This window comes from Streptomyces griseicoloratus, from assembly GCF_014534645.1.
Lineage (GTDB): Bacteria > Actinomycetota > Actinomycetes > Streptomycetales > Streptomycetaceae > Streptomyces > Streptomyces griseicoloratus.
Window position 1 is genome coordinate 1 of the sequence record NZ_JACVQF010000030.1, and the last position, 40,941, is coordinate 40,941.

Here is a 40,941-nt window from a genome sequence, read left to right on the forward strand (position 1 = left end):
GGGCCGCGCGTCGGGCAGCCGGGGTCCTGGCGAGAGGGCCGGGCGATCGGACATCCCCCGCCCGGACGAACGCTCCTTGCCGCGGCCCCGCCTCGCGCGGCCGGGCCGCGGCGCGGCACGAGACCGGCACGAGACCGTTCGGCGGCGCGGTGGTCGAGGGTGGTCGCCGGGGCCGGGGAGACGGCGAGCACGGTGGTGTGCGAAGCGACGGCGTCGGTGCCGGTGTCCCGCACGTGCGAGGACGCCTCCGGCCCCGCCTCGTGCGGCCGGCGCTGCTACGACTCGGCGAGCGCCGGCCGGGGTTCGCGCCCGCCGGGATGCCGGTGCCGCCAGGTCCAGAAGACCGCGCAGGACAGCAGGGCCCACCCGCCCAGCACCAGGAACGGGAACGCGTGCTGGTGCCCCTGGAAGTACACCGCCGTGTGCTGCGCGTTGACCGAGCCCCCGGGCGGCAGCCACTTGCCGATCTCGCCCAGCGGGGACGGCAGCAGCGGCCAGGACACCGCGCCACCGGAGGAGGGATTGCCCAGGAGGACCATCAGACCCCAGGTCGGCAGCATCGCCCAGCGGCCGAACAGGGTGTTGAACATCGTGAAGACCATGCCGCTGGTGAACAGGGTGAGCGTCAGGATGAACCACGACTCCACGAACGGCAGGTTCAGCGCGCCGAGCAGCCAGTCCACCGTCGCCGCGATGGCGAACCCGCCGAGCAGCGCGTAGGCCAGGGTGAAGAGGATGCGTTCGACCGGCGTCAGGGCGCGGGCGTGCACGCTCAGCTGGATCGCCCCGACGAAGCCGATGATGACGGCGGCCAGCGAGATGTAGAAGATCGCCAGTCCGCGCGGGTCGCCCTCCTGCAGCGGATTGATGTCCCGGACGGTGACCTCGACGCCGGTCTGCTTCCCCACGGCCGGCGCCGCCTCGGCCAGCACCTCCGCGACCGAGGCCCCGGACGCACCGGACACGTCGAGGATCGCGGTGCGCCCGTTGTCGCGGATCTCGAAGATCGCGAAGACCTCCTGGTCCTCCACCGCCTCCCGGGCCTCGGCCGTACTGCCGTAGGGGTGCACCCTCACGGACGCGTTCAGGGCCTTCTCCAGACCATCCAGGAAGGCACGGCCGCGGTCCTGTTCGTAGGAGCCGACCACGGCCGTGGGGATCGAGTGCGGTGTCGGGTTGGCCATGGAGTAGGTGTACGAACCGGCGAAGAGGCCGGCCGCGGCCGCCAGGATGAACACCAGCACGACCGCCGGCAGGAACGGTGACTGGCGGAACTCGGACCACCACTGTGCGCGCGTCGGCGGCTGGGCGTGGGCGCCATGGGGCGTGTCGGGCATCGTCAGGACACTCCCGCGAACCGGGTGGAAGGGCGTCAAGGGGCACGGAAGGCGCGTGAGGTCGCCGGCGGTGAGCCGGGCCGGTGTCCGTCACGGCGTGAGCCCCGGACCCGGCGCCCGCCGCGGGCGTGATCCGGCCCGCGCGACCCGGTCCCGGACGGACCCGATGCCCGACCGGGACCGGGGCGTCACCGCCGGCGGGCGTGCCGGGGCGCGTTCAGACGCGCACCAGCGGCGTGTCGACGAGGTGTTCGGCCAGGAACCAGGCCTGCAGCTCGTTGGTGCGGACGACGTCGGAGACCAGCAGGTCGTTGGTCCCGTCGTCCCCCATCTCCTGGGTGCGGGCCGCGGCGTCGTGACAGTCGGTCAGGATCAGCTCGTGCGCCTCCAGCAGGCGCGAGAGCATCGCCGGCACCTCCTCCACGCCGTCCGGCGGGCGCCCCACGGTGGTGATCTCCGCGACGTGCCGGGGATCGCCGACCGCCACGCCGCCGAGCGTCTGCACGCGCTCGGCGAGGGAGTCGATGAGTTTCAGCTGCTCTCCCGCGTGCTTGTCCAGCAGCAGGTGCAGTTGGAAGAACGTCGCCCCGCGCATGAGCCAGTGGTACTTCTTGTACAGGTCGTGCAGGATGCGGCTGTCCGCCAGGACCTTGTTCAGCCGCTGGCAGGAGTAGAGGCGGGTCTCCATGGTCAGGGCCACGGGGAACTGCTTGACGGTGCCGAACTCCTGGATGATCCGGCCTCTCTGATGCAGCCAGGGCTGGCTGCCGTCACTGCCGTGTTCCGCCGGCGGCTTCGGGGTGTTCACGCCTGAACTCCTTCCGGAGGGAGCTGAAGGGTGTGCGCCGGTGCGGTGCGACCGGCTCCGGCCCCCCTGCGACAGTCGACCAGCAGCGCGCCCGCCCCGCAAACGCTGGACCCCTGGCCGGCTCACCGCCCCGGCCCGTGCGAGGGGTTGTCCGAGAATCGCTCCCCGCCTAGGGTCTCCCGGAGTGCAAGCGCTTTCTACGCCCGTGTCCGAGGAGGACCGCATGTCCCCACGCCCCGCCCGCCGCCGCGTCGCCGTGGTCGGCACCGGTGCCATCGTCACCGGCGGCCATCTGCCCGCCCTCGGCGCCCACGCCGACCGGGTCGAGCTGGTCGCCGCCGTGGACGTGGACCGCGCCCGGCTCGACGCCTTCCGGGAGAGCGCGGGCGGCGGCGTCCCCGGGTACACGTCGATGGGCGCGATGCTGGACGCCGTACGCCCCGACCTGGTGCTCATCGGCACACCGCCGTCCCTGCACCGGGAGCAGACGGTCGCCGCGCTCAAGGCGGGCGCCTGGGTGCTGTGCGAGAAGCCGCTGTGCCTCTCGCTCGCCGAGTACGACGACATCGCGGCGGCCGAGGAGGCATCGGGGGCGTACGCCTCGGTGGTCTTCCAGCACCGGTACGGCTCCGGGGCCACGCACGCCCGCGAGCTGATCGCGAACGGCGAGCTGGGCACCCCGCTGGTCGCCCACTGCCAGACCACCTGGCACCGGGACGCCGCCTACTACGCCGCGCCGTGGCGCGGACGGTGGGCCACCGAGGGCGGCGGTCCGACCATGGGCCACGGCATTCACCAGTACGACCTGCTGCTGCACCTGCTCGGCCCCTGGGCGGAGATCCGTGCCATGGCCTCCCGCCTGGTCCACGACACCGAGAGCGAGGACGTCTCCACGGCCCTGGTGCGGTTCGCGAACGGAGCCCTCGCCACGGTCGTCAACAGCGTGCTGTCCCCGGACGAGACGAGCCGCGTCCGCGTCGACTGCGCCGACGCCACGGTCGAACTCACCCACCTCTACGGACACCGCAACGACGACTGGACCTACACCCCCGCCCCGCACGTCGCCCCCGAGCGCGCCGCCGCCTGGCGCACCCCGGCGGCGGACGTGCCCAGCTCCCACGAGGCGCAGCTCGGCGCGTTCCTCGACGCCTGGGACGCCGGCGTGCGGCCACCCGGCAGCGGCCCGGAGGCCCGCGCCACCCTGGAGTTCGCCGCCGCCCTGTACAAGGCGGCGTTCACCGGACGGCCGGTGCCGGCAGGCGAGATCGGTCCCGGCGACCCCTTCTACGCGGCCATGCACGGCGACCACCCCGACTGGGCCCCCGGGGAGCGCGCATGAGCACCCTCCGCGTCGGCCACGCCCACGGCGACCACGTCACCGTCACCGCCGCGAACGGCACCGAGATCCTGCGCTACGTCTACCGCCCCGACCCCGAGCCCTTCGAGTCCCGCAAGCCGTACGCCCATCCGGTGCGCACGCTCGCGGGACGCACGGTGACCGGCTACCGACCGAACGACCACCGCTGGCACAAGGGCCTGCAGATGACGGCCAGTCACCTGTCCGGCCAGAACTTCTGGGGCGGCAACTGCTACGTCCACGGCCGGGGTTACCTCCCCCTGCCCGACCGCATCGGCTCCATGCGGCACGACGGCTTCCCCGAGTTCACCGTCGAGGACGACCGGTTCGCCGTCACCGAGCACCTCACCTGGATCGAGAACGGCGGCGCCGAGTGGGCCCGCGAGGAGCGCGGGCTGATCGTCCACTCGGTCGACGAGCAGGCCGGCGCCTGGGCCCTGGACTGGTCGATCCGCCTCACCAACACCCGGTCGGCGGCACTGGCGTTCGGCTCCCCGACCACCGCCGGCCGCGAGATGGCCGGCTACACCGGCCTGCAGTGGCGCGGCCCGCGCGACTTCACCGGCGGCACCGTCCTCGCCCCGGGCACCGACGCCCCGGCCGCCGAGCTGATGGGCACGCAGAGCCCGTGGCTGGCCTTCACCGCCGAGCACGACGAGACCGACGGCCACTCCACGCTCGTCTTCGCGCACGCCCCCGAGAACCTCGACGACAGCGCGATCCACCCCTCGCACTGGTTCGTGCGCGCCGAGCCGATCCCGACGGTGGCCTTCTCCTGGGCGTTCTTCGAGGAGTTCGAGCTGCCGCCGGGGGAGTCCTTCGCCTACCGCTACCGCGTGCTGATCGCCGACGGCGCCTGGGACCGCGCCCGGATCGGCGCCCACCTGGAGGGGCTGCCGTGGTGACCGACCCCCTGCCCGGCGCCGTCGGGCTGTCCCACCTCAGCCCCTACGACTGGGAGGCCGCCGACGGCGTGTGCGGCGGCAGCCCGCACCTGCACCTGGTGTGCACGGAGGCGTACGTCGTCACCGGTGGGCGCGGCGCGGTGCAGACGCTGAGCCCCGACGGCCACCGGGACATCCCCCTGGAGCCGGGCTCCGTCGCCTGGTTCACCCCGGGCACCGTGCACCGCATGGTGCAGGGCGGCGACCTGCGCGTCACGGTGCTGATGCAGAACGGCGGACTGCCCGAGGCCGGCGACGCCGTCCTCACGTTTCCGCCGGAGGTGCTCGCCGACCCCGAGGAGTACGCCGCTGCGGCCGCGCTGCCGCCCGGCACGGGGCCGGAGGTCCGGGCGGCGGCCCGGCGCCGCAGGGACCTCGCCGTCGAGGGCTACCTCGCCCTGCGCGAGGCACTGCTCGCCGGCGACAGCGGCCCGTACCGGGAGTTCCAGCGGGCCGCCGCCCGCCTGGTGCGCGACCGGGTGCCGGCCTGGCGCGCGCTGTGGCGGGCGGGTGCTGCGGCCGCCGCGGAGCGCACCGGGGCCCAGCTCGACGCGCTGGCGGACGGCGAGCCGGCGTACCTCGACGAGGCGACCGCGCACCGGGCCGCGCCCGTCCGGCGCGGCGGCTACGGCATGTGCGGGTTCCGCGACGAGTACGCGTGGCCGGGAGGCGCGTCGCCGGGAAACGCGTCGCCGTACGACGGGGATTGACGTCCGTTCACGTTCTGGATCTCTCCAACATCGGAGATTTCACGGGTCGTTGGCGTGACGGAGGTGTGAAGACCCTGTCCGGATGCGCATCCTTTTGACATGAACCTGCGGCCCGAGGGGCGGGCCGCAGCCTCATGGAGGTGTGGGATGCACCGAAGACTCGCCACCGGACTCGCCGCCTCGGCGCTCGCCGTGACCACCGTCGTCGCCACCGCGGCGACCGCCGACGCCGCTCCCGCCGACAAGCCGCAGGTGCTCGCGAGCTGGACCCAGACCAGCGTGTCGAGCTACAACGCCTGGACCGCGGCGCGGGCGAACCAGGCCGCCTGGTCGGCCTACGGGTTCGACTGGTCCACCGACTACTGCTCCTCCTCGCCGGACAACCCCTTCGGCTTCCCCTTCAGCACCTCCTGTGCGCGGCACGACTTCGGCTACCGCAACTACAAGGCCATGGGCACCTTCAGCGCCAACAAGTCCCGCCTCGACAGCGCCTTCTACGAGGACCTCAAGCGCGTCTGCGCCGGCTACGGCGGCGCCACGAAGACCGCCTGCAACAGCACGGCGTGGACGTACTACCAGGCCGTACGAGCCTTCGGCTGACGGCCGGTCCGGGCAAGGGCCCCGCCGCGACCCGCCACAGGTCCGCGCCTCCTACACGGGCGAGGGCGGGGCCGGGCAGGCCGCCGGGGTCCTCGGCGACGAGGCGGTCGCGGCGGCCAGCGCCGCGGCCGCGCCCGCCACGCCGACGACGGCGCCCGCCGCCACGTCGCCGGGGTAGTGCACGCCGGTGTGGACGCGGGAGTAGCCGACGGCGCTCGCCAGCGCACCGAGCGGTACGGCCGCGGCGGGGAGGACGACACCGACGGCGGTGGCGAACGCGACCGCCGAGGCCGTGTGGCCCGACGGGAACGACGCCGAGGTGGGCATCGGCACATGCCGGTCCACGGTCACGCGGGCCGCCTCCCGGTCGGGCCGGGGCCTGCGCACCAGGCGCTTGCCGAGCAGGTTGGCGCAGGCCGAGGCCACGGCGACGGCCCCGACGCCGACGGCCGCGGCCCGGCGCGGCCGCGCCCCGCCCAGGGCGAGCGCGGCGGCGATCCCGAGCCAGAGTTTCGAGTGGTCGGCGGCGTGCGACAGCCTGCGCAGGGCCCGGTCGAGCATGGGCGTGGGCGTCGCGGCCACCGCCGCGTACAGGGCGCCGTCCACGGCACGGAGATCACCGAGTACGGCGGCGAGGGCCCGCCGGCGGGAGCGTACGGGCCGGGCGGCCGGGGCGAGCGGGCCGGCGGTGTTCCCGTCGGCGTCGGTCGGTTCGGTCATGGGCTCCCTCTCCGCGGGCGGTGCGGGCCGTGACGGGGCCGGCGTCGCGGGCACCGCCTCCGTGAGCGTGCCGCTCCATTCCGCCGGGCCGCCCGCGTCCGTGCGCGCCCCGCCGCCGAACCAGCGTCGTCCGTGCGCGGCTGTTCGGCGCTCTGGCGGGGCCCGTTCGGGGGAGGGCGTGTGATCGCGGGGCCGGCTGTGTGGCGTGCGGAGGCGCGTGGGCGTGCGGGGCTGGCCGATGCGCGTTGGGGGCCGGTCGGATCGGGCCCGTGGGGTCGCTCGCGTCCGTGTGTGCCCCGTCGCCCGGACCAGGTCGTCCGTGCGCGGCTGTTCGGCGCTTTGGCGGGGCCCGTTCGGGCGAGGGTGTGGGCCCGGGGTGTCGGCTGTGTGGCGTGTGGAGTCGCGTGGGAGGGGCCGACGACGCTCGTGGGGGCCGGTCCGGCGGCTCGTCAGATTCGGCACGCTCTGCGTTACCGACGCAGCAGCAGGCCCAGGTACACCCCGCCGACCACCGCCGTGACCACGCCGACGGGCAGTTGGGTCGTCTCGTGCAGGCGCTGGGAGGCGAAGTCGGCGGTGACTCCAGGAGGGCGCCGGTGCAGGCCGCCCCGAGCAGGTGGCGACCGCGGCGGCCGGCCCGGGCCAGTTGCGGGGCGATGAGCGCCACGAACGGGACCGGGCCGGCCGCCGCGGTCGCCACCGCGCAGGCCGCCGTCGCCAGAAGCGGCACCGCCGTCCGGGTGCGCTGCACTTCGGGGCGCCCTGCGAGGTGAAGCGGTCCCTGTTCGACCACCACCGTTCCACCAACTACTCCGTCGTCGACACCTCAACGTCTCCCCGCATCCGCGACGTCCGCTCCCGCCCCGACGGCACGCTCGACGTGGCGGTGGAGTTCCCCCCGACCGGCGAGCAGCAGGTGCTCCGGGCCGACCTGCTCGTGCACGCCACCGGATACCGGCCCAGGGACCTCACGGCCGTGCTCGGCGAGGCGGCCAAGGTCTGCCTGCGCGACGACGAGGACGCGCCCCGGGTGACCCGTGGCCGGCGGGATCCACCGCTCCATGCCCGCGCGCCGCACGGCGCCCGTGTGAGACGGGGTGCCGTACGGCGGTGACGGGCTCGGGCGCGGTGCACCCGGTCGCCTCACCGTGCGATCGGCTCCGGCGCAGCCGGGATGCGGGCTCCCGCGACTTGACTCGGTACCCCCGGGGGGTATGCTGGGTGCAGAAGGCCCGGGCCTGAGCCACCGCTTGAGCCGGAGGCCCCGTGACGCGCAGAACCGAGGAGACGACCGCCATGAACACCGGACTGAGGATCACCGCGTTCGCCGCCGCGCTGGCCGCGACCTTCGGCACGGCCTACGGCGTGGGCAGGGGGGTCGACCCGGTCGTCGCGGACAGCGCTCCCGCGCCCCACGACGAGCACGGCGCCGGATCCCCCTCGGCGCCCGAGGGGGAAGGCGGCCGCACAGGGCACGAGAGCACCCCGGCGGGCGGCCTGCAGATCTCCGAGAACGGCTACACGCTCGACCTCGCCACCCCGAACGTCATCGCCGGAGAGCGCACCCGGCTGCGCTTCACCGTCCGCGACGCCGAGGGCAAGGCCGTCACCGCCTATCAGCGCGAGCACGACAAGGAACTGCACCTCATCGTGGCCTCCCGCGACCTGGTCACCTACCGCCACCTGCACCCCACCCGCGCCGCCGACGGCACCTGGAGCACCCCCGTCGACCTGCCCCGCGCGGGCGGCTACCGCGTCTTCGCCGACTTCACCCCGGCGCAGCGGGGTGCCCAGAACCTCACCCTCGGCGCGGACCTCGCGGCCTCCGGCCCCTACGCCCCCGCGAACCTGCCGGCGCCGGACGGCACCGCCCGGACCGACGGCTACCAGGTCGAACTCGCCGGCTCCCTGCGCCCCGGCAGGGCGAGCGAGCTCAAGCTGAAGGTCAGCCGCGACGGCCGCCCGGTCACCGACCTGGAGCCCTACCTGGGCGCCTACGGCCACCTGGTCGCCCTGCGCTCCGGCGACCTCGCCTACCTCCACGTCCACCCGAACGGCGAACCCGGCGACGGCACGACGAAGCCCGGCCCGGAGATCTCCTTCACCGCCACCGCGCCCAGCGCCGGCGCCTACCGCCTGTTCCTGGACTTCCAGCACCGGGGCGAGGTGCACACCGCGGCCTTCACCGTCCGCGCGGGAGCCGCGCCCACCGCACCGGAGCCCGCCCCGGCCGGCCCCCAGGAGCACGCCGACGGCCACACGCACTGACCGGCCGGAGCACTACACCCTGACGACCCGGATCCCCGCGTCCTCGAACCGGCGCACGGTCTCCGGGTCGGCGGCCTCGTCCGTCACCAGTGTGTCCACCGCCTCGGCCGCGCAGATCCGGGCGAACGCCCGCCGGCCCAGCTTGCTGGAGTCCGCCGCCACGACCACCCGGCCGGCGCGCTCGCACAGCAGCCGGTTGATCGCGGCCTCCGCCTCGTCATGGGCCGCGGCACCGTGCACCACGTCGAAGGCGACGACGCCCAGCACCGCCATGTCCACGGTGATCTGACCCAGTACCCCGTCCGCGAGCGGACCGATCAGCTCGTAGGACTGCGCCCGCGCCACCCCGCCGGTCACCACGATCTTGAACTGCGGCCGTACGGCGAGTTCGTTCGCGATGTTCAGGGCATTGGTCACCACGGTCAGCGCCGGCGTGCCGGAGGCCAGGTCGGCGCGCACGGCCAGGGCGCGCGCCACCTCGGTGGTCGTCGTGCCGCCGGTCAGGCCCACCGCCTCGCCGGGCGCCACGAGAGAGGCGACCGCCGCGCCGATGCGCTGCTTCTCCGAGGCGCGCCGGGCCGTCTTGTAGCGCAGCGGCAGCTCGTAGGAGACCCCGTGCACGACCGCGCCGCCGCGCGTGCGCACCAGCATCTGCTGCTCGGCGAGCCGGTCGAAGTCGCGGCGGATCGTCGCGGCCGACACCTCCAGCTCGGCCGCGGCCTCCTCGACATCCAGCCGGCCACGCTCGACGAGCAGCTCCAGCAGCGCCTTCCAGCGGGCGTCGCGCGACATCCGCACCTCCGTTCCTCTGTCCCCCGGCGACCCTAGCGCACGCCCACCTTCCGCGAATTGCTTGATTGTGCTCGAAAGTTCGCTATACCTTGCAGGAACAATCACGCCAGGGAGGGTGCGGCATGACGCATGTCGAGGACGAACTCACCAGCCAGCCCGAGTGCTGGACGCGCGCCGCGACGGAGGCGGCCCGGCACGGCGGGGTGCTGCCGGCCACGGGGGAGCGGGTGGCGATCGTCGGCTGCGGCACCTCGTACTTCATGGCCCAGTCGGCGGCCGCCCTGCGCGAGGACGCCGGCCGGGGCGAGACGGATGCCTTCACCGCCTCCGAGTTCCCGTACGGCCGCACCTACGACCGCGTCGTCGCGCTCACCCGCTCCGGCACCACCACCGAAGTACTCGACCTGCTCGGCCGGCTGAAGGGCCGGGCGCGCACCGTCGCGATCACCGCCGACCCGGACACGCCCGTCATGACCGCCGCCGACGACACGGTCGTGCTCGACTTCGCCGACGAGCGGTCCGTCGTACAGACCCGGTTCGCGACCACCGCGCTGACCCTGCTGCGCGCCCACCTCGGCCTGCACACCGACGCGGTCGTCGCCGACGCCCGCACCGCGCTCGCGGCCGACCTGCCCGAAGGGCTCGTCGAGTGCACCCAGTTCACCTTCCTCGGCCGCGGATGGACCGTGGGGCTGGCCAACGAGGCCGGGCTGAAAATGCGCGAGGCCTCCCTGTCCTGGACCGAGGCGTACCCGGCCATGGAGTACCGGCACGGCCCCATCAGCATCACCACCGCAGGCCGGGCGGCCTGGATGTTCGGCGAGGCACCCGAGGGCCTGGCCGAACAGGTCCGGGAGACCGGCGGACTGTGGGTGCCCGGGACGCTCGACCCGCTCGCCGAACTGGTCCGCGCCCAGCGGCTCGCCGTCGCCGTCGCCGCCGCCCGCGGCCTCGACGCGGACCGGCCCCGCCACCTCACCCGCTCGGTGATCCTCGCGCCCTGACACCCGGGAAGGGAAGACCGTGCCCCTCGTCACCACCGGCGAGCTGACCGCCCGCGCCGCAGCCGCGCGCTCCGCCGTCGCCGCCTTCAACGTCATCACGCTGGAACACATCGAGGCCGTCGTCGCGGGCGCCGAGTCGGTGCACGCGCCCGTCGTCCTCCAGGTCAGCGAGAACGCGGTCAGGTTCCGCTACGGCCGGCTGCTGCCGCTGGCCCGCGCCGCCGTCGCCGCCGCCGAACGCGCCGCCGTGCCCGTCGCCCTGCACCTCGACCACGTCCGGAGCGACAGCCTGCTCCGCCAGGCCCCGGACGCCGGGTTCAGCTCGGTGATGTACGACGCGTCCCGGCTGCCGTACGCCGACAACCTCGCCGCGACCCGGGCCGCCGCCGACTGGGCGCACGCCCAAGGGCTGTGGATCGAGGCCGAGTTGGGAGAGGTGGGCGGTAAGAACGGCGAGCCGCCGCTCGACGCCCACGCGCCCGGCGCCCGCACCGACCCCGCCGAGGCCCGCGCCTTCGTCGCCGACTCGGCAGTGGACGCCCTGGCCGTCGCCGTCGGCAGCAGCCACGCCATGACCACCCGCACCGCCGCCCTCGACCACGAACTCCTCAAGGAGCTGTCGGGCACGCTGGACGTACCGCTCGTCCTGCACGGCTCCTCCGGAGTGCCGGACGACGAACTCGCCGCGGCGGTCGCGGGCGGCATCGCCAAGGTCAACGTCGGCACCGCGCTCAACATCGCCATGACCGGAGCGATCAGGGAGTACCTGGCCGCCCACCCCGAGGCGGTCGACTCGCGCAGCTACCTCACCGTGGGCCGGGAGGCCATGGCACGGACGGTGGCGGGGATCCTCGGGGTGGTGGACCGCACTACTTCCTGACGGCCCTGAGCACCACGAACTTCCGGTCACCGGCGACCAGATGACTGTTGCCGAACAGCCGCCGCAGCTTGACGTGGTAGCCGAGGTGCCGGTTGCCGACCACCCACAGCTCGCCGCCCGGCCGCAGCACCCGCCGGGCCCCGGTGAACATCCGCCACGCCGTGGCGTCGGTCGTCGCCTGGTGGGAGTGGAACGGCGGGTTGTTCAGCACCAGGTCGACACTGCCGTCCGGCACCCCGGCCAGCCCGTCGCCGACCCGGAACTCCGCGTGCCCCGGCACCCCGTTCGCCCGGTACGTCGCCTCCGCCGAGGCCACGGCCTGGAAGGACTCGTCGGTGAACAGCACCTCGGCCCGCGGGTCGGCCAGCGCCACCGCCGTACCCACGATGCCGTTGCCGCAGCCCAGGTCCACCACCCGCCGGGCGCCCGGCTGCGGCAGATGCCCGAGGAAGAACCGGGTGCCGATGTCGAGCCGGTCGGCGCAGAAGACGCCGGCGTGGTTGACGACGGTACGGCCAGAGACGGGGCCGATGCCGTCGGGCAGCCGGTAGCTGAGCGGCCAGGGGTTGGCCGGCCGCTCCAGCGCCGGGTCGGGCGTGCAGAAGATGAGCCGCGCCTTCTTCTCGGCGAGCGAGGTGCGCGTCGGCCCGAGGATCCGCTCGAACAGGGCCAGCGTCGAGGTGTGGATCTCCTTCACCATGCCGGTGCCGACCACGACCGTGCCCTCGTGCACCGACGGCGCCAGCCGCAGCAGCTGGTCCTCCAGCAGCGCGAGGCTCTTCGGCACCCGCACCAGCAGGACGTCGATCCGGCCCGGCGGCGGGTCCTGCGTGGTGAGCAGCCGCACCGAGCCCGGCTCGACGCCGTGGCGCTCCAGGTTGACGCGCGTCGCCTGCTGGGCGAGGTGGGAGTCGGTGATCTGCACCGGCCGGTGCGCCGCCAGCGCCGTCACCAGCGCCCCCCAGCGGTCGCCGACGACGACCACCGTGCCGGACAGGGACACGTCCCCATCCGCGAGGTGCCGCAGCAGGTATTCGTCGGAGGCGTCCCAGGCACGCAGCCGCTCGCGCGGGTCCTCGGGGAAGCGGGTCGGCGCCAGCTCGCCCCACGGAGTCGTCATACGGTCGTTCATCGTGCGTCCAGGCTAGCCGAGCCGCAGCTCAGGCCACCCCGGGCCGGCTTTCCGGCACGATGGAGGACATGGACGCCGAGCTGTTCCCCAGGGCCCGCGCCGAGATCGCGCCCGGCGCGGTCCACGTACCGGACTGGCTGGACCCGGTACGGCAGCGCGAGCTGCTGCGCGCCTGCCGGGAGTGGGCGCGCCCGCCGGCCGGACTGCGCACGGTCCGCACCCCCGGCGGCGGCACGATGACCGCCCGCCAGGTCTGCCTCGGCCTGCACTGGTACCCGTACGCCTACGCCCGCACGGTCGTCGACGGCGACGGCAGCCCGGTGAAACCCTTCCCGGACTGGCTCGGGGAGCTGGGCCGCCGCGCGGTGACCGACGCACTCGGCGCCGGGGCGGCGACGGAGGCGGCGTACGACGTCGCGCTGATCAACTACTACGACTCCGACGCCCGCATGGGCATGCACCGCGACGCCGACGAGAAGGCGGACGCACCGGTGGTGTCCCTGAGCCTCGGCGACACCTGCGTCTTCCGCTTCGGCAACACCGAGACCCGCGCCCGCCCCTACACCGACGTCGAGCTGCGCAGCGGCGACCTGTTCGTCTTCGGCGGACCCTCCCGGCTCGCCCACCACGGCGTGCCCCGGGTGCACGCGGGCACGGCGCCGCCCGAGTTGGGGCTGACCGGCAGGCTGAACATCACGCTCCGGGTCAGCGGCCTCTAGATCGGCGCGGTGGCGGATCATGGGAGACTCCCCCTCATGAGCGGCAAGGCGGAACCCCGGGCGGCGGGGGATGGGACCACCTCGAGGACGCGGCTGGACCGGGGGCGCGGCGCGCTCGGGCCCGCGTTGGAGCTCGTGCACACCGGACGCGCGCCCACCCGGGCCGTCCTGACCGCCGAGCTGGGCGTGACCCGGGCCACGGCGGGCGCGGTCGCCGCCGAACTGGAGGCGCTCGGCCTGATCAGGGTGGACGCCCGGCCCGGCGCGGCCGCCGGCTCCCAGGGCCGGCCCTCGCACCGGCTGGCGGTCGCCGAGGACGGGCCGGTCGCCCTCGCCGCCCAGGTCCACGCCGACGGGTTCCGGGCGGCGCTGGTCGGACTCGGCGGCCGGATCGTCGCCACCGCACCCGGCTGCGAGGTCGTCGACGCCGACCCGGCGAAGGTGCTCGGATCCGTCGTCGAGGCCGGCGCCGAACTGCTCCGGCAGACCGGGCGGCGCTGCGTCGGCGCCGGACTCGCCGTGCCCTCCGCCGTCGCCGAACCCGACGGCCTGGCGCTCAACCCGCTGCACCTGGCCTGGCCCGCGGGCGCGGCCGTGCGGCGGATCTTCGCCGAGCAGGTGCGGGCCGCCGGCCTCGACGGACCCGCGTTCGCGGCGAACGACGTGAACCTCGCCGCCCTGGCCGAGCACCGGCACGGCGCCGGGCGCGGGGCCCGCGACCTGCTGTGCGTCGCCACCGGCCACCGGGGCGTCGGCGGCGCCCTCGTCCTGGACGGCCGTCTGCACACGGGCAGCTCCGGCCTCGCCCTGGAGGTCGGCCACCTCACCGTCAACCCCGAGGGACGCCCCTGCCACTGCGGCAGCCGTGGCTGCCTGGACGTCGAGGCCGACCCGCTGGCCTTCCTCACGGCGGCCGGACGGGAGCCCGGCCCCGAGGTGTCCCTGCTCCAGCAGTCCAACGACCTGATCCGCGGACACTACGACGACCCGGCCGTGCGCACCGCCGCCGAGGCCCTCATCGACCGCCTCGGCCTGGGACTTGCCGGCCTGGTGAACATCCTCAACCCGGACCGCATCATCCTCGGCGGACTGCACCGCGCCCTCCTCGACGCCGACCCCGAGCGGCTGCGCGCGGTCGTCGCCGGCCGCAGCCTGTGGGGCCAGAGCGGTGGCGTGCCCATCCTTCCCTGCACCCTCGACCACAACAGCCTGGTCGGCGCGGCCGAGCTGGCCTGGCAGCCGGTCCTGGACGACCCGCTGGGCGCGCTCGCCTAGGACACGTACTGGGCGAGCCCGTGGCCGAGCGACCAGTCGGCGTCGGAGTTCTCCGTCAGGGTGACGAAGACGTTCCGCGGCTCGGTGCCCGCATAGTCCTGGGCGAGTTCGGCGATCCGCCGGTACAGCGCCTGCTTCTGCGCGGTCGTCCGCCCGGACCGCAGCGTGATCGCGACGAACACGATGCCCTCGTCCCGGTGCACGCCGAGGTAGTCGTCGTGGCGCAGGGCGCTGCCGGTGCCGTCATGGCCGGTCAGTACCTGGAACCGGTCGTCGGGCGGGATGCCGAGCGTTTCGGTCAGGGCGTCGTGAACGGCACGGCCGAGTGCGTCGAGGCGTGCGGCGTCGGTTCCGTGTGCGTCGATGCGGACGAACGGCATGGTGAGGTCTCCCATCGGTGGGGGCTGCGACGGTGCGGGGAAGGGGTTCCGGAGCGGGACGGTGTGGGATTCCGGGCCGGGACGGCGTGGGGTTCCGGCCGTCGGGGCTCAGTGCCAGGGCACGGCGAACGCCCGCGCCGGATTCCGTGTGAGGATGCGCCGCACCAGGTCCTCGCCGACGGCGCGGGCGAGCCGCGGGACCACTCGGCGCAGCAGGTACGGCATGCCGGGCCCGCCGTCCACGGAGCGCGCCGCGGCCGTCGTCGTGTCCCCGCCCAGCAGCACCTGGTCCCCGTGGCCCGCCTCGGCCAGGGCCCGGACGGCGTCCGGCATCCGCCAGTCGGTGGCGTGGTGGGCCCGTGACGGCCCGTCGAACGCCAGATAGCACCCCGATTCGGCGGCCTGCCGGTGCACCACGAGGTCGGGGGAGCGGTTGAGGTGGCCGAGGATCACCCGCTGCGGCGGCACGCCCAACTCACCGCAGAGCAGGTCCAGTACGTCCAGCGCGCCGGTCCCCAGTTCCAGGTGGACGGCGACGGGTGCCCCGGTCGCGTGGTGGGCCTCGGCCGCCGCCGCCATGCTCCAGCGGGCGTGCGCGTCCAGGGCGTGGAAGCCGCCCGCGACCTTGACGAGCCCCGCGCGGACCCCCGAGGTGCCGATGCCCCGCGTCAGTTCGGTGACGAAGACCTCGGCGAGCCTGCCGCGCAGGGCCGCGAGCGTGTCCTCGTCGTAGTGGACGTCCTGGTGCAGCCCCGTCGCGGCCATCAGGTGCACGCCGGTCTCCCGCGACAGGGCCGGCAGGTCGGCGGCGCGCCGGCCCAGTCCGTACGGCGTCCACTGCACGACCGCCCCGCCGCCCTGCTCGCGGAACGCGGTCAGCTCCGCCCGTGCCGCGCGCACGCCGGCCAGTTCCTGACCGGGCAGCCGGGGGCTGGCGAAGAACACGTGGTCGTGCGCGTCGCACACGCCCAGCCGCTCGGGCGGCACGTCCCCGAGCACGGTGCGGACCGCGTTCACCACTGCCGGCCCCCGGGCAGCAGGTCGCGCCCGGGTGCGGACAGGTGCAGCACCTGGAAGACCTCGCCCTCGGCCTTCGGCGCGTCGTGCGCGAAGAGCGAGAAGTGCACCAGCTCCCAGCGGCTCGTGTCCACGGCCGCCGCGGCCAGCACCGCACCGTCCTCGGCCGCCAGCCGCTCAGTCTCCCGTACCGCCTCCGCGGCCGTCTCGGCGGGCGGCACCCCGTCCGGCACCGGCCGGCGCCTGCGCACCGCCACCCGTGCGCCGGAGCCGGCGGCGCCGCCCTCCTCGTACGCCAGGCCCGTCCACTGCCGGACCGGCGGCCGTCCGAAGTCGTCGGTGGGCCGCTGGAAGGGGCCGCCGAAGAGGAACGCGTTCATGCCCTCCACGGTGTTCCAGAGATAGAAGGGCGCGTACTGGTTGACCGGCGATCCGTGCACCCCGCGCTCGCGCATCAGATACGCCTTGAGGCCGAGACCCGCCCAGTCGTCCAGCAGGTGCCCGGTGCGCGCCACCCGGTCGCGGACCACGTCCATGGCGTAGTCGGCGGGCAGCGTGAACTCGTACTGCATCGCGTGCATCCGGTGCCTCCTCAGGCGGGGTCGTCCAGGGGTCCGGCACCCCGGTCGGTGGTCGTGCGGTCCACGGCGGCCTCGACGCGGGGTGCCGGGCGCCGCTGGGCGATGTGCACGTGCGCGGACTCCTCTACTCGGTACGGGTGTTGTGCGCGGAGAGCAGGGAGAGCAGACCCCGGACGCCCGCGTCGAAGGCGGCGGGCGAGCCGGACGCGCGGGCCAGGACGTAGCCGCCCTGGACGGTGGCGACGACGGCCGCCGCGACCTCCTCGCTCTCCAGCGACGCCGCGAAGCCGCCCTGCGCCTTGCCCTCCTCGACGATTCCGGCGATCCGTTCCCTCAGCCAGTCGAGCGTCTCGTCGACGGGGGCGCGCAGCGCGGCGTCGGCCATCACGTCCGGATCCATCGTCAGCCGCCCGACCGGACATCCGCGCAGCACGTCGCGCTCACGCCGCAGATAGGCCGCGATGCGCTCGTACGGCGTCCCCGGCCCGCCGAGCACTCCCTCGGCGGTGGCCCGCATCTCCTCGGCGGTCCGCCGGATCGCGGCCAGCGCCAGGTCGGGCTTGCCCTTGAAGTGGTGGTACATGCTGCCCTGGCCGGCGCCGGCGCGCTCCAGGATCGCCTTGGGGCTGGTGCCGACGTAGCCGCGCTCCCACAGCAGTTCGCGGGTGGACTCGATCAGTCGCTCCGAGGTGCTCATGCCATCACTGTACATACTAGTAGTTACAGAAATCCAGGGTGCGAGGAGCAGCGGCGGACGCTCCGCCTACTCCCCGCGCGGTACGCACACTGCCGCTGGCCGTACGACGCCCCCGGCCCCCTCCCCGGACGACTCTCGTAAGCGGCACACGACGACATCGCATCCGAGGAGTGGAACGGCATGCAGACCCTGGCGCACTTCGGCGACGGCGGGCCCGGCCCGTGGATCCTGTTCTTCCCGGTGATCTGGGCGCTGGTCATCGCCGGCGGCATCACCCTGCTGCGCCGCACGGTGCGGCGCGGACGCGGCGGTCCCTGGCGGCCCGCCGCCGCGGACGACTCGCCCATCACCGTACTCGGCCACCGCTTCGCCTCCGGCGAGATCGACGAGGACGAGTACTGGCGCCGGCTGTCCGTCCTGGACGAGCGGTTCGGCCGCACCGGCAAGGGCGGTGCGGCATGACCACGACGACCCACACCCGGACCGCCGTCCGGGCCGTCGGCGCCGTGAAGGTGTACGGCGGCGGCGACACCGCCGTACGCGCCCTGGCCGGCGTGAGCGTGGACTTCCCGGCCGGACGCTTCGCCGCCGTCATGGGCCCCTCCGGCTCCGGCACGTCCGGGCCATGGTGCGCCGGGAATCGGTCCTGGTCGCCGCCTTCGGCACGGCCGGCGGGCTCGGTCTCGGCTCCTTCCTCGGCCGGGTGCTGGTGAAGGCGTCCGACGGCGCGTCGGACAGCGCGTTCACCTTCGCGGTGCCGCCGGCGCAGCTCGCGGCGGTGGCCCTGGTGGGTCTCGCGGCCGACGCCCTCGCGGGGCCGCGGCCGGCCCGCCTGAACGTGCTGCGGGCCATCGCCACCGAATGACGATCCCCGCGGGCAGGCCCGACGACGCCCCGCAGCGCACCCACCCACGGTCACCCCGGCCCGGGGCCGCCGCGGCCCGCGGCTGCGACGCCCCGCGACCGCGGGCACCGGACGCCGCGGAGCCACCGATGTCACCGCACAGCCGGGCGGCGCCGGACCGCGGCGCCGTGGGCCCGGGGACGCCGGTCCGGGTGTGCGTGTCCCCGGCTCCGGTGGCCGGTGCGCCGCCGCTCCCGCTCGCCCGTGCGGAGGGCCGGCACCGGTGGCCGCGGGGCCCGTGGCGGCCGATGGTCACCGCCCGGTCAGCCGACAACGGCCGACCGGGCGGGAGCGGGTTGCGGCGCCGTGAGGTCGACGGCGGTCTCGGCCTCGGAGAACGCGGCGGCGGGCACCTCCTCGACCAGCCGCCGCCGCGGCCGCGCGGAGACGGGCGGCGCCGTGGCGGCCGTCGGCAGCGAGAACCACACGACCTTGCCGGACTCGCCGTCCGGCCGGGCGCCCCAGCTCTCGCTCATCGCGGCCACCATGGCCAGCCCGCGCCCGCAGGTCGCGAGCGGATCGGCATCGTCCACCACGGGCAGACGAGGGTCGTGGTCGCGCACCGAGACGGTGAGCCGGTCGAGCGTCAGCTCTATCTCCACGGTGCATGTCTTGTCGGGGCGGGCATGCAGGTGGACGTTGGTCAACAGCTCCGTCACACCGAGCGCCGCCCGGTCGATCAGGGAATCCAAATGCCAGTAGCGCAACTGCGCAGATACGATTCTGCGGACCTGGCCGATCCGCGACGGCAGGGCTTGGAGCTCCACCGTGCAGTGCCTGCTTGGGTGACTGATCACGGCTGCGACTCCCCGACGTAAGAGGTCCGGAAGAACACGGAGTACGGATCCAGCTGGCCGCGCGCGTCAAGCCGCCGCCTGCTGTCGTGGCCGGCGGGCTGGTTCGCAGCGTTATCGCCGGTAAACCCAGAGTGACGTGAGACCAGCGTGACGCAAGGGGTAGGGCACCGCAACTTACGGACATCTCAGTTCTTGCGCCCCGCCGCCCTGCGCACCGCCTCGATGAAACGGCGTGCCGCGGGCGGCCCCGGCTCGCCCGGCGCGGGGTCCCGCTCGCCGAGGGTCAGCAGGTACCGCTTGCCGTTCAGATCGGCGAGCGCCCGGTCCTCCGCGGCGAACCAGGGCCGCGAGGCACGCACCGCCTGCACCGGTGCGCTGTCGATCTCGCTGCCGTAGCTGGTGAGCAACTCCAGCCTGCCGCCGCTGATCCGGACCTGCCCGGCCCGGGTGAGCGAGCGCAGCCGCTTGCCGATCCGCACCCCCGTGGCCGTGAACTCCGGCTCCGCCATGCCAGCGCCCCCTCGTGCGCGTCGGTGTGCCGAACCCTGCACCGGGGTGGGCCGGTACCGGCTCGATACGTCCTCCAGTGTGCGCCCGCGCGGGAACTCGTCCCGCCCGGTGAAGTCTGCCCCTCCGCGCTGCCGAGCACCAGTGCGCGAGCCGGTCTTCCCGGGGCCGCCCGGAGCACTCGCGCGAATGCGCCCCCCAGCACGGACGCACACGCCTTCCCAGGGCCGTCTTTGAGGCCCTCAAAGGTGTGTTTATGCAGGTGAGAAGCGTGTGGAAGGTGCCTATGATCGGGGGTGCCGGCCGCGCGACGCGCCGTCGGCGCGCAGCGTAAGGAGCCCCGTCGTGAGCACCCCCCAGCAGACCCGGACCGGCGCGACCCTCGACGTCGACCGCAGTGACGCCGCCTACCGGGCGTGGCTGAAAGAGGCCGTGCGCAAGGTCCAGGCCGACGCCAACCGCTCGGCCGACACCCATCTGCTCCGCTTCCCGCTGCCGGAGAAGTGGGGCATCGACCTGTACCTCAAGGACGAGTCCACCCACCCGACCGGCAGCCTCAAGCACCGGCTCGCCCGCTCCCTCTTCCTCTACGGCCTGTGCAACGGCTGGATCCGGCCGGACCGTCCGGTGATCGAGGCGTCCAGCGGCTCGACGGCCGTCTCGGAGGCGTACTTCGCCAAGCTGATCGGCGTGCCCTTCGTCGCCGTGATGCCGCGCACGACGAGCGCCGAGAAGATCCGCCTGATCGAGTTCCACGGCGGGCGGTGCCACTTCGTGGACGACTCCCGCCTGATGTACGAGGAGTCCGCCCGCCTCGCGGCCGAGACCGGCGGCCACTACATGGACCAGTTCACCTACGCCGAACGCGCCACGGACTGGCGAGGCAACAACAACATCGCCGAATCGATCTTCCGTCAGCTGCGTCTGGAGCGGTTCCCGGAGCCGGCCTGGATCGTCGCCACGGCCGGCACCGGCGGCACCTCGGCAACCCTCGCGCGCTACGTGCACTACATGCAGTACGACACCCGCGTCTGCGTCGCCGACCCGGAGAACTCCTGCTTCTTCGAGGGCTGGACCACCGGCGATCCGGACGTCACCTGCGACTGCGGCTCCCGCATCGAGGGCATCGGCCGGCCGCGCATGGAACCGAGCTTCGTGCCCGGCGCGATCGACCGGATGATGAAGGTGCCCGACGCGGCCAGCGTCGCCGCCGTGCGGGCACTGGAGCGGGTCATCGGCCGCAAGGCGGGCGGCTCGACGGGCACCGGGCTGTGGAGCGCGCTGAAGATCGTCGCCGAGATGGTGGCCGAGGGCCGCGAGGGCAGCGTGGTGACCCTGCTGTGCGACCCGGGGGACCGCTACCTCGACAAGTACTACTCCGACGCGTGGCTCGCCGGGCAGGGCATGGACATCGGGCCCTACACGGCGGCGATCGACTCCCTGCTGAACACCGGCGTCTGGCCCGACTGAGGGCAGGTGCCCCCCGGGGGGACTACGGCCGGCTCAGCCGCCGGTCCAGCGCGGTGACCGCGCCCCGGAACGCCCTCCCCAGACCCGGACGGGCGCGGTTCAGCACGAAACGGAACGGCGCCGTGCCGTCGGCCGCGAACGTCCACCGCACATGCGTGCCGGTCCCGGCCGGCGTCAGCCGCCATTCCTCGGCCAGGGCCCGCGCGCCCGGCGCGTTGGTGGCGTCCACGCGGTAGGCGTACACCTCGGGCCGGCGCGCCACGAGTATCGTCTCCTCGAAGCGCGTGCCGCCCCGCAGCCGGATCTCGCGCCCCGCCCCCTCACCGGTGGACCGTGCCGACGTCACCGCCGAGAACCACGCGGTCCAGCCGGGCACGTCCTCGGCCAGTGCCCGGAAGACCGGTTCCGGGGCCGCGGAGATCTCCCGCGCGAAGACCAGGCGTACGGGAGCGGACTCGACGAAGTCGAGCCCCACCGGACGCAGACGGTGAGCCATGGACACCCCCTCGTGAACCGCGGACGCGGCCGGCCTGCGGGCGGCCGGGTGGCGCCACCATAGCCGGGGCCGCGGCGGGTGTCAGCGGGGCATCGCTCCGTCGCCGTGGTCCGGCCGGTCACTCACCCTCGTCCGGCTCGCCGGCCACGACCAGCCGCAGATGCTCCGCGACCTCCGCGCGCGCCCCGGCCGGCAGACCGGCGTCCGTCACCAGCGTGTCGACCTGGTCCAGCGTCGCGAACGAACTCAGCCCCACCACACCCCACTTGGTGTGGTCGGCGACCACCACGACGCGCCGGGCCGACTGCACCAGACGCCGGTTGGTCTCGGCCTCCGCGAGGTTCGGCGTGGACAGCCCGGCCTCGGCCGATATCCCGTGCACACCGAGGAACAGCACGTCGAAGTGGAGCGCCGCGATCGCCTGGTCGGCGACCGGCCCCACCAGCGAGTCGGAGGGCGTGCGCACGCCGCCGGTCAGCACCACCGTGGCCGCGCCCTGCCGCGCGCCCGAGGTGCGCTGCGCCGCGTGGAAGACATCGGCCACCCGCACCGAGTTCGTCACCACCGTGAGATCCGGCACGTCCACCAGCCGGTGCGCCAGCGCGTACGTCGTCGTGCCGCCGGACAGCGCGATCGCGGCACCCGGCGCGACCAGCTCCGCGGCGGCCCGCGCGATGTCCTCCTTGGCGGTGGGCTCCAGGCCCGACTTGGCCTCGAACCCCGGTTCGTGCGTGCTCGCCTCGGCCACCGGCACTGCGCCGCCGTGCACCTTCTCCAGCACACCCTGCCGGGCCAGCGCGTCGAGGTCGCGGCGGACGGTCATGTCCGAAACGCCGAGCTTGCGGGTCAGCTCGTTGACCCGGACACCGCCCCGGCGGCGGACCTCGTCGAGGATCAGGGCCCGCCGCTGCTCCGCGAGGAGGTTCTGATTCTCGCTCACGTACGCTCCGGTCCTTTCTCCGCAAAACCGTCCGACACGCCCGGCGCACCCTCCCCGGGGCCCTCGACCCCGCCCGACCAGGGGGACCTCCGTCGACGAGAAGTGCTCCCCGCTCCGGTGCGCGGACGTCCCATCCTCGCACGCCCCGCCACGGGCCGCGTCACCGGCTGCCCGACGCCCTCATGTCACCCGCGCCTCACCGCGGCGCCATCCCTCCCACGGATCGGGGAGATTCGGTGCGCCCGGGTGTGCGCAGCCCGCTCGGGGAGAGATCCTTGTGCCCGCAGCGACACAGCCGACGGCACGTCACGGGGGAGTGCGAGCAGTGGAACAGGCACAGCGACGGGCAGGGACGGACGGACCCGGCGACCCCGGCCCGCGGCCCGGGAGCACCGGGACCGCCCTGGAACTCCTGGTCCACGGCGTGGGCGGTGCGACACCGCAGGAGATGCTGGAGGACCCGCGGACGGTGCGGGTCACCGGCGACGACGTCGCGGCCGTCTTCCGGCGCGCCGAGGACGCCGACGCCGAGACCCGGCCCGAGGACTACCGGGGCCGGCCCGTGCCCGAGGCGTACGTCTGGTCCAACCTCACCTCCGGCAACGGCAGCCGCGCCCTGTGGCTGCTGCTCCTGCCGTTCATGGTCGTCAACCTCGCCCACTGGATGCGGCCCCCCGCCCAGGGCCGGGCGCGCACGGTCCGCCTGTACGGGCTGCTGGTGCGGCTCGCGGGACTGACCCTGACGGTGCTGCTGGTCGCCGCCGCCTGCGAGGTCGCCGTCGACCTGGCGGCGTGGCAGTGCGCGGGCACGCGCGCGTGCGCCGAACGCCACTCCTGGCTGGGCTTCCTGTCACCGGAGGTGTCGGACGGCGGCTGGTGGAGCCTGCCCGGCCGCAGGCTCGCCCTCGCGGCCGCGGTGCCCGCCGCCCTCACCGGCCTGCTGTGGTACCTGTCCCTGCGCACCTGGAGGGCGTACGAGTCCCAGCAGCCCATGGACCGCGACCCCGAGGAGGACACCGGCCACACCGCGCTCGGCCGCCCCGGCTTCTGGTACGGCCGCCGCCTGGTCGCCCGGCTGCGCGCCGCCCACACCGCGGCCGCCCTGCTGACGGTCGCCGCCGCGGTCGCCGCCCCGGCGGCCCGCCACGACCGCCGGCCCGGCGGGCCCGCCCTGCTCGACGCGCTCGGGTGGCTCCTGGAGGCGGCACTGATCGCCGGCGCGGTCGCCGTGCTGGGGGTGGTCTGCCGCCGCGGCCGCAGCGAGCGGCGCCTCGACCGCGAACTCGACGAGCACCTCGTACGACGCCTGCCGCTCGCCGCCCTCGCCCTGCTCGCCCTCGCCCTGCTCTACGGCGGCTGGGACCGGCCCGGGTGGACGTCGGCCGGCCGGCTGCCCGGGGACATGACGTTCGGCGGCATCGCCCTGGTGCAGGGGCTGCTCGTGATCGCCCTCGGCGTCGTCGCCCACCTGCTGCACCGCACCCGGCCCACCGCCCGCACCGCCATGCGCGGCCTCGGCGGACCCGCCGTCGCGATGCTGGCCTGCGCCCTGGGCGGGGTCATGTCCGGCGGCGTCGCCCAGCGGGTGTCGGACTGGCTGGACGGCACCGGCACGTCCCTCGACGGCCCGCCCGTGCTGCTGACCTGGCAGGCGTCCGTGATCCCGCCGCTCCTGGTCGTCGTGCTGCTGCTGTGCGGCGCGCTCGCCCGGAGCACCTGGCGCATCGCCCGCGCCGAACGCGCCGCCGTGGAAGGCGATCACGAGGGCGAGGCGGGCGACCCGGGACGCACCCGCCGTATCGCCACCGCCCGCGCGATGGCCGGCCTCACCGACCGGGCGCCCCTCGTCGTCGCCGTCACGTCCGCCGTCACCCTGCTGCTGGGCGCGGGAGCCCTGGCCGGCGCCCTGACCACCGACCGGGCACCGGCCGACGCCACCCGCGGAACGCACGCCTTCCTCCACGGCGCGGCGCAGACCGCCCAGGCACTGGGCTCCTGGCTCATCGGCCTCGGCTTCATACTGTTCGTCACCTGGGGCCGACGCGCCTACAAGGACGCCTCCGCCCGGCGCACCATCGGCATCCTGTGGGACGTCGGCACCTTCTGGCCGCGCGCCGCCCACCCCTTCGCACCACCCTGCTACGCCGAGCGCGCGGTGCCCGACCTGACCTGGCGCATGGCCACCTGGACCCGGGCCACGGGCGGGCGGCTGGTGATCTCCGGACACTCGCAGGGCAGCGTGCTCGCCGCGGCGGCGGCCTGGCAGCTCGCGCCGTCCGCCCGCAGGCGGGTCGCCCTGCTGACGTACGGCTCCCCGCTGGAACGGCTCTACGGCCGCTGGTTCCCGGCCCACTTCGGTCCGGCCGCGCTCGGCTCCCTGCACGAGGAGGTCGACTGCTGGCGCAACCTGTACCGGCGCACCGACCCCATCGGCGGCCCGGTGCGGCTGCCCGGCGACTCGGGCCCGGCCGTGGACCGGGAACCCCTCAAGGACCCGCTGACCTACGGCCGCACCGAACTCCACCCGCTGCCCGCACCCATCCTGGGCCACTCCGACTACCAGGCCGACCCGGCCTTCGCCGAGGAGCGGCAGCGGCTGCTCGGCAGGCTCCGCACCGACGTACCGGCACCGCGGCGGACCGCACCGCCGGACGAGGAACCCGCGGAGCCACACGCCCCGTCGGACGGGCCTCAGGGCCGCTCGGGCAGGTCCTCTGCGTAGAGCAGGGTCAGGTCGTCCGTGCTGGGTTCCGGCAGCTGGGCGACCCGGCTCGCGTGCCGCTCGACCATCGCCTCGAAGGTCTGGCGCGCGGTGCGGCCGTTGCCGAACGCGGGGCCCTTGGGGATCGCCGCGAAGTACGCCAGCAGCGCCTGCGCGGCTCCCGGCGCCAGCCGGTACTCGTGCTCGTCGGCCTGCTGCTCCACGATGCGCAGCAGTTCCTCGGGCCCGTAGTCGCCGAAGGTGATCGTCCGTGAGAAACGGGAGGCCACCCCCGGGTTGACCGACAGGAACCGCTCCATCTCCGCCGTGTAGCCCGCGACGATCACCACGACCGAGTCCCGGTGGTCCTCCATCAGCTTCACCAGCGTGTCGATGGCCTCCTTGCCGAAGTCGCGGCCGGCGTCCTCCGGGGAGAGCGCGTATGCCTCGTCGATGAAGAGCACACCGCCGTGGGCCCGCTGGAACGCCTCCTGGGTGCGGATCGCCGTGGAGCCGATGTGCTCGCCGACCAGGTCGACCCGGGACACCTCGACCAGGTGGCCCTTCTCCAGCACGCCGAGGGAGGCGAGGATCTCGCCGTAGAGACGGGCGACCGTCGTCTTGCCGGTGCCGGGGGAGCCGGTGAAGACCAGGTGCCGCTTGACCGACGCGGCCTTCAGGCCCGCCTGCTGCCGGCGCCGGCCCACCTCGATCATGTCGGTCAGGGCCCGCACCTCGCGTTTGACGCTGTCCAGGCCGACCAGCGCGTCCAGTTCGCCGAGCACCGCCTTCGACGAACGGGCCGGCTCCTCGGGCCCGGCGGCCGCGATCAGGGGCTCCTGCTCGGTACTGCGCTGCCCGGGGATCGCGCCCAGCAGACCCGGCGACCGGCTCACCGTCTGAACGGCCGTCTCCCGGGCGGCGGGCGGCCGAAGGCCGCCGCTCTCGTCGCTCGTGCAGTCCTCGACGAGCGGACCGGAGTCGGACGACGCGTCCGGACCGCCGTCCGCGAACTCGTACCCCCCGCGCGCGCAGCGCTCCGTACGGCACTTGCGCAGCGTCGTGCGGCAGCCGTCGATCACATGGAAGCCGTATCCGGCGCTGCCGGTCACCCGGCAGCCGAGGAAGCTGCCGCGGCCCCCGGCGGACACGTAGACGCCGGCCTCCGAGGGGGAGTCCACCGTGCAGCGCTCGATGGTGGGGTCGGCGCCCTTGGTGACGATCACGCCCGTACGGGTGCCGTCCACGGAGCAGTTGTTGAGGGTGCCGCCGCTGCCGTGGTCGCGGAACCAGGCGCCCGTCGCCGCGTCCCGGATGCGGCAGTCGTCGAGCTGGGCCGTGGCACCGTCGCTCACCGACACCGCCGTGTTGCGCACCTGGAACAGGTCGCTGTCGACGACGTCCGCGCGCGAGCCGCGGTCGAGCACGAACAGGGCGTCCGGCACGTCGTGCACCCGGCAGGAGTCCAGGACCGCGGTCGCTCCGTCGCTGACCCAGACCGCCGGATAGTCGCCGGTGCTGTCGAAGATCTCGCACTGGTTGGCGTCCACGCGCGTGCCCGGGTCCCACACCGACAGGCCGTTGCGCCCGAACTGCCGCACGCTGGTGCGGGTCAGCGTGAGGACGGAGCGGGACCGCAGGTCGACCGCGTTCTCCGGGATGTCGTGGATGCGGCAGTCGGCCAGCGTGAGCACGGCGTCGGTGTCCAGGGTGACACCGTCGGCGGTGGTGCGGTGCACGTCGCAGTCGGTGAGGTGCGCGGTGGCCCGGCCGGTGATCTGCACCCCGCTGCCCCGCACCTCGTAGACCTCGCAGCCCACGGCCTCCAGCGCGGAGTGCTCGCCCGTCGCCGTCAGCCCCGAGCCGGCGGCGTGGTGGACGCGGCAGCGCTCCAGCCGGGGATGCGCTCCGGAGCGCACCGCGATCCCGGCCTGGCCGGCCGACACGACCTCGCACTCCTCGAACACCCCGCCCGCGCCGTCGAGGACGGAGATGCCGATGCCGGCCGGGTTGTCGACGGTGCAGCGCCGCACGGTCGGCCGGGCACTGCCGCGGACTTCTATGCCGGACGCGGAGCGCGTGACCACCCGGACGTCCAGCAGCTCCGGCGTGCCCTCCTCGACGAGCAGGGCGGGAGCGGCCGCGTCCTGTCCCTCCACGTGCAGGTCCTGCACCACCGCCGAGGCCCGCACGGTGAGGGGCACGCCGTCCACGGGCGCGATCCGTACCGAACCCTGGGCCCCCTCGGGGCCCCGCAGCGTCACCGCCCGCTGGACGACGAGGTTCTCCCGGTAGGTGCCGGGGGCGATGGTGAGGATGTCCCCGTCGGCCGCGGCCTCCAGAGCGGCGGCGAGCGATGCGTACTCGCCTGTGCGGCGCCGCCACCGCGACGTGCCGGTGTGCGTCACCTGGACCGTGCCCTGTGCCATGGCGTTGCTGTGCCCCCACCTCGTCGTACTGATGGCTGGTTCGCCCTCGGAGCGCTGCGGCCCCCGGGGTTGTCTCACACGCGGGTTGATGCCGAACGGGTTCGGCCGGTCCACCGTAGCGTGCGCGCGGACGGCGGGTTGACCGGAGGCGGAAGCCGGTCAGCTGCCCGTGCCGGTCCTGCCCCAGTCGGGGCCCGCCCGGTCCCACGCCTGCTCCCAACGCGCGTACCGGCGGCGGACCATGCGCCAGACGATCAGCCGCCGCGCGGTCTCGATCAGGCCGGCGGTGGCCAGGGCCGCGCCGACCCCGGCGAGGACGGCGTGCGTCGCCGCGGTGGCGGAGTCCAGGGGGCGGGCGACCGCCCGGCCGTGCGCGTCCGTCCATATCGGGAAGTGGTCGCCCGGGTGCGGGTCGTCGATGTTCGCCAGCAGCGGGCCGTGGTGGTCGGAGCCGTCCGGCGCGGTCCAGTCGGCGAGGACCCGGCTGCGCAGGTCCCCGGCGGGGGCGGTCTCCGGGTCGATGCTCAGGGGGGAGCGGTCCAACTCGCGCACCACCGTGGCCGTCACCAGGTGGCGGGACCGGTGCTGGTCGTGGACGGAGCGCTCCAGGGCGTCCTGGGCCGCGCCGCCCGCGAACGCGCCGGCCAGCGGCGCGACGGACAGGATCAGCACCAGGGCGACCAGGGCCACCCATGCCTCGGCCAGGTCGGTCGCACGGCGCAGCGAATTGTGCCGCCAGCGCCAGAGTCCGCTGATCGCCCGCACCCTGCGCACCCCCTTCCGCTCCCTGCCGCCCCCGTCGAGCCGCTCACGCGAGGCCCGCCGGGGACCGGTGCCGCTCGGCCTTCCGCGGCGGCTCCCGGCCGGGTCTCTCATGAACTTCTCACCGAAACCCAACGCCCGGGACGCGGACCGGGTTCCCGTGGGCCGGCCCGGCTTCCGGGGAGGGGGCGGTGGTCTCAGTCGAGGACCCGGACCGGATCGCCGACCCGGATCGTGCCGCGGCCGAGCGGCACCAGGTTCTGTCCGAAGACCAGCTTGCCGCCGATGCGCCGGTGCCGCCCGAGGCTGTGCAGGGGCTCCCTGCCGCGTCCGGCCGTCTCCTGGTCGGTGGTGGTCACCACGCACCGCCCGCACGGTTTGGCGACGCGGAAGGAGACCTCGCCGATCGCGATGCGCGACCAGTCGTCCTCGGCCCACGCCTCGGTGCCCGCCACCACCACGTTGGGCCGGAAGCGGTTCATCGGCAGCGGCCCCTCGTGGGCGTGCTCGCCCCGGGCGATCAGGGAGTTGAGGGCGTCCAGGGAGGCCGCGGTCGTGAGCAGCAGCGGATAGCCGTCGGCGAAGGACACCGTCTCGCCCGGCAGCGCGTACTCGGGGTCGACGGGCCGGCGCGTGGCGGGATCGTCCATGTGCACGAGCCGCACCCGCGTGCCCAGGAGGGCGCTGCACCAGGCGTGCGCGGCCTCGTCCTGCGCCGGGACGGCCTCGACCTTGTCACGGAAGATCTCCACCGGGACCGTGTCCACGGGACGGGGCACCGGCACCGCGAGCGGCTGTCTGCCGGGCGCGGACAGACGGACGCCGCCGCCGGGCAGGAGCTCGGCGGCGGCCGTCGCGAGGCGCGGCTGCTGTCGTTGCGTGACGACCTTTCCCCCGTCGTCGATCAGCATCCAGCGGCGGTCTCCGGCCAGCCCCCAGGGCTCCACTTCGGCCTCCCGGGGCGCCAGGCCCCGGAACGCCTTGACCGGATGGACGTGAATCGACTGCAGCAGCGCGTTCCCCATGCGGCCATCGTGCCAGGTGGCGGCGACAGCCCGGGAGAGCGGCTCAGTAGCCGCGGTACTGCTGGTTGTTGTACGGGTCCTGGTAGGGCGCCGGAGCGGGGCGGGGAGCGGCCGGGCGCATCGCCTCGTAACCCGCCGGACCGGGTGCGGCCGGACGGGGCTGCTGCGGCTGCTGCATCGGGCCGGGGTAGCCGCGCGGAGCGGTGGCCTGCTGCGGGATGTAAGGGGCGGGCGCCTGCTGGAGAGGGGCGGGCTGCGGCGCCTGCTGCGGGTAGCCGTAGGAGGGCTGGGACGGTGCCGCCGGGAGGGCGGGCAGGGCCGACGGGAGCGCGGGCAGGTGGCTGCCCGGCGCGTCGTACGCGGCGGGGACCCGGATCGGGGCGATCTGCGGGGTGCCGCGCTCGGCCACGAGCGAGTCGTAGATCGGGGTGTCCGGGAAGGAGGCGGAGTAGTAGCCGCCGCCATAAGTGGAGCGGGGGGAGGTCATGGCACATAAGTTAAGCCCACGATGTGCTGGTTGGGGAGACCGATAAGAGGGTTGTTTTACGTGTCCGGAGTGACCCGGTATCCCCAATGCGAGCGAACTTGGCAAAAAGGGGCGGCGCGCGAGGCGATCTTCGTGTAAAGGCCGAGTTCCGGGCGGGTTACCGGCGGTTGTCCCGAGGACTTCGCACTCTCCCCGTGGGGTACGGGCGGCGGGAGGAATAAGTTGGGCGCGGAAAACTTGGCGTACGGCCGGGACGCTGCCCGGCGCGGTGACACGTGATGGGGGCGGACATGTCAATGTCGAAAGGGTCGAACACCCCGGTGCCGTCGACGGCACTGAGGGTCGAACTGGGCTGGCGATCCGGCCCCGGCGTGCCCGACGCGGACGCCTCGGCACTGCTCCTGGTGGGCGGGAAGGTCCGCTCCGACGCGGACTTCGTCTTCTACAACCAGCCGGCGCACTCCTCCGGAGCGGTCCGGCACGAGGGCAAGCGCGACGGCGGCGGCCGGGTGACCGACACCCTGCTCGTCGACCTCGCGCGCGTGGAGCCGGCGATCGAGACCGTCATCGTCGCCGCCTCCGCGGACGGCGGGTCGTTCGGACAGGTCCCGGACCTGTACATCGAGGTGCGGGACGCGGCGCAGAACACCGTGGTGGCCCGCTTCGACAACCCGGGGGCGACGGTCGAGACGGCGTTCGTGCTGGGCGAGTTCTACCGCCGCCAGGGCGCCTGGAAGTTCCGGGCCGTCGGCCAGGGCTACGGCAGCGGCCTCGAAGGACTGGCCACGGACTACGGCATCACGGTGGACGAGCCGCAGCAGGCATCCCCGGCCGCCGCACCGGCACCCTCGGCCGCCGTGCCCCCGCCGGCCCCGCCGGCCACCATGCCACCGCCCCCGGTCCCTGCGGCGACGCCCGCGGCCGCCCCGCCGCCCCCGTCCGCGGCACCCTCCCCCGAGCCGGTCCGTCTCACCAAGGTGACGCTCACCAAGGCGGCACCGACGGTCTCGCTGACCAAACAGGGCGGCACCTCGGGTGCCATGCGCGTGAACCTCAACTGGCAGGTGCGCAAACAGTTCTCCGGCTGGGCGCGCAAACTCGGCCGCCCCGTCGCCATGCACGACGACCTCGACCTCGACCTGTGCTGCCTGTACGAACTCAGCGACGGCAGCAAGGGAGTCGTACAGGCCCTCGGCAACGCCTTCGGCTCGCTGCACCAGCCGCCCTTCATCCACCTCGACGGCGACGACCGCACCGGCGCGGTGGCGACCGGCGAGAACCTGACCATCAACCTCGACCACAAGCAGCACTTCCGGCGCATCCTCGTCTTCGTCACCATCTACGAGGGGGCGCGCTCCTTCGCCGACCTGCACGCCACCGTCACTCTCCAGCCGCAGTACGGCGCACCCATCGACTTCTCGCTCGACGAGTGCACGGTCCCCTCGACGGTGTGCGCCCTCGCCCTGATCACCAACACGGGCTCCGACCTGGTCGTCCAGCGCGAGGCCCGCTATCTGGTGCCCGAGCGCGGCGTCAGCCCGCAGCGCACGATCGACTACGCCTACGGGTGGGGCATGAACTGGACCCCCGGCCGCAAGTGAAGCTCCGCGGGGCGGGCGTTCAGCCCTCGTCGGGCACGGCGTCCGGACGGGCGTAGGTGCGGCCCTTCCAGGCCGCGCCGCGCCCCCGGTAGTGCTGCACCGCGGAGTCGACCGTCATCAGCAGGTACAGGAACGCGGTGAACGGCAGCAGGGGGGCGAGCCACGGCGGCTGCCGGTAGTACCGGAGCATCGGCAGGTACGTCCCCGCCATCACCAGCCACGCCAGGGCACCGGGGACCGCCGTCGCCGCACTGCCCGCCGCCGCGCCGGCCACCACCGCGGCCGGCGGCACCAGGTACACCAGCGTCAGACCGGCCACCGTGCCGGCCAGCACCAGTGGGTTGTGCCGCAACTGGGCGTACGCGCTGCGCGACACCATCCGCCACAGATCGTGCAGCCGCGGATACGGGCGCACGCTGTCCACCCGGTCGGCCAGCCCCAGCCAGACCCGGCCGCCGCTGTCCTTCACGGCCCGGGCGAGGGCCACGTCGTCGATCACCGCCTGCCGGATGGCGTCCGGGATGCGCGCCCGCTCGGCGGCCTCGGCGCGCAGCAGCACACAGCCGCCCGCCGCCGCGGCGGTCCGCGTCTTCTTCGTCCCCTTCTTCCCGGTCCGCTCCCCGCTGATCCGCCGGAAGGGGTACAGCTGTGCGAAGAAGTAGACGAAGGCCGGCACCACGAGCCGCTCCCAGGCGCTCTCCACCCGCAGCCGGGCCATCTGCGAGACGACGTCGAAACCGCCGGAGCGCGCCGCGGCCACCAGCTCCCGCAGACTGTCCGGCGCATGCGCGATGTCGGCGTCCGTCAGCAGCAGGTACTCGGGCTCACGCGCGCGTGCCAGGGCCATGCCGCACCGCACCGCCCAGAGCTTGCCCGTCCAGCCCGCCGGCGGCTCGCCCGGCGAGGCCACGGTGAGCGGCAGACCGCCCTGCCGCCCGGACAGCTCGCGCGCCAGCTCCCCGGTGCCGTCCGTGCTGCCGTCGTCGACCAGGAAGACCTCCGCCCGCCCCGGATATTCCTGGGCCAGCAGCGACGGCAGGCTCGCCGGCAGGACCGCGGCCTCGTCCCGCGCCGGGACCACGACGCACACGGACGGCCACACCTCCGGTTCCCGGCGGGCCGGAAGCCTGACGTCCGTACGCCAGAAGAACCCCTGGGCGAGCAGCAGCCACAGCCAGGCGGCGAGGGATACGGCGGCGGTCCACGCAACGGCGCTCACGTGCGCAGTCTGCCCCACCGGCCCGGCCCGCCACGCCCCATCCATTAAGGTGGCCGGGTGAAGATCGCGCTCATGGACTCCGGAATCGGTCTGCTGGCGGCCACCGCCGCGGTACGGCGCCTGCGGCCGGACGCCGATCTCGTCCTCTCCCTCGACCCCGACGGCATGCCGTGGGGACCACGGACACCCCAGGACCTCACCGAGCGTGCCCTCGCCGTGGCCGAGGCCGCCGCCGCGCACCGGCCGGACGCCCTGATCGTCGGCTGCAACACCGCGACCGTGCACGCGCTGCCCGCGCTGCGCGACCTGCTGGAGCCGGCCCTGCCGGTCATCGGCACCGTCCCGGCGATCAAGCCGGCCGCGGCCGGAGGCGGCCCCCTCGCGATCTGGGCGACGCCGGCCACCACCGGCAGCCCGTACCAGCGCGGTCTCATCGAGGAGTTCGCCGACGGCACCAAGGTCACCGAGGTGCCCTGCCCCGGGCTCGCCGAGGCCGTCGAGCACGCGGACGAGCCGGCGATCGACGCCGCCGTCGCGGCGGCGGCCGCACTCACCCCCGACGACGTGACGACCGTCGTCCTGGGCTGCACGCACTACGAGCTGGTCGCCGAGCGCATCCGTGCCGCCGTGCAGCGCCCGGGCTTCCCGCCCCTCGTGCTGCACGGCTCCGCCGGCGCCGTCGCCGCACAGGCGCTGCGCCGGATCGGCGCCGAGCCCGAGCCCGGAGCCCCGGCCGACGGCACCCTGACCGTGCTGCTGAGCGGACGGGAGGGCGCACTGCCCGCGCCCGCCCTGGCCTACGAGGAGGGCCGGCTCCTGAGGGCGGTCAGCCCGGCCCGCTGACCGCCGGCCCCGTCCGGCGCCGCCCGTCACGGCGCGCACCCGGTCGGCCCAGTCACCCTCCGCCACGAGGTACCCGCGCAGCGAAACCTGAGTAGTCTCTTAGCCATGAGGCATCGCCACGGCGAGAGCGCCCCGCATCCGGACGTCTGGACCGGACGTGCCACCAACCGCGTCCAGTGGCTGCTGGCGCTGATCGGCGCCGCCTGTCTGGCGCTCGGCATCACGCTGGCCGTCGACTCGGCCTGGGAATCGGGCATCGCCCCGCTCGTCATGGCGGTCGTCGGCTGCATCGCCGCCGGACTGCTGGTCCTCTTCGGCACGCTGGCGTTCGTGCACGTCGCGCTGAGAGTCGACCAGGAGTGCCTCGAAGTGCGCTGCGGCCACATCGGCGTGCCCCGCCGCCGCATCCCGCTCTCCCACGTCGCCGGAGCCGAGTTCACCCCGCACGTCACTCCGCGCCACTGGGGCGGCTGGGGCTACCGCTGGCGCCCCGAGAAGGGCACCGCCGTCGTCGTACGGCGCGGCGAGGGCGTGATCCTGCGGCTCTGGGACGGCCACACCTTCACGATCACCGTGGACGACGCGGAGGCGGCCGTACAGGTCATCAAGGACCGCCTGCGCCCGAAGTCCCCCGGCCCGGCCCACTGAGCCACCGGCGCGGCCGGTCACGGGTAGCCGGTCGCCGGGCCACCGTGCCCCGGCCGCCCGCGCGGGCGGCTCCTCCGTGAGCGGGCGGGCGGCGGCCGCCTCCGCCACCTCCACCGCGCCGCGTCCGCGGTCGGCCGCCTCCGGACCGCCTCCGGCCGTCGTCCCTCTCGCACCCGTACGCGTCCCGCGCCGCGTCCCGCCCGGCCCCGACGGGCCCCGCCGCCCGGCTCGTCCGGGCCGTACGACCGGGGCTGCGGCACACCGCAACGACCGGTCGGCGGATCGGGGACGGCTCGGAACGCGGTTGTGCCGAAACGATGCGGCACGGGTCCGCCGCGCACGCTGCCGGCCCGCGGACCGCGCTGTCGGCGGCAAAGTCACTCGCCGTACACTCCCCGGGTGACCGTCACCGCAACCTCCGTCGGAGAGTCGGACGAGCTGAAGCCGCGGACCGCGCCCGCGTCGGGCGCCGCCGCGCGGCTCATGCGTCTCCTCCCGGCCGCCGCGGCCGCGCTCTCCGGAGTGCTGCTCTACGTCAGCTTCCCGCCACGCACCCTGTGGTGGCTGGCCCTGCCCGCCTTCGCCGTCTTCGGGTGGGTACTGCGCGGACGCGGCTGGAAGGCGGGCCTCGGCCTCGGCTACCTCTTCGGCCTCGGCTTCCTGCTGCCACTGCTGGTGTGGACCGGCGTGGAGGTGGGCCCCGGACCCTGGCTGGCCCTGGTCGCCATCGAGGCGGTCTTCGTCGCCCTGGTCGGCGCGGGCGTCGCCGCCGTGTCCAGGCTGCCCGCCTGGCCGGTGTGGGCGGCGGCGGTGTGGATCGCCGGGGAGGCCGCACGCGCGCGCGTGCCGTTCAGCGGCTTCCCCTGGGGCAAGATCGCGTTCGGGCAGGCGGACGGCGTGTTCCTCCCGCTCGCCGCGCTCGGCGGCACACCCGTACTCGGCTTCGCGGTCGTCCTGTGCGGCTTCGCCCTGTACGACGTCGTACGCCTGGCCGTCCGGGCACGGCGCACCCGCACCGTGCGGCGGGGCGCGGCGGCAGCGGCCCTGCTCGGCGTGGCCGTACCCGTCGTGGCCGCCGTGGCCGCCCGGCCGCTGGTCAGCAGCGCGGCGCAGGACGGCACCGCCACGGTCGCCGTCATCCAGGGCAACGTGCCCCGCGCGGGCCTCGACTTCAACTCCCAGCGACGGGCCGTCCTCGACTACCACGCGCGCGAGACGGAACGCCTGGCCGCCGAGGTGAAGGCCGGCAAGGCGGAACAGCCCGACTTCGTCCTGTGGCCGGAGAACTCCTCCGACATCGACCCGTTCGCCAACGCCGACGCCCGCCTCGTCATCGACCGGGCCGCCAGGGCGATCGGCGCCCCCATCTCCGTCGGCGGAGTCGTGGAGCGCGACGGCAAACTGTTCAACGAGCAGATCCTCTGGGACCCGGACAAGGGACCCGTCGACACCTACGACAAGCGGCAGATCCAGCCGTTCGGCGAGTACCTCCCGCTGCGCCCGCTCATCGGGGCGATCAACGAGGACTGGACGTCGATGGTCCGCCAGGACTTCAGCCGGGGCACCGAACCGGGCGTGTTCACCATGGCCGGCGCCCAGGTCGGTCTGGTCACCTGCTACGAGGCCGCCTTCGACTGGGCCGTGCGCTCCGAGGTCACCGACGGCGCCCGGATGATCTCCGTGCCGAGCAACAACGCGACCTTCGACCGCAGCGAGATGACCTACCAGCAGCTCGCCATGTCCCGCATCCGCGCCGTCGAGCACAGCCGGACGGTCACCGTGCCGGTGACCAGCGGCGTCAGCGCGATCATCATGCCGGACGGCAGGATCACGCAGCGCACCGGCATGTTCGTGGCGGACTCCCTGGTCCAGGAGGTGCCGCTGCGCTCCTCCCGGACGCCGGCCACGGAGCTGGGCGTGGCGCCGGAGATCGCCCTGGTGCTCGTCGCGGCGGGCGGGCTCGGCTGGGCCGTCGGCGCGGGTGTGCGCGGGCGACGCGCCGGTGACGTGTAGCCGTACGCCCGTCCCACGCCCCTCGGCAGCGCCGGGAGCGGCCCGACCGGCCCGTTAGGGTCGGACGCATGCCTACTCCCGACTTCATCCACACCATCCGTGCCTCGGCCGGCCGGCAGCTCCTGTGGCTCCCCGGAGTCACCGCTGTCGTCTTCGACGACCAGGGCAGAGTGCTCCTGGGCCGGCGGTCCGACACGCGGCGGTGGTCGCTGATCGGCGGTATCCCGGAACCGGGGGAGCAGCCCGCCGTCTGCGCCGTGCGCGAGGTGGAGGAGGAGACCGCCGTGCGCTGCGTCGTGGAGCGGGTGATCCTCGTCCAGGCGCTGAAGCCGGTCACGTACGAGAACGGTGACGTGTGCCAGTTCATGGACATCACGTTCCGCTGCCGGGCCGTCGGCGGCGAGGCGCGGGTCAACGACGACGAGTCGCTCGACGTGGACTGGTTCGAGGTGGACTCCCTGCCGGACCTGGACGAGTTCGGGGTGTTCCGGATCAAGCAGGCGCTGTCCGACGCCCCCACATGGTTCGACCCCACTGGTTCCAGCTGAACTATGGGGCGTGCCCACATGGGGTGCGGGGCGGGGGCTGCCTAGGGTCGGGACATGACCTCGCCCAGCGTCCCCCCGGCACCCCACGCCCCCTCGCTCGACCTCGACGGCCGCACCGCCCTCGTCACCGGCGCCGCCGGCGGTATCGGCGGCGCCTGCGCCCTGCGGCTGGCCGCCGCCGGAGCCAAGGTCAGAGCGGTCGACCGGGACGCCGCCGGCCTCGACGCCCTCGCCGAGCGCGCCGCGGACCTCGCGGGCACCGTCGAACCGCACGTCCTGGACCTGACCGACCTGGACGCCGCGGAACTCGCCGCCGCCGGCACCGACGTCCTGGTCAACAACGCAGGACTGCAGCTCGTGCGCCCCCTGGAGGACTTCCCGCCGGACGTCTTCCACACCGTGCTCACCGTGATGCTGGAGGCGCCCTTCCGCCTCATCCGCGGCGCCCTGCCCCACATGTACGGGCAGGGCTGGGGCCGCATCGTCAACATCTCCTCCGTCCACGGCCTGCGCGCCAGCGCCTACAAGGCGGCCTACGTGTCCGCCAAGCACGGACTGGAGGGGCTGTCCAAGACCGCCGCCCTCGAAGGAGCCGCACACGGGGTCACCTCCAACTGCGTCAACCCCTCCTACGTACGCACCCCGCTGGTGGAGCGGCAGATCGCCGACCAGGCACGGGCCCACGGCATCCCCGAGGAGCAGGTGCTGACGGACGTGCTGCTGCGGGACAGCGCCGTGCGGCGGCTCATCGAACCCGAGGAGGTCGCCGAGGCCGTGGCGTACCTCTGCAGCCCGCCGGCGTCCTTCGTCACCGGCACCTCGCTCGTCCTGGACGGCGGGTGGACCGCGCACTGAGCGGCAGCGGGGCCCCGGCCGCCGGGTTTTCCACAGGGCTGCCGGGGCGGCCGTGCGATGAGGAATCCTGTGAGCATGTCTCGCGATCACGTGCAGTCCGCCGAGCGCCCGGCCCACACCGCCGAAGCGGCGGCCGGCGATGCCGCCGCCCCGGTGCCGGCGGACGCCGAGGCGCCCTTCCTGGAGCTGCTGGCCAGGGGCGCCTCGGCCGACGCCTACGAGCAGCCGGTGCTGCTCGCCCGCGCGGAGGGGGCGCCCGCCGAGCGGATCGCCGCGCTCGAACGGGCCAAGCTGCTCGCGCTGCGCGTGCGCTCCGAGCTGGAGGGCCGGCGCCGGCGTGAGGCAGAACTGTCCGCCCTGTTCGAGACGGCCCACGACCTGGCCGGGCTGCGCGACCTGGACGCCGTGCTGCGGGCGATCGTGCAGCGCGCCCGCTCCCTGCTCGGCACCGACGTGGCATACCTGAGCCTCAACGACCCGGACCGCGGCGACACGTACATGCGCGTCACCGAGGGCTCGGTCGCGGCCCGCTTCCAGCAGCTGCGCCTCGGCATGGGGGAGGGCCTGGGCGGCCTGGTCGCCCAGACCGCCCGTCCCTACGTCACCGACGACTACTTCAAGGACGCCCGCTTCCAGCACACCAGCACCATCGACGCGGGCGTGCGGGACGAGGGGCTCGTCGCCATCCTCGGCGTGCCCCTGATGCTCGGGCACCACGTCATCGGCGTGCTGTTCGCCGCCGACCGGCGCGCCCGGGTCTTCGAACGGGAGCAGATCGCGCTGCTCGGCTCCTTCGCCGCCCTCGCCGCGGCCGCCATCGACACCGCCAACCTGCTCGCCGAGACCCGCTCGGCCCTCGCCGGACTGGAGCGGGCCAACGAGATCATCCGCGACCGCAGCGGCGTCATCGAGCGGGCCTCCGACGTCCACGACCGGCTCGCCGAACTCGTCCTGCGCGGCGGCGGGGTCCACGACGTGGCCGCCGCCGTGTCCCAGGTCCTCGACGGCACCGTCGACTTCACGGAGGCCGCCGCCGCACCGGCCGGCGCCCTGGAGGCGTCCCGCGCCGAAGGACACGCGGTGCGGCACGAGGACGACTGGATCGCCGCCGTCGCCGCCGGCGGCGAACTGCTCGGCGCACTCGTGCTGCGCGGCCACCCCGGGCTCGACCCCGTCGACCAGCGCACCCTGGAACGCGCCGCGATGGTCACCTCCCTGCTGCTGCTCGCCCGGCGGTCGGCCGCCGAGGCCGAACAGCGCGTCCGGGGCGAACTGCTCGACGACCTCCTCGACGCCCGCGACCGCGACCCGCGCCTGCTGCGCGAGCGCGCCGCCAGGCTGCGCGCCGACCTCGACGCCACCCACGTCGTGCTCGCGGCCCGCCTCGACGCCCCCGCAGCCGATGCCGAGCAGGAGGCGGACGCCCGCAGACGTCTGTGGGCCGCGGCCTCGCACCTCGCGGCGACCCGGCACGGCCTGGCCGCCGCCCGCGACGGGGGCACGGTACTGCTGCTGCCCCTCGGCGCCCGGGACGGCGCCGCGGACCTGGCCCGCCGCACCGCCCGGCACCTCGGCACGGCCGTCCACGAGGCCGTCACCGTCGGTGCCTCGGCCCCCGTGCGGGACCTCGTGGCCGATCCGGAAGCCGTGGCCGCCGGGTACACCGAGGCGAGACGGTGTCTGGACGCCCTGCGTCTGCTGGGCCGCTCCGGGGACGGCGCCGCCGCCGAGGACTTCGGCTTCCTCGGACTGCTCCTGGCCGGGGACCGGGACATAGCGGGCTTCGTCGACCGCACCATCGGCCAGGTCGTGGCGTACGACGAGCGGCGCGGCACCGAGCTGGTGCGCACCCTCGACGCGTACTTCGCCTGCGGGATGAGCCCCGCCCGCACCAAGGACGAGCTGCACGTCCACGTGAACACGGTCGCCCAGCGCCTGGAGCGGGTCGGCCGCCTCCTCGGCGAGGACTGGCAGAGCCCCGCACGCGTGCTGGAGATCCAACTCGCCCTGCGGCTGCACCGGTTGTCGGCGCCGGCACCGCGCTGACCCCCGTACGCGGGGCGGCCCCCGTAGGCGCGGCGTACGGGGGCCGGTGGCGGGCCGTGCTCAGACGGTGTGCGCGTCCGCCGCCCGAGGAGCGGCCGGCTCCTCGTCCGAGGGCGAGGCGACCTCGGCGAGGTCCCGGTGCCGGGTCTCCTTCGCCACGCCCACGGCGATCAGCGTCAGCACGCAGGCGGCGATGACGTAGAGGGCGATCGGGGTGGAACTGCCGGTGTCGGACAGCAGCGCGGTGGCGATCAGCGGCGCCGGCGCGCCGGCCGCGACCGAGGCGAACTGGGCGCCGATGGAAGCACCGGAGTAGCGCATCCGGGTGGCGAACATCTCGGAGAAGAACGCCGCCTGGGGTGCGTACATCGCGCCGTGCAGCACCAGGCCCACGGTCACCGCGAGGATCAGGCTGCCGAAGCCGCCGGTGTCGATCAGCCGGAAGAAGGGGAACATCCACAGGCCGACGCCCGCCGCCCCCAGCAGGTACACCGGCCGGCGGCCGATCCGGTCGGACAGCGCGCCCCAGGCCGGGATGACCGCGAAGTGCACGGCCGAGGCGATCAGTACGGCGTTGAGCGCGGTCTGCTTGGAGACGCCGGCCTCGGTGGTGGCGTAGACGAGGATGAAGGCGGTGACGACGTAGTAGCTGATGTTCTCCGCCATGCGCGCGCCCATCGCCACCAGCACGTCGCGCCAGTGGTGCCGCAGCACGGCGATCAGCGGAAGCTGCTCGGCCTCGGTCTTGCGTGCCTCGGTCCTTCGTGCCTCGGCCTGCGCCAGCGCCTGCTTGAAGACCGGCGATTCGTCGACGGACAGACGAATCCACAGACCGACGATCACGAGCACACCGGAGAGCAGGAACGGGATCCGCCAGCCCCAGCTGCCGAACGCGGAGTCCGACAGCACGGCCGTCAGCAGCGACAGCACACCGGTCGCGAGCAGCTGCCCCGCCGGCGCACCGGTCTGCGGCCACGAGGCCCAGAACCCGCGCCGCCGCGCGTCCCCGTGCTCGGACACCAGCAGGACGGCCCCGCCCCACTCACCGCCGAGCGCGAAGCCCTGCACCAGCCGCAGCACGGTCAGCAGCACGGGAGCGGCCGTGCCGATGGTCGCGTGCGTGGGCAGCAGCCCGATGGCGAAGGTCGCCCCACCCATCATCAGCAGGCTCAGCACCAGCAGCTTCTTGCGTCCGAGCCGGTCGCCGTAGTGCCCGAAGACCAGGGCACCCAGGGGCCGGGCGGCGAACCCGACGGCGTACGTCAGGAACGACAGCAGCGTGCCGACCAGGGGGTCGGACTCCGGGAAGAACAGTTTGTTGAAGACGAGCGCGGCGGCAGAGCCGTAGAGGAAGAAGTCGTACCACTCGATGGTGGTGCCGATGAGGGACGCGGCGACGATGCGCTTGAGGTTGTTCGGCGTCGGTGGA

The 40,941-nt window shown here is 74.4% G+C and carries 39 protein-coding genes and 3 pseudogenes; 22 read left to right on the top strand and 20 right to left on the bottom strand.

What is annotated here, in order from left to right; all coding sequences use genetic code 11:
• Positions 1 to 275: 275 nt before the first annotated feature.
• On the bottom strand, positions 276 to 1,337 hold the full coding sequence (locus tag H0H10_RS00865) for an ABC transporter permease (RefSeq protein WP_188178837.1): 1,062 nt from the start codon (positions 1,335 to 1,337) through the stop codon (positions 276 to 278).
• Between the two features lie 217 nt (positions 1,338 to 1,554).
• Positions 1,555 to 2,145, bottom strand: coding sequence for a Dps family protein (locus tag H0H10_RS00870; RefSeq protein ID WP_188178838.1), 591 nt, complete (start codon positions 2,143 to 2,145; stop codon positions 1,555 to 1,557).
• Positions 2,146 to 2,368: 223 nt separating this feature from the next.
• Here H0H10_RS00870 and H0H10_RS00875 point away from each other — a divergent pair, with 223 nt between their 5' ends.
• The 4 genes from H0H10_RS00875 (at position 2,369) to H0H10_RS00890 (ending at position 5,756) form a co-directional block, all read left to right on the top strand.
• A complete protein-coding gene (locus H0H10_RS00875) occupies positions 2,369 to 3,484 on the top strand; it encodes a Gfo/Idh/MocA family protein (RefSeq protein ID WP_188178839.1) in 1,116 nt (371 codons plus the stop codon).
• Positions 3,481 to 4,407, top strand: coding sequence for a DUF6807 domain-containing protein (locus H0H10_RS00880; protein WP_188178840.1), 927 nt, complete (start codon positions 3,481 to 3,483; stop codon positions 4,405 to 4,407). The genes H0H10_RS00875 and H0H10_RS00880 overlap by 4 nt, the downstream gene beginning before the upstream one ends.
• On the top strand, positions 4,401 to 5,156 hold the full coding sequence (locus H0H10_RS00885; RefSeq protein WP_309141698.1) for a cupin domain-containing protein: 756 nt from the start codon (positions 4,401 to 4,403) through the stop codon (positions 5,154 to 5,156). The genes H0H10_RS00880 and H0H10_RS00885 overlap by 7 nt, the downstream gene beginning before the upstream one ends.
• Before the next feature lie 147 nt (positions 5,157 to 5,303).
• A complete protein-coding gene (locus tag H0H10_RS00890) occupies positions 5,304 to 5,756 on the top strand; it encodes a phospholipase (RefSeq protein WP_188178841.1) in 453 nt (150 codons plus the stop codon).
• 51 nt (positions 5,757 to 5,807) lie between these two features.
• Here the strand turns inward: H0H10_RS00890 and H0H10_RS00895 are convergent, their stop codons facing one another.
• Complete coding sequence (locus tag H0H10_RS00895; RefSeq protein WP_223179197.1) at positions 5,808 to 6,476, bottom strand: phosphatase PAP2 family protein; 669 nt, start codon at positions 6,474 to 6,476, stop codon at positions 5,808 to 5,810.
• Positions 6,373 to 7,272: an iron chelate uptake ABC transporter family permease subunit gene (locus H0H10_RS41050; protein WP_373566780.1), complete on the bottom strand. Its 900-nt coding sequence runs from the start codon at positions 7,270 to 7,272 to the stop codon at positions 6,373 to 6,375. The genes H0H10_RS00895 and H0H10_RS41050 overlap by 104 nt, the downstream gene beginning before the upstream one ends.
• Between H0H10_RS41050 and H0H10_RS00905 the strand changes: the two are divergent.
• Both H0H10_RS00905 and H0H10_RS00910 read left to right on the top strand, forming a co-directional pair.
• Positions 7,225 to 7,524, top strand: a pseudogene (locus tag H0H10_RS00905) (L-lysine 6-monooxygenase); the annotation flags it as partial. The gene H0H10_RS41050 and the pseudogene H0H10_RS00905 sit on opposite strands and share 48 nt — an antisense overlap.
• A gap of 248 nt (positions 7,525 to 7,772) precedes the next feature.
• Positions 7,773 to 8,744: a DUF8832 domain-containing protein gene (locus H0H10_RS00910; protein WP_188178869.1), complete on the top strand. Its 972-nt coding sequence runs from the start codon at positions 7,773 to 7,775 to the stop codon at positions 8,742 to 8,744.
• Positions 8,745 to 8,756: 12 nt separating this feature from the next.
• Here the strand turns inward: H0H10_RS00910 and H0H10_RS00915 are convergent, their stop codons facing one another.
• Complete coding sequence (locus H0H10_RS00915; protein WP_188178842.1) at positions 8,757 to 9,536, bottom strand: DeoR/GlpR family DNA-binding transcription regulator; 780 nt, start codon at positions 9,534 to 9,536, stop codon at positions 8,757 to 8,759.
• Between the two features lie 122 nt (positions 9,537 to 9,658).
• Here H0H10_RS00915 and H0H10_RS00920 point away from each other — a divergent pair, with 122 nt between their 5' ends.
• Entirely contained in the window at positions 9,659 to 10,540 is an 882-nt protein-coding gene (locus tag H0H10_RS00920; RefSeq protein ID WP_188178843.1) for an SIS domain-containing protein, read from the top strand.
• A 19-nt stretch (positions 10,541 to 10,559) separates the two neighbouring features.
• Positions 10,560 to 11,420: a class II fructose-bisphosphate aldolase gene (locus tag H0H10_RS00925; protein ID WP_188178844.1), complete on the top strand. Its 861-nt coding sequence runs from the start codon at positions 10,560 to 10,562 to the stop codon at positions 11,418 to 11,420.
• Here the strand turns inward: H0H10_RS00925 and H0H10_RS00930 are convergent.
• Positions 11,410 to 12,540: a methyltransferase gene (locus H0H10_RS00930; RefSeq protein WP_223179198.1), complete on the bottom strand. Its 1,131-nt coding sequence runs from the start codon at positions 12,538 to 12,540 to the stop codon at positions 11,410 to 11,412. The two genes, H0H10_RS00925 and H0H10_RS00930, sit on opposite strands and share 11 nt — an antisense overlap.
• Before the next feature lie 80 nt (positions 12,541 to 12,620).
• Here H0H10_RS00930 and H0H10_RS00935 point away from each other — a divergent pair, with 80 nt between their 5' ends.
• Together H0H10_RS00935 and H0H10_RS00940 are read left to right on the top strand one after the other, a co-directional pair.
• Positions 12,621 to 13,271: an alpha-ketoglutarate-dependent dioxygenase AlkB family protein gene (locus H0H10_RS00935; RefSeq protein WP_188178846.1), complete on the top strand. Its 651-nt coding sequence runs from the start codon at positions 12,621 to 12,623 to the stop codon at positions 13,269 to 13,271.
• A 36-nt stretch (positions 13,272 to 13,307) separates the two neighbouring features.
• Positions 13,308 to 14,546 carry an ROK family protein gene (locus tag H0H10_RS00940; protein ID WP_188178847.1) on the top strand — a complete coding sequence of 413 codons (1,239 nt, stop codon included), beginning with the start codon at positions 13,308 to 13,310 and terminating at the stop codon, positions 14,544 to 14,546.
• On the opposite strand, the gene H0H10_RS00945 is transcribed toward H0H10_RS00940, so the two are convergent.
• The 4 genes from H0H10_RS00945 to H0H10_RS00960 form a co-directional block, all read right to left on the bottom strand.
• The gene (locus tag H0H10_RS00945; RefSeq protein WP_188178870.1) at positions 14,543 to 14,926 is read right to left on the bottom strand and encodes a tautomerase family protein; all 384 of its coding nucleotides are present in this window, start codon (positions 14,924 to 14,926) and stop codon (positions 14,543 to 14,545) included. The genes H0H10_RS00940 and H0H10_RS00945 overlap by 4 nt on opposite strands.
• A 108-nt stretch (positions 14,927 to 15,034) precedes the next feature.
• Positions 15,035 to 15,943: a phosphotriesterase family protein gene (locus tag H0H10_RS00950; protein ID WP_188178871.1), complete on the bottom strand. Its 909-nt coding sequence runs from the start codon at positions 15,941 to 15,943 to the stop codon at positions 15,035 to 15,037.
• Positions 15,940 to 16,524, bottom strand: a complete 585-nt coding sequence (locus H0H10_RS00955) for a DUF4865 family protein (protein ID WP_188178848.1) — start codon at positions 16,522 to 16,524, stop codon at positions 15,940 to 15,942. The genes H0H10_RS00950 and H0H10_RS00955 overlap by 4 nt, the downstream gene beginning before the upstream one ends.
• A gap of 124 nt (positions 16,525 to 16,648) precedes the next feature.
• Positions 16,649 to 17,221, bottom strand: coding sequence for a TetR/AcrR family transcriptional regulator (locus tag H0H10_RS00960; RefSeq protein WP_188178849.1), 573 nt, complete (start codon positions 17,219 to 17,221; stop codon positions 16,649 to 16,651).
• A 180-nt stretch (positions 17,222 to 17,401) separates the two neighbouring features.
• Between H0H10_RS00960 and H0H10_RS00965 the strand changes: the two genes are divergently transcribed.
• The 3 genes and pseudogenes from H0H10_RS00965 to H0H10_RS00970 all read left to right on the top strand — a co-directional run.
• On the top strand, positions 17,402 to 17,683 hold the full coding sequence (locus tag H0H10_RS00965) for an SHOCT domain-containing protein (protein WP_188178850.1): 282 nt from the start codon (positions 17,402 to 17,404) through the stop codon (positions 17,681 to 17,683).
• A pseudogene (locus H0H10_RS39490) lies at positions 17,680 to 17,841 on the top strand (ABC transporter ATP-binding protein); the annotation flags it as partial. The gene H0H10_RS00965 and the pseudogene H0H10_RS39490, both read left to right, overlap by 4 nt.
• Positions 17,838 to 18,086, top strand: a pseudogene (locus H0H10_RS00970) (hypothetical protein); the annotation flags it as partial. The pseudogenes H0H10_RS39490 and H0H10_RS00970, both read left to right, overlap by 4 nt.
• A 302-nt stretch (positions 18,087 to 18,388) precedes the next feature.
• Here H0H10_RS00970 and H0H10_RS00975 read toward each other — a convergent pair.
• Both H0H10_RS00975 and H0H10_RS00980 read right to left on the bottom strand, forming a co-directional pair.
• A complete protein-coding gene (locus H0H10_RS00975) occupies positions 18,389 to 18,922 on the bottom strand; it encodes an ATP-binding protein (protein ID WP_188178851.1) in 534 nt (177 codons plus the stop codon).
• A 185-nt stretch (positions 18,923 to 19,107) separates the two neighbouring features.
• Positions 19,108 to 19,431: a hypothetical protein gene (locus H0H10_RS00980; RefSeq protein ID WP_188178852.1), complete on the bottom strand. Its 324-nt coding sequence runs from the start codon at positions 19,429 to 19,431 to the stop codon at positions 19,108 to 19,110.
• A gap of 343 nt (positions 19,432 to 19,774) precedes the next feature.
• On the opposite strand from H0H10_RS00980, the gene cds1 reads away from it, so the two are divergent.
• The gene (gene cds1, locus H0H10_RS00985; protein WP_188178853.1) at positions 19,775 to 20,899 is read left to right on the top strand and encodes an L-cysteine desulfhydrase Cds1; all 1,125 of its coding nucleotides are present in this window, start codon (positions 19,775 to 19,777) and stop codon (positions 20,897 to 20,899) included.
• A 22-nt stretch (positions 20,900 to 20,921) separates the two neighbouring features.
• On the opposite strand, the gene H0H10_RS00990 is transcribed toward cds1, so the two are convergent.
• Complete coding sequence (locus tag H0H10_RS00990; protein ID WP_188178854.1) at positions 20,922 to 21,395, bottom strand: SRPBCC family protein; 474 nt, start codon at positions 21,393 to 21,395, stop codon at positions 20,922 to 20,924.
• Positions 21,396 to 21,513: 118 nt separating this feature from the next.
• Positions 21,514 to 22,335 carry a DeoR/GlpR family DNA-binding transcription regulator gene (locus H0H10_RS00995; protein ID WP_188178855.1) on the bottom strand — a complete coding sequence of 274 codons (822 nt, stop codon included), beginning with the start codon at positions 22,333 to 22,335 and terminating at the stop codon, positions 21,514 to 21,516.
• A gap of 325 nt (positions 22,336 to 22,660) precedes the next feature.
• Between H0H10_RS00995 and H0H10_RS01000 the strand changes: the two genes are divergently transcribed.
• The gene (locus tag H0H10_RS01000; protein ID WP_309141699.1) at positions 22,661 to 25,057 is read left to right on the top strand and encodes a hypothetical protein; all 2,397 of its coding nucleotides are present in this window, start codon (positions 22,661 to 22,663) and stop codon (positions 25,055 to 25,057) included.
• Here H0H10_RS01000 and H0H10_RS01005 read toward each other — a convergent pair.
• The 4 genes from H0H10_RS01005 to H0H10_RS01020 form a co-directional block, all read right to left on the bottom strand.
• Positions 25,027 to 27,465, bottom strand: coding sequence for a right-handed parallel beta-helix repeat-containing protein (locus H0H10_RS01005; protein WP_188178856.1), 2,439 nt, complete (start codon positions 27,463 to 27,465; stop codon positions 25,027 to 25,029). The genes H0H10_RS01000 and H0H10_RS01005 overlap by 31 nt on opposite strands.
• 159 nt (positions 27,466 to 27,624) lie before the next feature.
• On the bottom strand, positions 27,625 to 28,230 hold the full coding sequence (locus H0H10_RS01010) for an Rv1733c family protein (RefSeq protein WP_188178872.1): 606 nt from the start codon (positions 28,228 to 28,230) through the stop codon (positions 27,625 to 27,627).
• A 194-nt stretch (positions 28,231 to 28,424) separates the two neighbouring features.
• Complete coding sequence (locus tag H0H10_RS01015; protein WP_188178857.1) at positions 28,425 to 29,252, bottom strand: MOSC domain-containing protein; 828 nt, start codon at positions 29,250 to 29,252, stop codon at positions 28,425 to 28,427.
• Positions 29,253 to 29,295: 43 nt separating this feature from the next.
• The gene (locus H0H10_RS01020) at positions 29,296 to 29,739 is read right to left on the bottom strand and encodes a DUF6643 family protein (RefSeq protein ID WP_188178858.1); all 444 of its coding nucleotides are present in this window, start codon (positions 29,737 to 29,739) and stop codon (positions 29,296 to 29,298) included.
• 296 nt (positions 29,740 to 30,035) lie between these two features.
• Between H0H10_RS01020 and H0H10_RS01025 the strand changes: the two genes are divergently transcribed.
• Positions 30,036 to 31,340, top strand: a complete 1,305-nt coding sequence (locus tag H0H10_RS01025) for a TerD family protein (protein ID WP_188178873.1) — start codon at positions 30,036 to 30,038, stop codon at positions 31,338 to 31,340.
• Between the two features lie 19 nt (positions 31,341 to 31,359).
• On the opposite strand, the gene H0H10_RS01030 is transcribed toward H0H10_RS01025, so the two are convergent.
• Entirely contained in the window at positions 31,360 to 32,604 is a 1,245-nt protein-coding gene (locus tag H0H10_RS01030) for a glycosyltransferase (protein WP_188178859.1), read from the bottom strand.
• 12 nt (positions 32,605 to 32,616) lie between these two features.
• On the opposite strand from H0H10_RS01030, the gene H0H10_RS01035 reads away from it, so the two are divergent.
• From H0H10_RS01035 to H0H10_RS01060, 6 genes are all read left to right on the top strand, one after another.
• The gene (locus H0H10_RS01035) at positions 32,617 to 33,402 is read left to right on the top strand and encodes a glutamate racemase (RefSeq protein WP_188178860.1); all 786 of its coding nucleotides are present in this window, start codon (positions 32,617 to 32,619) and stop codon (positions 33,400 to 33,402) included.
• Positions 33,403 to 33,507: 105 nt separating this feature from the next.
• Positions 33,508 to 34,050 (top strand): hypothetical protein, encoded by a 543-nt coding sequence (locus H0H10_RS01040; protein WP_188178861.1) that lies wholly within the window; start codon positions 33,508 to 33,510, stop codon positions 34,048 to 34,050.
• 399 nt (positions 34,051 to 34,449) lie between these two features.
• Positions 34,450 to 36,063 (top strand): apolipoprotein N-acyltransferase, encoded by a 1,614-nt coding sequence (lnt, locus tag H0H10_RS01045; RefSeq protein WP_188178862.1) that lies wholly within the window; start codon positions 34,450 to 34,452, stop codon positions 36,061 to 36,063.
• 68 nt (positions 36,064 to 36,131) lie between these two features.
• Positions 36,132 to 36,611 (top strand): NUDIX hydrolase, encoded by a 480-nt coding sequence (locus H0H10_RS01050; RefSeq protein WP_188178863.1) that lies wholly within the window; start codon positions 36,132 to 36,134, stop codon positions 36,609 to 36,611.
• Positions 36,612 to 36,665: 54 nt separating this feature from the next.
• Positions 36,666 to 37,466: a 3-hydroxybutyrate dehydrogenase gene (locus tag H0H10_RS01055; protein ID WP_188178864.1), complete on the top strand. Its 801-nt coding sequence runs from the start codon at positions 36,666 to 36,668 to the stop codon at positions 37,464 to 37,466.
• 75 nt (positions 37,467 to 37,541) lie between these two features.
• On the top strand, positions 37,542 to 39,512 hold the full coding sequence (locus H0H10_RS01060; RefSeq protein ID WP_188178865.1) for a helix-turn-helix domain-containing protein: 1,971 nt from the start codon (positions 37,542 to 37,544) through the stop codon (positions 39,510 to 39,512).
• 60 nt (positions 39,513 to 39,572) lie between these two features.
• Here H0H10_RS01060 and H0H10_RS01065 read toward each other — a convergent pair.
• Positions 39,573 to 40,941, bottom strand: a 1,369-nt coding sequence (locus H0H10_RS01065) for an MFS transporter (RefSeq protein ID WP_188178866.1), incomplete at its 5' end; no start/stop codon positions are given.

Excerpts from the sequence above, each read along its gene's own strand:
- H0H10_RS01020 (WP_188178858.1), bottom strand. The coding sequence starts at position 29,739 with ATGACCTCCCCCCGCTCCACTTATGGCGGCGGCTACTACTCCGCCTCC.
- H0H10_RS00990 (WP_188178854.1), bottom strand. The coding sequence starts at position 21,395 with ATGGCTCACCGTCTGCGTCCGGTGGGGCTCGACTTCGTCGAGTCCGCT.
- H0H10_RS00895 (WP_223179197.1), bottom strand. The coding sequence starts at position 6,476 with ATGACCGAACCGACCGACGCCGACGGGAACACCGCCGGCCCGCTCGCC.
- H0H10_RS00910 (WP_188178869.1), top strand. The coding sequence starts at position 7,773 with ATGAACACCGGACTGAGGATCACCGCGTTCGCCGCCGCGCTGGCCGCG.
- H0H10_RS00935 (WP_188178846.1), top strand. The coding sequence starts at position 12,621 with ATGGACGCCGAGCTGTTCCCCAGGGCCCGCGCCGAGATCGCGCCCGGC.
- H0H10_RS01055 (WP_188178864.1), top strand. The coding sequence starts at position 36,666 with ATGACCTCGCCCAGCGTCCCCCCGGCACCCCACGCCCCCTCGCTCGAC.
- H0H10_RS00940 (WP_188178847.1), top strand. The coding sequence starts at position 13,308 with ATGAGCGGCAAGGCGGAACCCCGGGCGGCGGGGGATGGGACCACCTCG.
- H0H10_RS00930 (WP_223179198.1), bottom strand. The coding sequence starts at position 12,540 with ATGACGACTCCGTGGGGCGAGCTGGCGCCGACCCGCTTCCCCGAGGAC.
- H0H10_RS00945 (WP_188178870.1), bottom strand. The coding sequence starts at position 14,926 with ATGCCGTTCGTCCGCATCGACGCACACGGAACCGACGCCGCACGCCTC.
- H0H10_RS00915 (WP_188178842.1), bottom strand. The coding sequence starts at position 9,536 with ATGTCGCGCGACGCCCGCTGGAAGGCGCTGCTGGAGCTGCTCGTCGAG.
- H0H10_RS01025 (WP_188178873.1), top strand. The coding sequence starts at position 30,036 with ATGTCGAAAGGGTCGAACACCCCGGTGCCGTCGACGGCACTGAGGGTC.
- H0H10_RS01030 (WP_188178859.1), bottom strand. The coding sequence starts at position 32,604 with ATGGATGGGGCGTGGCGGGCCGGGCCGGTGGGGCAGACTGCGCACGTG.
- H0H10_RS00875 (WP_188178839.1), top strand. The coding sequence starts at position 2,369 with ATGTCCCCACGCCCCGCCCGCCGCCGCGTCGCCGTGGTCGGCACCGGT.
- H0H10_RS00880 (WP_188178840.1), top strand. The coding sequence starts at position 3,481 with ATGAGCACCCTCCGCGTCGGCCACGCCCACGGCGACCACGTCACCGTC.
- H0H10_RS01050 (WP_188178863.1), top strand. The coding sequence starts at position 36,132 with ATGCCTACTCCCGACTTCATCCACACCATCCGTGCCTCGGCCGGCCGG.
- H0H10_RS00955 (WP_188178848.1), bottom strand. The coding sequence starts at position 16,524 with ATGCACGCGATGCAGTACGAGTTCACGCTGCCCGCCGACTACGCCATG.
- H0H10_RS00960 (WP_188178849.1), bottom strand. The coding sequence starts at position 17,221 with ATGAGCACCTCGGAGCGACTGATCGAGTCCACCCGCGAACTGCTGTGG.
- H0H10_RS01005 (WP_188178856.1), bottom strand. The coding sequence starts at position 27,465 with ATGGCACAGGGCACGGTCCAGGTGACGCACACCGGCACGTCGCGGTGG.
- H0H10_RS00980 (WP_188178852.1), bottom strand. The coding sequence starts at position 19,431 with ATGGCGGAGCCGGAGTTCACGGCCACGGGGGTGCGGATCGGCAAGCGG.
- H0H10_RS01040 (WP_188178861.1), top strand. The coding sequence starts at position 33,508 with ATGAGGCATCGCCACGGCGAGAGCGCCCCGCATCCGGACGTCTGGACC.
- H0H10_RS01015 (WP_188178857.1), bottom strand. The coding sequence starts at position 29,252 with ATGGGGAACGCGCTGCTGCAGTCGATTCACGTCCATCCGGTCAAGGCG.
- H0H10_RS00965 (WP_188178850.1), top strand. The coding sequence starts at position 17,402 with ATGCAGACCCTGGCGCACTTCGGCGACGGCGGGCCCGGCCCGTGGATC.
- H0H10_RS01060 (WP_188178865.1), top strand. The coding sequence starts at position 37,542 with ATGTCTCGCGATCACGTGCAGTCCGCCGAGCGCCCGGCCCACACCGCC.
- H0H10_RS00865 (WP_188178837.1), bottom strand. The coding sequence starts at position 1,337 with ATGCCCGACACGCCCCATGGCGCCCACGCCCAGCCGCCGACGCGCGCA.
- H0H10_RS00890 (WP_188178841.1), top strand. The coding sequence starts at position 5,304 with ATGCACCGAAGACTCGCCACCGGACTCGCCGCCTCGGCGCTCGCCGTG.
- H0H10_RS00920 (WP_188178843.1), top strand. The coding sequence starts at position 9,659 with ATGACGCATGTCGAGGACGAACTCACCAGCCAGCCCGAGTGCTGGACG.